The following is a 57,671-nucleotide window of genomic DNA, read 5'->3' as shown; positions in this document are numbered from 1 at the left end:
TTCTTGTCCTGCGGTCATAGGCATAAGGGCTTTCGGCATTGGCATCGTTACCCAGGGTGTTGTGCCAGGCCCTGTCTTTTACCGTAAGGTACTGGTCTGCATTTAGCAGGTCTGGCAGGTTTGTGGCATGGTGTATACCTGTAAAAGCGTTAACTTCTAAAGTAGCACGGCCTTCTTTACCCTGCTTTGTTGTAATTATTACTACACCGCCTGCAGCCCTTGAACCGTATATTGCGGCAGAGGCGGCATCTTTTAATACCGTCATCGATTTTACGTCGTTTTGGTTAAGCCAGGTAATATCACGCGTTGGCACACCATCTACCACATACAGCACATCATTGTTGCCAAGTGTACCTTCACCACGTATACGCAATTTAATGCCGTCTCCGGGTGCACCGGTATTGGCCGCTACAAATACACCGGCTACCTGCCCCTGTAAGGCCTGGGCCACATCGGCTACACGTGTTTTAGATACATTATCAATATCCACCTGTGCCACAGCCCCTGATATTGAGCTTTTTCTCTGCCCGGTATATCCGGTTATTATCAAATCATTTAGCTGTTCGGCATCTTCAGACATTACCACGTTTATGGTTCCGGTGCTGTTATTAGGTACTTCTTTTGTGGTGTACCCTATAAAGCTAAATACCAAAACATCATTTGGGCCTGCATTAATAGTATAATTTCCGTCAAAATCGGTTACTGTACCAGCGGTTGAACCTTTAACCGTTACGTTTACAGAAGGGAGCGGGCCGGATTTATCAGTAACCGTACCTGATATGGTTTGGGCAAACAGGACTCCGCCTGAAACCAATGCCCATAAAAGGAATAAATTGTGAATAATTTTCCTGCTCATATAATTAAAGTTTTTTTGTTAATGGTTTTACGTTTTTTCATGTCAATTAAGGATAGGTTAAAATTAAAATTGAAAAAAATAAATGTTGGCGAAAACGTTGTAAATGTAGAGAAGGCATAAAAAAGATTGTGTACACTATTTCTTCAAAAGTGTACACAAGTATTAATTAACTGTTATTCAGGTGTTTTAAAAAGTTGCCTTTTTGGCTTTAAATTGCAACTGATAGTTTTTGGGAGTAGTATTATACATTTTTTTAAACTCCCTGTAAAAATAGGAGCGGTTATTAAAACCCGATTTATAGCTTACTTCGCTTACCGTAAGTATGTTTTTGCGCAGAAGTTCGGCAGCATATTTTAACCTGATGGTACGTATTAAATCGCCGGGGGAGAGGTTAAAAATTTCTTTGGTTTTGCGGTATAGCTGAGAGTTGCTTATGCCTATGCTTTTTTCTATAAAAGCGCTATCCAGGTTATCATTATCAATATTGTTGCGGATGAGGTCTATTGTCGTTTTAATAAATGCTTTTTCATCATTATTTATAGGTATCTCCGGCAGGTGGTCTACCAGGGTATCCTGTGCAAAATGCTGTAATATAAGTTCTTTTTCTTCCAGCAGTTTCTGTATACGTACCAAAAGGTGGTCTGGGTAAAATGGCTTTGGTATGTATGAGTTAGCCCCGCTTTCCAGCCCTTCTATACGGTGTTCTACAGAGCTTTTTGCCGTAAGCATTATAAATGGTATGTGGCAGGTGTGCACATCTGTTTTTATAATCCGGCAAAGCTCTACACCATCCATTACGGGCATCATTACATCGCTAATAATAATATCGGGCTGTTGCTTTTCTGTAATGCGTAGCGCTTCGGCACCGTTAAAAGCAAACGTTAGGTTATAAATTTCGCCTAAAAGGCTGTTGAGGTAGGTGTGTATTTCTTTTTCGTCTTCTACCACCAGTATTTTTTTTCTTTTGTCAAGGGCTTTATCTATAGCAATTATTTTATCGGGCAGGCTTTCCTCTTTTTCAGGAGTTTCTTCAAGAATGTCTTTCAGGTGCCCGGAAATTAAAGCCGAAGTATTTCCGTTGTCAATTTCTGTACTTGTAAAGGCTTCTTTAAAGCACGGGATTATAATGGTAAACGTGGTGGCTTCATCCGGTATGCTGCTTACCAGTATTTCCCCCCTTAAAACCGTTACCAGCCTTTTTACATATGCAAGGCCTATACCGGTACGAAACATCTCCGTATCTGAAACCTGCCCGGGATCTGATAAAAAGAAACGGTCAAACAACGCATCAAGTTTTTCTTTAGGTATGCCCTTGCCACTGTTTACTACTATAATTTTCAGCTTTTGCCCGTTTGTAAAGTCAGTTTCACATTCAAGACTTATTTTGCCGTTTTTCGGGGTGTATTTAAATGCGTTAGACAGTAAGTTAAACAGTATTTTTTCTACTTTTTCTTTATCAAACCAGCCTTCAAGCGTGTTGGGTATATCCAGGGCATATTCAATACTTTTATCAATAGCCCAGTCATCAAATAATTCTGCAATCTGCTCCAGTATAGTAACGAGGTCAAAATGGCGCACCTTTACTTCAAGGTGGTCCTGCTCTGCTTTCCTGAATTCCAACAGCTGCTGGGTAAGAAACGAAAGGCGGGAAGCATTTCGCTGTATCATTTTTACAAACTTCCTGTTTTTATCGTCAAGATTATCGGCTTCAAATAATTTTTGCACAGGCCCGGTAATTAAGGTTAACGGAGTTAAAAACTCGTGCGCAATATTGGTGAAAAATGTAAGCCTGTTTTCGTGCAGTTCTTCTTCACGCTGCCTAAAGAATATATTTTGCCTGAGCGATTGCCGTTTTAAATTATAGCTCCTTACAAAAAACATAAAACAAAGCGCTAAAGACCCGTATACCACAAGCGCAGCGTTAGACTGCCACCATACTGGTTTTACTTTTATATCTGCGGTATGCACAGGCTGTGTCCAAACCCCGTCACTGTTAGACCATTTCATCCATAACGAGTAATTGCCGGGCGGCACATTTGTGAAAGAAATTATTTTACGGTTGCCTATATTGTTCCAGTTTTTATCAAAACCTTTTAACTCATAGGCATATTGGCATTTTTCGTTATTGGAGTAGGTAAGCGCTGTGAGATAAATATCAAAAAAATTCTGGTTATGGTTAAGCGTTATAGCGGGTGCATTTTCTGATTTTGGCGATACCAAAAGCCCCTGGAAATAGGGGGTAGCCTGATTATGCCCGCTTATTTTATCAATAAACAGGTCCGGTATTTCGGGCGATACCGTAATGGTTTTCGGCTCAAAATAATTAAAGCCTTTTATGCCACCCATAAAAATATATCCTGATTTACTGTCATAATAAAAAGCGCCGTCTGCAAACTCATTGTTTTGCAGGCCATCGCTTTTAATATAGTTGGTAAATTTGCCATTGCCAGGGTTAAAGTAGGCAACTCCAAAATTGGTACTGAGCCATATATTGTTTTTTCCATCGGGCACAATACCGTGAATGGTATTATTCGGTAAGCCGTTTTGCACAGTATAGTGTTTAAATATCGCTTCGCCATGAGTAGTATAGCCGGTAAGAGTATTTAGGCCAAAGCTTGTGCCTATCCATAATTTGTTGGTGCTGTCTACTGCCAGCGATAATATATCGTTATTAGAAAGGCTATTGCTGTTTCCGGGATTGTTTTTATAGGTGGTAAAAGTATTTGTGAGCCTGTTAAATAAGCTCAGCCCACCAAGGCGGGTACCTATCCATAATTCGTCTTTGCTTTTGGGAACAATAGAAAAAATAATATTGCTGTTTAAGGCATCGGTACGGTTACTTATCGCTGTAAATTTTTGATACCCCACTATTTTAATACTCCCTCCGTTGCGTTCTATTTTTAGCTTTATCATGCCGTAGCCGTTGGTGCCCAGCCAAATGTTTTTATCATCATCCTGGTAAATCGCATATACCGATTTGAAATAGCCGCAGGTGTTACTGCCCTCTATATCCTTCCAGTTTATAACCTTAGAGGTGTTGAGGTCTAATACAGTAATGCCTTCATCATCAGTACCAATAAAAAGCAAATCGTTATTGCCTTTGCACAATGCATATACTGCATTGTCTATAGTGCTGTTGCCCTCGTTAAAATTGGTATACTGCAACGTTGCGGCATTGCCCGGATAGATGCCGGATGTAATATGAAATAATCCTTTGCCTTTTGTACCCACCCACAGTGAATTTGCTGTTTTTGCAAAACACCTTACAATACCGCCATCAAGTTCTGGCATTTGCAGTTTTGATATGTTTTTAAAAGGTTGTTGTTGCGGAAAAATTTTAAGTATGCCATCGCCATCAGTACCGGCCCATAATATGCCGTCATTACCCCTGATGAATGAGGTAACTTTATATTTAGAGAGGAGAGGCATCCAGGGTTCTTCAATGCTTTTGCCGGAGGTATTGGTTATGGTATACCCTGATTTTCCCGAAAGGATAGTATTTTGTGGTGTATGGCCTATAACAGCTTCAAAGCCGTTACCAATGCGTTGCTTATTGGTGCTATCCTGGCTAAATGTATATCCTTCGCCATTGGTATTTAAAATGAGTAAACGGTTATTGGGCAGGAGGTCAAAATTTTTTATTTTACCCGAAACTTTTATTCCCTCACTTGCTATTACTTTATTGCCTTCCCTGTTTATGGTAAAGCGGTACAAATTATTTTCTTCTGTAAGCACAAACAAGTGGCTATCACCTGAAAATTGAAATTCTTTTACAGTTTTGTCTTTAAGAAGCGGAATGTTTATTAAACGGAACTCTTTTCCGTTAAAATAGCCAATGCCCCAGCCTTTTACACTACAAAAAACGTCTTTATTACTGTTGAGCCCAAGGCTGAACTGTGATTCGGAAAGTGGAGAAACAGAGCCGGGTGAAAAGAAGTAATGGTAAAATTTGTTGGATGCCTTATCATAGCGGTTAATGCCATGCATGGTTAAAATCCATATTTGTCCTTTATTATCTTCGGCTACTTTAAGTACTACCTGGTTGCTTAACGAATTATTGTTACCGGGCTCTGGCCTGAATGTTTTAAAGTTGCTGCCGTCATACCGGTTCAGCCCATCCCAGGTGCCAATCCACAACATATTTTGCGAATCCTGAAAAATACAATTAACGGAACTATTTGAAAGCCCGGCAGAGTTATCAAGCTCTTCTAATACATATTTATTGTAAGCGGGCTTATTTATAATGTGTTTTGTGGGGTTAGCTGAAAAGAAGGCTTCTTTTTTATCATCATTTTTTTTGCACGATAAACAGCAGAATAGCAAAAAGCAATAGCAGGCAAGCAGATATCCACACTTAAAAAAGCGCATTTCCTTAAGGGCGGCTTTTTTAGTGAATCCGGAATTTCGTATTTTTAAATAAAAACGCATAATTATTTAGCTTGCAATTTAAAAATACAAAATAAAAGCTTCTATAATTATTATATTGTTAAAAACAGTGGTTTTATTTATTTGTGGCCCTATGATTATTTATTATATGAGCCTGAAATTATTTATTCCGGAAATATGGGCTTTGTATTGTTAGTAAAACGCGTTGTTAAAACTTAAGGGAAGAGGTTTAAAAAACAATAAAACTTTATTTTTGTCAACATATTACAATTGAAAAATAGTTATCATGCTTGATGATGATGATAAATTTATCTTTTGCCTTGAAGCGGTTGCCGATGTTGAAGCGGAAGGGCAGGGGATAGTATTTAAAAATTTGGAAAAATTAGCTTTTGAGCAGGGGATAGGCAGTATTTACAAAATGTGCGATTCTATTGAGGGTTTGGAAGACAGCCTGAATGCACTACTGTATAATGATCATAATTTTAAAAATTATGAAATTATTTATTTGGTAATGCCGGGTGAAAAAAATAATATACGCATTAGTGGTTATTATTACAGCCTTGAAGAAATAGCAGAACTTTTTGTAGGCAGGCTAAAAGGCAAAGTGTTGCACTTTTCAAACACCAAGGTACTTGATTTAACCAGCGATGAGGCTCAGTATTTTTTAGATGTAACCGGGGCAAAGGCTATTTCGGGTTATGGGGAAACGTCTCATATAGCCAGTATAAGCCTTGACAGAATTTTCTTTAGCCTGTTTGAAGATGAAGATAACCTGGTTGAAATTGTAGAAGACTTGCACAGGAAACACTATGCACTTTGTAAAATGCTTGATTTCAGGTTATATTATTAATGTAATAGTGTTTTACTTAAGTCAAGCACGTGTGGTTTTTATAAATAGTTTCACAATAGGGATTTAGGGATGAAATTGCCGAATAATTTAAAAACGCAATCTGATGGATAATTTTGAAATTAAAGAACTTGTATACAAGTTTAAAGATTTAGGAATAGAAAAATCGTATGACAATGCTATCCTGATAGGCAAAGCACCTTTTAGGGGACCTATGGGCTGGTTGAATATTTTATATCCGCCATTGAATGTTGAGGAAGTAAATGTATTAGAGCAACATTTAGAAACTGAAATCCCAAAATCTTATAAATCTTTTTTGTGCAATTTTACTAATGGGTTAAACATTTTGTCATCAACATTTAGCCTGTATGGCCTGAGGCGGCAAATCAACAGGAATATTGATTTAAATATCAGACAACCCTATTCCATTATAACGCCTAATGTTTATGAAAGGCCGGATAATGCTAAAGATAGCTTCTTTTTTATAGGAGGATATAATTGGGACGGCTCTAATTTATATATTGATACTCAAACAGACAAGGTCCACTGTTGTGAAAGGTGGGATGCAACTTCTAAATTTGAATGGAATTCCCTTGAAGAAATGCTGTTGTCAGAATTGAAACGTTTATATGGATTGTTTGATAATACGGGAAAAGAAATTGATGAGGATGTAAAAACCATTCCTTATTAAAGTAGAAAAGTGCCTGCGTATTTGTTTTTTAAAACGGCTCCTTTACTTCAAAACTTAAGCGCTCTTTGGTTTTAGGATGAGTAAATTCTAAATAACCGGCATGTAAATGCAGCCGGTTTGCTGCGGTGCCATACAAGTCGTCGCCAATAATAGGGGTGTTTAGCCCGTCGAGGTGGGCGGCATGCATGCGTAACTGGTGGGTGCGCCCTGTTAAAGGCCAGAAATGTACTTTTGTTGCTGACTCAAAACGTGTAATTACTTTCCACTTTGTAATGGCTTTTTTACCATATTCGTAGCAAACCATTTGCCGGGGCCTGTCATCAAGATCACCCCGCAATGGTAAGTTTATCTCACCTTCATCCTCTGTTACTATCCCGCTAAGCAATGCTGTATATCTTTTATCAACTGTGCGTTTTAAAAATTGCCGTTGCAGGTGCTTATGCGCTTCTTTCGTTTTGGCAATAACCAGTAAGCCAGAGGTTGCCATATCCAGCCGGTGCACTATAATTGGATCTGTGGTAACCAGTATGTTTTTAAGGCGTGTATAAACAGAGTCCTGAATATTAATACCGGGTACGGATAGTAATTCCTCCGGTTTATTTACCACTATTAGGTACTCATCTTCAAAAACTATTTCCAGCTTTTTTGATTCTCCTAAATTAATAAGCAATGGATTTTCATCGGTTTCAATATCCTGCAGCATATGTTTTAATATGGGCTGGCACTTACCTGTGCAGGCGGGGTAGAATTGGCGGTGCTTACGTATTTCTGATTTTGGTGAAGCACCCCACCAAAACTCAGCCATAGCCAAAGGCTTGAGGTTATATATAAAAGCGTATTGCAATAATTTTGGCGTGGCACATTCGCCCGCAGCTGCAGGCGGCCTGCCAAAAGCAGTAGCACTGAATATATCTTTAAGGCTTTTGTGCTGCCCGTTTTTATTTAAAAAAGTGTATTGGCTAAAAAGCTGGTTTTGCAGGCTGGCCGATTTTTCCTTACGCTCTTTGCGCAGGCCGTTTAGTACTTCATCAAGGGTGCCTAGTGCTTCTTTATGCGTTGCCAGTATATGCTGCCATTGCTCTGTGAGTGCTTTGAGCCTTCTTTTGTCAGCAAGGCTTTCTTTTATGAGTTCTTCATCAAGTGCGGCAAATGCTGTAGTTTCTAAAACGGGCTTTTGCGCCTGCCTTATAGCATTGCGCTGTAGTTTATTTTTTCTAAGGAATTTCTTTAACAGGTCTGTTTCCTTAACTGACTTTTCTGTGAAAGATTTAATGTCAGCCATGAGTTTTTGATAGTGGCTGCTGTTTTCTATTTCCTCAATTTTAGCATTAAGGGCATTAAGGGTTTCTTCCTCTTTAAGGAAAAAACTATTCTCTGTTAGCATATCAAAAACGGGAGGGACAAATTTTTTATGAAGGTTGGTGCCTCCAAGTTTCCCTGAAAAAGCCCATAAATAACCTAGTCTTCCGTAGCTGTCTTCAACAACCAGTACGCCAAACATTTTACCTATTACCGGGCCTTCGGCAGCATCACCAAGGCCAAAGTTATGTATTATATCCGTTTGGCTTTGCAGGTAGTTTTGCAGTTTTTCAGCGGCTATTTCGCTAAGTTTATGGGGTTGGTAAAAAAAAGGAAAAGTAAACCGTTTGGGTGGGGTAACACCTTTAATCTCATTATCCGAAAAATATAGCATCTTATCCAAAACCTGCCTTCAATTTTTCTGCAAAAATACTATTTACTTTTATTATATTACCTCCAGTACCCTTTCCAACGCCATACCCCTTGATCCCTTTATGAGTATAGTGCTGCCCCTGTGCCTTGTGTTACTTACACCATCGGCCAGGTCTTCAAAGTTTTTATAAAAGTGCCTGTTACTCTCATTGTTACGGTTGCTGTAGAAAAACGTTCCGGCAAAATAAACGGTAAGTTCTTTGCCGTGCAATAAATCAATTATCTTTTTATGCTCTTTATCACTCTCATTACCAAGTTCAAACATATCGCCCAGTATAGCCACTTTGTTTTGGGCATCAAGCTGTAAAAAGTTTTCAAGTGCGGCAGCCATACTGCTTGGGTTAGCATTATAGGCATCTAATATAATGGTGTTACTGTCTTTTTCAAACAGTTGCGACCTGTTGTTTGATGGTGTATACCCCTCTATGGCACTTTTAATTTTTACATCGCTTATTTTGAAATAATGCCCTATAACAATGGCAGCACAAATGTTGGTAGCATTGTATAACCCGATTAAGTTTGACTGTATGTGGATGCCGTTATATTTAACATTTACTAACGGGTTGGCATCTATGGTATCAATTTTTACATCGCAGTTATAATCAGTAACCGAGAAGGTTATGCGGGGAATGTCTTTTGTTTTTTCTTTCTGTATGGTGTCATCAAGATTTACAAAAGCAGTTTTAGTATGCTGTTTAAGGTAATCATAAAGCTCGCTTTTACCTTTAATAATACCTTCATATCCTCCAAAGCCTTCCAGGTGTGCCTTGCCAAAATTGGTGATATAGCCAAAATTAGGTTCGGCAAGGGTGCATAAAAATTCAATTTCTTTCTGGTGGTTAGCACCCATTTCTACAATACCTATTTCGGTATCTTTTGTAAAAGATAACAAAGTAAGCGGAACCCCAATATGATTGTTAAGGTTGCCTATAGTAGCCTTGGTACTATATTTTTGAGAGAGTACTACGTTTATAAGCTCTTTGGTTGTGGTTTTGCCGTTACTGCCCGTAAGGGCAATAACAGGCAGCCCCAATTGCCTGCGGTGGTACTTTGCCAGCTGTTGCAGGGCTGCAAGGCTATTTTCTACCAGCAGGGTATCTGTACCAGCCGAATATTCCTCAGTATCAATAACCGCATATTTTGCCCCTTTTTTAAGGGCTTCAGCGGCAAAAGCATTGGCATCAAAATTTTCTCCTTTAAGGGCTATAAACATACAGCCTTCGGAAATTTTACGGGTATCAGTGCATATGCCGCTACATTCAGTAAAATAACGGTACAGCTCTTCTGTTGTCATATATTCAGGGTTTAATACTGTGCAAAAAAATAAGCCCTAATATAGGGCTTATTTTTTAATTTATTTTGAGTGCACCATATTAGTTATGGGCTGTTTTTTTACCATTTTTAGGTCCTACCTTAGACATGGCACACCTAAACCCGATATAGTCTGTAGCCATATCCTGAGGGTAATACCTTCTTTGTGCAGGGTCTAACCAATAAGCCCTGTCTCTCCATGAACCACCTTTATAAACACGTACATTGTCGTTTATAAGTGTAGTCCTGGTGTCAGATTTGTCATACTCCCTTAACATGTTACCAAGGCTGTCTTTTGCAACAAGGTGTTTAGGGCTGTCGTACATCCTTTGGTCTGCAGAAGGGTCTGCTTCATCACCAAAATTATAATAACGCGTAGACTGCCTGTCACCATCCCTCCAGTTCCTGTTGTCACTGCGGGTGTAGTTTTGCCTTAGGTAAGTATCTTCAGATGTAATTTGCTCCTGGGCTATTTGTCCCGGCAGGTTACGGTATTGTATTCTTCCGTTAGCAAGCGTATCATATTCAATGGTTTCTGCAGTTACAATTTCTGCCCTGCCATCATCACCAATCTTATTTTTCATATAAACGTTACCACGGTAGTAGTTAAAGTCGTTACCTTCGTCATCAACTATTGGGCGGTATACGTCAGCTACCCACTCTGCTACGTTTCCGGCCATATCATAAAGGCCAAAATCATTTGGTGGATATGTTTTTGCAGGTGCAGTAATATCTGCATTATCATCGCTCCATCCTGCAATTCCTCCGTAGTCACCTTTACCTTGTTTAAAGTTGGCAAGCTGGTCGCCTTTGCTTTGTCTTGAACCGTTACGGGTGTACTGGCCCTTCCATGGGTATTTTTTGTTACCCCTGTACAGGTTATACTCGCGGTTACCCACAAGGGCTATTGCAGCATATTCCCATTCTGCCTCGGTTGGCAGCCTGTATTCAGGTAAAATAATACCAGAGGTAAGCTGTGCATACACATTTGTAGCATCCTCTTTTCCGGCAAGCTTATTATTACGGCCTTTAAGCACAATTTCTTCGTTACCGCCACGGCTTTTGCTAGGGCTGTCTAAATACGCTTCTGTACTAAAAGTACTTTCTGCTGTAACATCGGTAATTTTTGAATCTCTTTTAAGGTAACCCTCTTGTTCAAGTACACCTTCGTTTACACGGTCAGTTCTCCATTTACTAAATTCAACAGCCTGTATCCAGTTTACACCTACAACAGGGTAATCTGCATACGATGGGTGCCTTAAGTAGTACTTGGTCATGGTTTCATTATAACCAAGCGAGCTTCTCCATACAAGCGTATCAGGCAAAGCGCCCACATATATGTTTTTATAATTTTCCTCAGTAGGTGGATATACCCTCTTAAGCCAGTCAAGGTATTCCATATACATAACGTTAGTAACTTCGGTTTCATCCATAAAGAATGACTGAACGTGCTGCTGTGTAGGAGTATTGTTCCAGTCATGCATCACATCGTCCTGAACCCTTCCCATGGTAAATGTTCCGCCTTCAACCGGTACAAGCCCTGGTGCAGCTTCCTGCTGCTTGTACTTAGAGTTGTGTTGGAAACCACCCTTCTTGTCATTAATTTTCCATCCTGTAGCTGTAGATGTATTACCCCCTCCGGAGCCCTTTTTACTACAGCCGGTAAATCCAACAGTTACCGCCGTTGCCAGTAACATTCTTAGAACTGTGATCTTGTTAACTTTCATCTAGGTAATAATTTTGTGGCGCAATATAATAATTAACCATTAAACTGCAACGTCATTTTATAATTTTTAATAAAAATCCAAAATTCTGTGCATTAACTTCTGTCTAAACGCAGTTTTTAAAGTAATATTGCAGTTCAGGATGATAAAAAAATATTTTTTACCCGTAATATAATGCCGGGCTTTACGTTTTGCTATTGATGAAAACTACTTTTATTATTTCATTTTTTCTTCTTTCGGCGCTTTGTTTTGCGCAACAGGCGGGCGAAGTGACACTAAGCTGGGTTGACGGGCAGGTGACTTTTATAGGTGATACCAAGGTAGAGATTCCGCAATTTGATGCAAATTACATGCAGTATGATGCCACTTTAAGGCAGCTTGGTTTTGCAATGCGTATACCTGTAAATGGCCCGGCAAACGCAAGTTCGCTGCAGGTTACCCGCGTTACCTATGAAAGTATAACCAAGGAGCAGCTTGGTGACCTTAATCCTAATGTTTTAACGGGGGTAATAAACCCTGTATTGCAAACGGTCATCGCCCGTTCTGTATATTATGCTGATTTATCTATTAATCCTATTATAAAAGAAGGTAACGCGTACAAGCGTGTAAAATCATTTCAGTATACTTTTACTATAGCAAATCAGAGAAACGCTGCACGTACATCAGATTTTAATTCAATTTCAAATTCTGTAGTGGCCTCCGGGTCATGGTACAGGTTTTATGTAGAAAAATCGGGCGTTTATAAAATTACCAAAGGGTTTTTGCAATCGCTGGGCTTTAATGTAAATACCGATCCGCGTAACATTAAAATTTATGGCAATGGCGGGCGCATGCTTCCACTTTTAAATGCTACGCCTTATCCGGCCGACCTTGAAGAGAATGCTGTGCGTTTTGTGGGAGAAGAAGATGGCGATTTTGATAGTGGCGATTATATATTACTATATGCCGAAGGAGTTGATAACTGGAATGAGGAAAGCGGTACACATAATAATTTATATGCCAGCCGTTCCTATTATTATGTTACATCGGGCAGTGGCCCCGGTAAACGTATACAGCAACAGCTGCAGCCAGCATCGGCACCAACTTTAAATGTTTCTACTTTTGATGAATATCAGTATCATGAACAGGATCTTGTAAATATTGCCCGGGTTGGCCGTAAATGGCTGGGTGAACAATTCAATATTAATAATGAACAGGAGTTTGATTTTGAAGTTCCGGATATTGATACATCTGTACCTGTAAAAATAACAGTAAGCGCAGCAGCCAATTCATTAGGCAACACATCAATGGCTGTTACAGCAAATGCTGCGGCAATTGGTACCCTGGGTTTCACACCCCCGGCTGTACATACATTTGCTACAGATGCACGGCTCACCAATACCTTTAATGCTTCTGGCGGGGCCATAACGGTAGCCCTCACCTATAACAATAATGGTTTCCCCGGCTCTAATGCCTGGCTTGATTATATAATTTTGCAGGCTAAAAGGCAGTTAAAAGGAAATAATAAGCAATTTAGGTTCCGTTATAATGATGCAGCTAATGATGTTGGTGTAATACAGTACAATTTTAGCAATGCTACGGGTATAACTGAAGTTTGGGATATTACTGATATATATAATGTGAGCAGTATAACTAACGATGCAGGAGCAGCTTTTTCATTTAAAGCGGCTATGGGCGAGTTAAGGCAGTATATAACAGTTGTGCCAAATGATTTTTATTCGCCATTGCGTGAAGGGGATACAAGGGTAGCTAACCAAAACCTTAAAGGCACTATTTTTAAAAACAGCCAGGGGCAGTTTCAGGATGTAGACTATATTATAGTTACCCCCGCTTTTTTGCACAGTAATGCCGAAACACTTGCTAACCTGCACCACAGCCATGAAGATATAAATGTAAAAGTGGTAGACCTTGAAAATATTTACCAGGAATTTTCTTCGGGGAAGCAGGATATTGGGGCTATACGTAATTTTGTTAAATACGTGTATAACAATGCGTCGTCAATACAAAACAGGATTAAATACCTGTGTATGTTCGGCGACACCTCTTTTGATTATAAAAACCGTATACCTAATAATAACAATATAGTACCTTCATTTCATTTCTATAGCGATACGTCGCCCAGTTCAAACTACAGTGAGGTGGCAGCTTTTGTGTCAGATGATTTTTTTGGGCTTATGGATGATAATGAAGGGCGGATGCTTAGTGGTAGTGAGGCGCTTGATATTGCTGTAGGCCGTATGCTGGTAAATGATGGTGTGCAGGCTGACCAAATGGTAAATAAGGTGTCAGAATATCTCAATCCTGAATCATACGGCAGATGGCGTAACGAGTATATTGTTGTGGCAGATGACCTTGACGGTGATGGTTCAAGTGGATTTGTTACCCAAATGGAAGACCTGGTTGAAGAGATAAATTTATACAGGCCATTTGTAAATGTACGCAAAATATATGAAGATGCCTGGGTGCAGGAAGCCTCGGCAGGCGGGCAGCGTTACCCCGAAGCAAAAGCAGAGCTGATGCGCTCCATAAACTATGGGGCATTGGTGGTTAGTTATCTGGGGCATGGTGGCGAAAGGGGCCTGGCGAGTGAGCGGCTTTTTGAAGCTGAAGATGCGCAAAACCTCACCAACCAATATAAGTATCCGCTGTTTGTAACGGCTACCTGCCAGCTTACAAAATTTGATAACCCTTACCTCCCTACAACGGGAGAGTACACCTACTGGAATCCAAAAGGGGGGGCTATTGCCATGATAACCACAACGCGGGAGTTGTATATTACTGAGGCAAATACATTTAGTGATACCCTTACCAATAAATTATATGCTTTTGGGCAACCAACCACACAATACCCTACAATGGCTGAAGCCTTGCGCCTAACCAAAATATCAAGCAGCGGCGGTAATAAAAACATATCATTTGTAGGCGACCCGGCCCTTATGCTGGCCATACCCAAACCTAATATTGTGCTTACAGAAATTAATGGTGTTCCGGTGGCGGGATCAACCGAAGTGCTCAGTGCACTTTCATATGTAAAACTGGGCGGTATTATTACAGATGAGGCCAATAATTTGCTGGGTAGCTATAATGGTGAGCTTGAAGCATCTGTTTTTGATAAGCCTATTGATAAAACTACACTGGCTAACGATACAAACAATGATAGTGATAAGCATGAGTTTACAATACTGGGCGAAACCATTTTTAGGGGTAATGCTACGGTAACCAACGGACATTTTGAATTTGGGTTTATTGTGCCGCGGGATATACGTATACCGATAGGTGAAGGCCGGGTGAGTCTTTACTCTAAAAAAAATAATGTGCTTGAAGACCAGACGGGTTATGATAATTCTATACAGATAGGAGGGATAAATAACAATGCAGAGGAAGATAACACAGCGCCGGTAGTGCGGCTGTATATGAATGATGAATCATTTGTATCGGGTGGTATTACCAATAATTCGCCTTATTTACTCGCTTTTCTGGAAGATGAACATGGTATTAATACAGCAAGCGGTATAGGCCACGATATTTTGGGGATATTAGACGGTGATGAAACCCATCCATTCATTATGAATGATTATTATGAAACGGAACTTGACGATTACATGCGGGGTAAGGTTAGGTATCCGTTTGTAAACCTGGAAAAAGGCTTGCATACCTTACAGTTTAAAGCATGGGATGTGTATAATAACCTTGTTACTGCCGAAATTCAGTTTGTAGTAACCGGAGAAGATGAACTAAAACTGGACAAAGTATTAAACTATCCAAACCCTTTTGTAAGCTATACCGAATTCTGGTTTAACCATAACAGGCCTTTTGAACCCCTTGATGTGCAGGTGCAGGTATTTACCGTAACCGGTAAAATTGTAAAAACCATTAACCAGTCTGTTACTACCGATGGATTTTTGTGCCGGGATATAAAATGGGATGGTCGTGATGATTTTGGAGACAGGATTGGTAAAGGTGTGTATATTTATAAACTTACGGTACGCTCTACTGTAACCCATAAAACGGCAGAAAAATACGAAAAACTTGTGTTGCTGTAAAAAATACTATATTTGTGACCCATTAATTTCAATATAAAAATGAAAAAAATACTATTGTTTGCTATTTGTTTTTTAGGAGTACAATTAGTTAAAGCCCAGAACGACACACATGTAATAACTACAGGTGTGCCATTTTTACTTATTGCTGCCGATGCCAGGGCTGCCAGTATGGGAGACCAGGGGGTAGCAACCTCTACCGATGTTTTTTCGCAGCAATGGAACCCCGCAAAATATGCTTTTGCATCAACCGGGCAGGGCGTGGCTTTTAGTTATACACCTTATTTAACAGATATAGCTAATGATATCTCTTTAGGCCAGATAAATTATTTCAATAGGTTTAATGAACGTAGTTCATTTGCAGGTAGCCTGCGTTATTTTGGGCTTGGCGATATAGAACTAAGGCAAACGGGCGACCCAAATGAAGTGCCGGTTACAAGGAGCCCTAATGAACTCTCTGTAGACCTTTCTTATTCACTTAAACTTAGTGAGCGTTTTGCCATGTCGGTAGCAGGACGGTTTATAAGCTCAAACCTTAAAATACCCGAAGCAGCAGGTGGTGGCGATGCCAGTGCGGCTACTTCTTATGCTTTTGACCTTTCGGGTTTTTACCAGTCTGAAGAAATGCCATATTCAGATTTTGACGGCCGCTGGAGGTTGGGTTTCAATTTTCAGAACCTTGGGCCTAAAATAAGCTATGACAATGACCCTGAATTGAGTTCAAACTTTTTACCGGCCAATATGAGGCTTGGTGGTGGTTTTGATTTTATTTTTGATGAATACAATAAAATTGGCGTAAATGTAGAAACTACTAAATTATTGGTGCCTACACCACAGGATGTAGAAGATTTTAATGACGATGGCGAAATAGATAATTCAGATTATACTATATTAAATCAAAGATATAATGATATTAACTGGGTGTCGGGTATATTCAAATCATTTGGCGATGCCCCGGGTGGTTTCCGTGAAGAGTTAAAAGAGTTTACCTATTCACTGGGTGCCGAATACCTTTATCAGGATGCTTTTGCGGTAAGGTTAGGTTATTTTAACGAGAGTAAAGATAAAGGAGCACGTAAATTCTTTTCATTGGGTGCAGGTTTTAAATATACTATTGTTAAAATAGATTTGTCATACCTGTTCTCTGCATCACAAATACGCAACCCGCTCGAAAATACACTTCGTTTTTCGCTTAGCTTTAACTTTGGAGACGAGTATTACGAATATTAATATATGGAGCACATCAGCATCACATCATCTTTTACGGTTTATCATTCTCTGGATGAATTGCCTGTTGATGTGTATGAGCTGATGCAAAAAGCAGTAGAAGCCCGTAAAAAGGCCTATGCGCCCTATTCAAAATTCAGGGTTGGGGCAGCCGTTTTACTTGATAATGGCATAACGGTGCAGGGCTCTAACCAGGAAAACGCTGCATTCCCTTCCGGTTTATGTGCCGAAAGAGTGGCCATTTTTCACGCCGGGGCAGCATACCCGGGGATTAAAATAAATAAGATGGCTATTACGGCAGCAGCCGATGAAAAAGAAACCACAAGCCCAATACCGCCATGTGGTGCCTGCAGGCAGTCTATTGCGGAGTATGAAATGAAACAGCAAGGGCCTATAGAAATATGGTTTATGGGCAGTACCGGGAAAATATACTGTTCAGCATCATTGCAAAACCTGTTGCCTTTGGTTTTTGACAGTAGCTATTTATAATACAGGGGAGGACGTTTTAAGTGCCTCCCTTTTTGTAGCGTATATTTATTTATAACATAACAGACAAAAAAAGTAAAATACTTAATTTTATGCTTTTACTTATTAATAGTATGTTTTACTTTTGTCCTTCGCAAATTTGTGTGAGGAAACTGTTTGCGCTTTTTTTAGGAAAACATTATACAATACATTAGCAATTAATTAAGCAATGAAAGAAGTTACAAAAGAAGTGTACCTTGATTGGTATGAAAATATGCAGTTTTGGCGTAGGTTTGAAGATAAGCTTGCCGCCTTGTATATACAACAAAAAGTCCGAGGTTTCCTTCACTTATATAATGGCCAGGAGGCTGTACTTGCAGGCGCACTGCATGTTATGGACCTGTCTAAAGATAAAATGATAACCGCTTACCGTAACCACGTTCAGCCAATTGGCATGGGTGTAGACCCAAAAAGGGTTATGGCAGAGCTTTTGGGTAAAGCCACAGGTACTTCTAAAGGTCTTGGCGGCTCAATGCACATATTCAGTAAAGAAAAAGGCTTTTATGGCGGCCACGGTATTGTGGGGGGGCAAATTCCCCTTGGTGCCGGTTTAGCATTTGGCGATAAATATTTTGAAACAGGTGGTGTGACCCTATGTTATATGGGCGACGGTGCTGTACGCCAGGGATCATTACACGAAACCTTTAACCTGGCAATGCTCTGGAAACTTCCGGTAGTATTTATTTGCGAAAATAACGGTTACGCCATGGGTACCTCGGTAGAGCGTACGGCAAACCATACCGATATATGGAAACTGGGTCTTGGTTATGAAATGCCTTGCGGCCCTGTAGACGGTATGAACCCGGTTAAAGTGGCTGAGGCCATGCAGGAAGCTGTAGACCGCGCTCGCAGGGGAGACGGCCCTACATTTCTTGAAATGAAAACGTACCGTTACCGCGGACACTCTATGAGTGATGCGCAGCACTACCGTACTAAAGATGAAGTGGAGGAATACAAAAAGATAGACCCTATTACACAGGTTCTGGATATTATAAAAGAAAATAACTACGCTACAGAAGAGGAAATTGAAGCGATTGACCAAAAAGTAAAAGACTTGGTAAGCGAGTGCGAAAAATTTGCGGAAGAATCTCCGTATCCGGACTTAAGCGTTATGTATGACGTTGTTTACGCACAGGAAGACTATCCTTTTTTACCACATAAATTACAATAACAACCATGGCAAAAATTATAACTATGCCGCGCCTGAGCGATACCATGACAGAAGGTACCGTTGCTACGTGGCTTAAAAAAGTTGGTGACAAAGTAAATGAAGGTGATATACTTGCAGAAATAGAAACCGATAAGGCCACAATGGAATTTGAGGCGTTTGATGCAGGTACTTTATTATATATAGGCATTCAGGAAGGGGATACCGCCCCGGTTGACAGTGTGCTAGCAATAATTGGCAAAGAGGGCGAAGACTACAAACCATTGCTTGAAGGCAAAGGCGGAGAGGAAACCCCTGCTAAAGAAGAGGCACCGAAACAGCAGGACAAACCTGAAGCCAAAGAAGAGAAAACAGAAGAAAAACCTGTTGAAGAAAAAAAATCGGCTTCGGCTTCGCTTCCTGAAGGGGTGAAGGTGGTAACTATGCCACGCCTGAGCGATACCATGACCGAAGGTACTGTGGCTACATGGCTTAAAAAAGTAGGTGACAAAGTAAATGAAGGCGATATACTTGCTGAAATTGAAACAGACAAAGCCACTATGGAGTTTGAAAGTTTTAACGAAGGTACATTGCTGTACATAGGTATACAGGAAGGTGAGTCTGCCCCGGTTGATAGTGTACTGGCTATTATTGGTCCTGAAGGTACAGATGTTAGTGGTATTGCCGAAAATTATAAGGGTGGCGCAGATGCCCCGGCTGCTGAAAGCAAGGAGGAAGCTGCACCCCAGGCTAAAGAAGAAAACAAAGAAGAAACTTCAAAAGGCGATGAAACTACCGAGACTGCCGATGGTGGCCGTGTATTTGTTTCTCCGCTTGCCCGTAAAATGGCTGAAGAGAAAGGTATAAAGCTAAGCCAGGTAAAAGGTACAGGCGAAAATGGTCGTATTGTTAAAAAAGATATTGAAGACTTTAAGCCAGCCGCCGCTGCACAGGCACAGGCGCCTGCTGCTAAAGAAGCAGCACCTGCTGCCAAGGCTGCCCCAGTTTATACCCCGGTTGGTGAAGTAAAAACCGAAGAGGTTAAAAATAACCAGATGCGTAAAACCATTGCGCGCCGCCTTGCCGAATCTAAATTTACTGCTCCGGAATACAGCCTTACCATAGAGCTTGATATGGATGCAGCCATAGCTTCGAGAAATGTTATTAATGGATTACCTGATACCAAAGTGTCTTTTAATGATATGGTAATTAAGGCCAGCGCTATGGCGCTTCGCAAACATCCTCAGGTAAACACTGTATGGAAAGATGATGTTACCGTTTATAACAAGCATATTAGTATTGGTGTTGCCGTAGCGGTAGAAGATGGCCTTGTGGTGCCGGTACTTAAGTTTACAGACCAGATGAGCCTTTCTCAGATAGGTACAGGAGTAAAAGACCTTGCTGGAAAAGCAAGGAGTAAAAAACTTAGTCCTGCCGAAATGGATGGCAGTACATTTACTGTTTCTAATTTGGGTATGTTTGGCATACAGGAGTTTACTTCTATCATCAACCAACCTAACTCTGCTATACTTTCTGTGGGTGCTATAGTACAAAAACCAGTAGTTAAAAACGGACAGATAGTGGTAGGAAATACTATGACTGTTACGTTAACGTGTGACCACCGTACTATAGATGGCGCTACAGGGGCACAGTTCCTGCAAACGCTTAAACAATACATTGAGAACCCTGTAACCATGCTTGCATAAGCATTACAGCGTTTATTTTATATTTAAACCCCCATTAGCCGTGCTGATGGGGGTTTAACTTTTATAGGCACAGATTTTGCAGGAAAATATTATGGAGGAGATATTATGAATTTATTTGACGATACCGATATTTTTACAAGCAGCCCACCTAAAAAAATTTTACTTCAACTGCCGGATGCCGACGTGATGCTGTATGAAGGCTTTATACCAAAACAACAGGCAGACAGGTATTATGAAAATTTACGGCAACAAACGCCATGGCAGGAAGCTGACTGGAATATTTATGATAAAACCCACATTATCCCCCGTATGATAGCCTGGTATGGGGATGAAGATACCATCATCGAAAATAAGCAGGGTAATATGTGGACTCCCGAATTGCTTGAAATAAAAAAGCAAGTGGAGGCAGAGGTACAGCTGCAATTTAACGGTGTGTTATTAAACCTGTACCGAAACGGGAAAGACGGTGTAGGCTGGCACAGCGACCGGACAGAGAAATTTGATAAAAACCAGGTTATAGCTTCGGTTTCATTTGGAGAAACGCGCCCGTTTCGTTTACGGCATAAAACCCGAAAGGATATCCCCATGCAGGAAATCCTGCTTACCCATGGTACACTACTCCTTATGGCTGGTACTACACAAACGCATTGGGAACACCACGTACCTAAAACAGCTAAAGATATACTACCCAGAATTAACCTTACTTTCAGGCAGGTAAACCGAAAAATATAAATGGATTTATTTACTCCGCAACTTCAAAATAATGATAATCTGCTTCCTTATGATGGTGAGGTGAATTATCTTGGCATTGTAGTGCATAATACAGAAGCCGAGACATACCTTGAAGCGCTTTTAAATACCATTGCCTGGCGTAATGACGAAGCCGTTATTTATGGTAAATTGATTATTACAAAACGTAAAGTAGCCTGGTATGGCGACAGCCCTTTTAAATATACCTATAGCAATACCACCAAGCAGGCATTGCCCTGGACGCCTGAATTACTGGAACTTAAAAAGCTTGCCGAACAACATACTGGCGAAACGTATAACTCCTGCCTGCTAAACCTTTACCATACGGGAGAAGAAGGTATGGCCTGGCATAGCGATGCCGAAAAAGACCTCAAAAAGAATGGAGCAATAGCGTCTATGAGTTTTGGCGCCGAACGTAAATTTGCTTTTAAGCATAAGCAGACTAAAGAAACAATATCACTTTTGTTAGGGCATGGCAGCCTGTTGGTGATGAAAGGTACTACACAAGGCCATTGGCTGCACCGCCTGCCACCCACTAAAAAAGTTATAAAACCAAGGGTGAATTTAACGTTTCGCACTATAGAAGGCTAAAAGCGTTTATAAATCCGGCAGATGTGTGGTTTTGCGTTGTTTTTCTTATTTTAGCTACGAAAACAAACACATACATGAAGAAAATATTTTTACTGGTGTTAACCGCAGGTTTTATAATTTCCTGCTCCTCCAAAAAAAATGTTGCTGAAACTACCAAAGACTATACAGTGAAGCAGGAATCGGTTAAAGCAACCATCCAGTTTTTAGCCTCAGATGAGTTAAAGGGAAGGCAGAGTGGTAGCGAAGAACTTGAGCAGGCTGCAGATTACCTTACCGATATATTGGTGAAAAATGGGGCCAAACCATATTTTGCCACGTTTAATGATACACTTTCTAATTATCCTCAAACTACTTATAACATAGTGGGCTACTTTGAAGGTAATGACCCTAAACTTAAAGATGAGTTTGTGATTTTTGGCGCGCATTATGACCATATTGGCGTATCTAAAAACCCGCCAACGCTGGATAGTATTTATAATGGTGCTAATGATGATGCTTCCGGCTGTACCGTTTTGACAGAGTTGGCCAATTATTTTGGTAAAACAAAATCCAACAAGCGCAGTGTGATGATTTGCTTTTTTTCAGGAGAAGAAGAGGGTCTTTTAGGCTCAAGGCATTTGGCAGATAAACTGGCAAAACAGGGCCTAAACATTTACACCATGGTAGAGTTTGAAATGGTAGGCGTACCCATGCAGCGTGATATACTGGCTTATCTTACAGGTTGGGGTACCAGCAACATGGGTGAGAAATTTAATGAGTATGCCGGCAAAAACCTTATTGGCAACCTGCCGGAAGCTATTAAATACCAGTTGTTCCGCAGGTCTGACAATTATTCGTTTTACCTGGAGTCCCACGTGCCTTCACAAACGCTGAGTACATTTGATTTTACTAATTTTGATTACTATCATGATGTAAAGGATGAATTTGAAAATATGGATTTGATGCACATGACATCATTCATACAACAGATAATTCCGGTTATGGATAAAATGGTTAATGCGCCTACTAAAGAAATAGTACTGAAAGAAGAATGAAAAATATAATAATAACAGGTACCAGCAGGGGTATTGGGTATGAACTGGCATTGCTTTTTGCAGATGCCGGGCATAATGTCTTGGCGTTGTCTCGCAACATGCCGAAAACCTTACTCGATAATGAAAAAATAACCTGTTTGGCATTAGATCTGGCAGAACCGGAATCGTTAGCGCAGGTTAATGATTTTTTAAAAACATCATGGAAACATGTAGATGCCCTGCTGCACAATGCCGGGGCATTGTTGCACAAACCTTTCTCGGCTATAACAGCAAAAGAGTTTGAATACATATACAAAGTAAATGTGTTTGGGGTAGCAGCATTAAACCGTGTAGTATTGCCTTTTATGAAAAGTGGCAGCCATGTAATAACCATTAGCAGCATAGGTGGTGTAAAAGGTACAGTAAAATTTCCCGGACTTTCGGCATACAGTTCCAGCAAGGGGGCAGTTATCACCTTATCAGAATTGCTGGCAGAAGAATATAAAGAACAGGGTATAGCTTTTAATGTGCTGGCTCTTGGGGCTGTAAATACCGAAATGCTGCAGGAAGCTTTTCCCGGGTATGTGGCCCCGCTTTCGGCTAGAGAAATGGCAGAGTATATATATGAATTTACCCTTACCGGAAATAAATACTATAATGGAAAAGTACTGGAGGTATCCAGCACTACACCATAATTTTTTGGAATGGAAGAAGTATTAGCGCCTTATTTGCCTGAACATGCACTTGCCCCTGTTTTTGAAATGATAAAAAATTATGGGGTGCATCTTAAAATTGTGAATGAGCGTGTAACCCGCCACGGAGATTATCACCGTGATGCCTCAGGCTACCACCGTATAACGGTAAATGCCAATCTTAATAAATACCGTTTTCTTATTACTTTGGTGCATGAAATAGCACATTTAGCCGCTTTTGAAAAATATGGGCGCCATATAAAACCGCATGGTAATGAATGGAAAAGCACTTTCCAGAGGCTTATGGTACCCTTTATCCGGCCCGAGATATTCCCTGCACGTTTATTGCCTCTTATAGCAAGGCATTTCCGCAACCCTAAAGCCAGCAGTGATACAGATGCTACACTATCCATAGCCTTGAAAGAATATGACGAAGAAAATGGAAAAACCTATATTTTTCAGGTACCCTATGGCCAAAATTTCAGGATCTACAACGGCAAAATTTTTAAAAAGGGCGCCCAGCGGATAAAGCGTTTTGAGTGCCTGGAAGTAAGCACAGGTAAAATTTATCTCTTTAGCCCCAATGCTGAGGTAGAAGTATTGCCCTGAGCATTATTATGTTAAATTTGGTTTTCTTTAACAGTAATAAACTTAAAGTTTTTATTTTTAAAGAAAAAATCGCTCATGTACCCAACCAAACCAATCAGGGCATTGTATATTTTACTATGCCTTACTTTCACATCTTTATGTTTTTCCCAATTACCAAATTTTACCCTTACTGTAACCCCCACAGCGCAAACCTGTCTTGGTAATGGCTCTTTAGCTTTTACAGTTACGGGTATAAACCCTTCGGCTACTATGGCTTATCAGGTATATTTGTTGCCTGATACCACTACTGCTGTTACTACCGTAAATGCTTCTTATGTAGGTGGGCTCACCGCCGGCAATTACCTGGTAGTTGCCACACAAACATTAGGAGGGCTTTCCAATACGGCTACCGCTTCGGCTACTATTGCTAACAATGTGGTGCCCTTAACTTACACATTACAGGGGCAAAATGTGCGCTGCGGCAATGATGGAAAAATAACTGTAAATGTAACTTCTGGCAATGCGGTTAGTTACGAAATTATGGAAGGTCCGGTTACGCTGCCGCCGCAACCCTCAAATGTGTTAAATAATTTACCTGTAGGTACATATCAGGTGCGCGTATATGATGATTGCGGCGAAGCCGTTGTGGTAACCCTTCAATTGGTACAGCTTGCCACCAATATAACTATATTAACCGGGACAGCTTTAACAGGAGAACTGCCGGAATGTAATCATATTATTGTGAGGAATGACTTTTATTGCCCTAGCGCACTGGAAATTTTCTTTCCGGTTACCTTGCAATATACCGTTTACCCACCCGGGGGCGGCACCCCGGTGGGGCTGTCACAAACCATAGCCAACGGAGCTGATTATAATACGGCTACCCAGGCTATACCGTTTTATCCCGGTGAGGCATACACCTACAGCCTGCAGATAACAGATGTATGTGGCAATACGTTTACAAAACCTACCAATAATGTAGATGCAGAATTTAATGTAATTAATACTATCTCTGTTGAGAATTGTGACGATTTTATTTTCACATTAGAGCTCTATACTTTTAAAGGTCCGGTAACGGTTGATTTTACTGCCGCCCCGGAAGGTTTTAACCCGGTTGATTATAATGAAGAACATCCTGATTTTGATACCGCTTTAATTACTTATGGGCAGAGTGGAAATTATGTGCCGGAAGGCAATTACAGCGTTACCATAACTGATGCCTGTGGTAGTGTGGCTGTGTATGATTTTGAGGTAACGCCCCCTGAAGTTAACCCGCAGGTTGTAACACAATTGCAAAACTGTGCGCCTACAGGAACAATAAATATAATGATACCGGGGAGAGAAATTGTAGCTATAAGTATTACAGAAGCCCCTAATGATTATACAGGAACCTTGCCACAGGATGTCAGTGCTTTTTTAGATGACGAAGGTGTTTTTATAATGCCGGGCCTGCCTATTGGCGATTATCTGTTTACCCTGACAGACTCGTGCGGAGAAGAGCATGATGTACCGGCTGCATTATATGCTGCGGGGCAGCAATTAACAGTACAACAGCGCCCGGGGTGCCAGGAAGGTTATGGCTCTATAGCACTTAGCAGTTCTGGCACAGGCATTGTCTCTATTAGTATTACAGAAGCCCCGGAGGGTTTTACTGCAGATTTGCCTTTAGATGTAAGCAGTAATATTTCTGGTAATAATTTTTATATGAACACACTGCCAGAGGGTTTGTATACTTTTAATGTGGTAGACTTATGTGGCGGTATGGTGCAGCAGGATATAATAGTGCAGGGCTACCATATTACGGCTAATGATGTAGACCTCACCCCACATTGCGGTTCTTTTGATTTATACCTGCACAATACAAGCAACGGTTTTTTAAATACTTACTGGCTACAGGTGTATGATGAAGAAGCAGGTGTATGGGTGCACCCGGCCACCGGGCTACCATATACCGAGGGTGTGCAGCCTAATAATAATACTGCTTTACAGTTACTTAATAATACCAATAATATCAATCTTGCCTTTACGGGTGATTTCAGGATTATTAAAGTGAATTTTACTTATGCTAACGGCATGCCGGGCAGTGAGCTTTGTGTAAATGTTGTTGAAGAATTTTCTTTTGACGGTGGTCCGGTAATTACAGATGCTTATAGCTTTCCATGCAGCTCAGGTTTAACAGAGGTTGCCGTAATTGCAGAAGGGGTTCCGCCTTTAATGTATATGATTACGCAAAAAAATGGCGACCCTTTTGTTATTGATAATGGTGAGTCCAATTTATTTTCCGGGCTTGAGCCAGCTACGTATAATTTTAGGGTTACCGATGATTGCGGTAATATAAGAAACATTCAATTTGATATTAATGAGCTTGACCCTCTGGAAATTGAAGCAACGGGTTTTTGCGAGGGGGAAGAAAGTGTACTTTCAATACTTAATTTTGATTTTTTAACGTATGAATGGTTTAAAGAAGGAGCAGCAGGTACTGTTATCAGCAATACATCATCGCTTACTTTTCCGGCTTTTGATTCGGATACCGATGCCGGTACATATTATGTAAACATACTATCAGATGACCCTACTTCGTGCCTTAACCAGACACTTGAATATACTGTGGCACCTAATGAGCTGCCTTTTGCAGGAAACGATGCTACTGTGGCACTTTGTAATGCCGGGGAGGATATAAACCTGGAGGCTTACCTTACTACAGGTTATGATACAGGGGGCGCATGGACGGATATTGATAATACAGGAGCATTAAATAATAATTTGTTTGCAACACAGGGCATAGCACAGGGCAGTTACTCGTTTAAATATTCATTAAATGATGCCTGTGGTTTAACAGATGAAGCTGTTGTTACCATACAGCTTAAAGATATTCCTGATGCGCCTGTTGTGGCCACACCCGCACCCGTTTGTGAGGGCGAGGCTGTGCAGCTTTCGGTAGCTAATGTTCCCGGTGCAACTTATTTATGGACAGGCCCTGCTGGTTTTAGTACTACCGAACAAAACCCTGTGCTTTCTGCAGTATCGCCAAACATGTCTGGCGCATATACTGTAACAACTACCGTAAACGGCTGTGCCTCTGATGCAGTTGTTGCCAATGTGGTAATAAATGCACTGCCGGATTTTTCCATTGCAGGCAATACGCTACTGTGCCAGGGACAAAGTGTTGTACTTTCAGTAGAAGGAATTAATTTTAATAATAATGTGAATTATACATGGTACCAGAACGGAGACTTATTAAATATTACTACCGGAGCCATAGAGGTGTTTGAAACCGGCACCTATCAGGTAACAGTTGATAACAACGGCTGTACGGCAAGCAGGGAGGTAACAGTTAGCCAAAATACTAATGCATTTACAGTGGTGCCTGATGGTGGTTGTGTTGATGAAGAATATATGCTATGGATAGATAACCTTACTGAAATTTCGGGAGTGCTTTTTGAATGGACAGGACCGGGCGGTTATAGTTATTTAGGCGAACAGGCTAATATAAGCGGGCAAATGCCGGGCGAATATACTGTTGCGGTAACTAATGCTGATGGCTGTACAGAGACAGGGTCTATAAACGTAGAAAGTACCTGGTGTAAAATACCAAGGGGGATATCGCCAAACGGAGATAGTATGAATGATAATTTTGACCTTTCTAACCTTGATATACGGGAAATAAAAATATTTAACCGTTATGGCCTTGAGGTATACCACGAAAAGAATTATAAGAACCAATGGTATGGACAGTCTGACAAGGGGGATTTGCCAACAGCAACTTATTTTTATATTCTCACAATGGGTAGTGGTAAAAAAGTAACCGGGTGGGTATACCTGCTAAAGCAATTATAAACAGAAGAAAAGTTTTATGAACAAAAAAGCTTAGGGTAAAACCTAAGCTTTTTTGTTGTTTTCTTCCTCTTCTTCTGCAAGCAGGTTCTCGCGTACTTTTTTAAACAGGTCTGATGAATATACAAATTCTACAATAGACTTGTTTCTTGTTTCAAGAATTTCTTCTTTGTCGCCTTCCCACTCTTTTATACCATTTTTCAGGAATAAAATATTTTCCCCAATTTGCAGTACAGAGTTCATGTCATGGGTATTTATAACGGTTGTCATATTATATTCCACCGTTATTTCATGAATAAGTTTATCTATTACAATACTCGTTTCAGGATCCAGCCCGGAGTTAGGCTCATCACAAAAAAGGTATTTCGGGTTGTTTACTATAGCGCGGGCTATAGCTACCCTTTTTTGCATACCGCCCGATATTTCTGCGGGGTATCTTTTATTGGCATCCTGCAGGTTTACCCTGTCCAGTACACGGTTTACATGTTCTCTTATTTCACTCCGGCGTTTGCTGGTAAACATCCTTAGGGGGAATGCCACATTTTCTTCAACCGTCATAGAGTCAAAAAGTGCACTTCCCTGAAAAACCATGCCTATTTCTGTGCGTAGCATCCTTTTATCATCAGGTGTAAGCTCACTATATATACGTCCGTCATAGGATATGTTTCCTTTATCCGGCTGGTGTATTCCTAAAAGCGTTTTTAGCATTACTGTTTTACCAGATCCGCTTCGCCCTATAATCAGGTTTGTTTTACCGGTTTCAAAAGTGGCCGATATACCTTTTAATACTGTGGTATCGCCAAATGATTTTTCTATGTTTTTAATTTCTATCATTAGCTAAGCAGTAACTGGGTTATAATATAATCTAAAAGTATAATTACCACGCAGCACCAAACAAATGATACCGTACTTGCCTTACCCACCTCCAGTGCGCCACCTTTCATGTAAAAGCCATGAAAAGAAGGTATGGTAGCCAATATAAAGCCGAAGATAAAAGTTTTAATAAAGGCGTATCCTATATGAAAAGGTATAAAATCTCTCTGTATACCATCTAAAAACTCTTCGCTGCTTATAAAACCGCCAAATACTCCGGCAAGCCAACCGCCTACTATACCCAGGAAGATTGAAACTGATATAACAAACGGGTATAATAAAAAAGCTATTATTTTTGGAAACACCAGGTAATTTATGGAGTTAACACCCATAACCTCAAGCGCATCTATTTGCTCTGTAACACGCATGGTACCAATGCTGGATGTTATATAAGACCCTGCCCGGCCTGCCATAATAATTGAGATAAACGTGGGTGAAAATTCTAATATTACCGATTGCCTTGTGGCAAAAGCAATAAGCGAGTTAGGTATTAACGGGCTCGTTAAGTTAAGCGCTGTTTGTATAGCCACAACACCCCCTATAAAGAAAGAAATAAAGCTTACAATGCCCATAGAGCCTATTATAAGGTCGTCAATCTCTTTAAAAATCAAAGGCCTCATTACTTTCCATTTGGTAGGTTTGTAAAAAACCTCAATGAGCATGAGAAAATAGCGGCCAATCTGGGTTAATATTTTAATCATTTATGTGAAAATATCGGCTAATGTACCGAATTGTAATGGCTTTTCCTTGTTAGTTAATAGTTTTTTAATACTTCTCAAGGCAAGAATTTTTCTTTCATTTTTTTCCAGCGGTATTTCCGGATGAATTTAGCCTGTTCCTGTGTTACTAATAAGGGAGTATTAGTGCGCCGTGCTTTATAAAAGCCTTTTATGTAATCTATAAACAATAATGGCTTTTTTTTACGCATAGCAAGTTTTGCTCCAGCTATTGTGGTAATTACGGCCCCGTAACCCAGTGTGTAAAAAGCTTCGCCCTGTTTGTAGCGGGAGGCTTTATTATAATTAGCCCCGGTAGGTTTTAAATGTTTAACCTTTAGCTGGGGCAAGGTAATCACTTTCCAGCCATAATATTTTGCCAGCAATTCATCTGCCGTATCCCAGCCCATAGCGGTGCGAAGTCCCCCCATTTTTAAAAAAAGTTCTTTTCTGTAGGCTTTAAATGCCCCGCGTATGTGGTCTTTATCGGTAAGGTTTTCAATAACCCATTCCCCGTTCTTTTCTATATAGGCAAACCCACCTGCCATACCTACTTTATTATCCTGTTTAAAGGCATTAAGCACTGTTTCAAAATAATCGGGCGGAAGTATTAAATCAGCATCCAGCTTTACAATAATATCATACGCTTCATCAACAACCCCATAACCTGCATTAAAAGCCTGTATTACTTTGCTGCCGGGTAAGTGTACTGCCGAAGAGTCTCGGTTTACTAATTTTATCCAAGGGTAGGTGGCTGCAAATTTTTTTACAATATCTGCAGTGCTATCGGTGGAATTATCATTTACCACTATGGCCTTATCGGGTAAGACTGTTTGCGCCGCAAGCGATTGTAAGGTGACACCCATAAAGGCTTCTTCATTATGTGCGGGTATTATAACGTAGTATTTCATAGTGGTAATTAAAAGGATAGTAAATCCTCTTTTATTAACTTAAATTAAGTTTTAACAAACTTTATGGTTAACGTCTTTCGGCATATACAATGTAATACCTTGGAGTTACAGACCTTAAAATTGGACGGATACCTATTTTCTTAACAGGGTTCGTCCATTTTTTTTTGTCTTTAATTACCCAGCCTGTTTTTTCCAGAAGCCAGTCAAGCTGCCAGTCTTCAAATTCATGGTAATGCCTGTCCCACATATCGGTTTTGCTGCGATAGGCCGGGCTAAACCATAAACGTAATGGTACTGATAGTATAAGTTTATCGCTCTGCACTTTCTGTAAAACGGTATATGGGTTTAGTAAATGCTCAAAAATTTCAAAAGCGGCAAATACATCATAACCGCCATTTTCTATAATGCTTTGGTTGTTATCTAAATCTTCTCCTGAAGTGTTTAAAACCGTATAGCCTTCCTTTTTCATAATTTGAGAAAAAGGATTTTCTACACCCAGGTCCAGCACGGTATTATTTACCGGAATGTGCTTTTTTAAAAACTCAAGTGTGTGGCTGTAACGTTTGTGCGGAAAACTGTTTTGATACATCAGGCATTAATTTATGTTGCCAAAAATATAAAAAATACCGGGGCAGTTATCATAAATAGAAAGTATATTTACCTTTGCAATAAACACATGAGCGGTATTGAAAAGTAAACACCTACAGAAACAGATTTTCTTTTTTGCAGTTATAAATTACATGGGGACCGCTATAGGTATTGTATCTGCATTATTTATTTACCCTCTCGATTTTGCATTTTCGGGCATTATTAAGTTTGTAGACAATATATCGCAGCTTTTATACCCGGTAATGGTGTTTGGTGCCTCTCACGCATTAATAAAATTTTATCCTTCGCTTACAGAGCAAAAGCAAAAACAATTGTTTAATTACAGCCTTGTTTCTGTAACGGTTGTAAGCCTGGTTACCCTGGCAGGTGTAGTTTTGTTTAACGTTATAACACAGTATAAAGATTCTGCACTGGTTTATTTTGCTTTTGCAGTAGCATTTTCACTTGCTTTTATAGATCTTTTCCGTAAACAGGCGCAGGATATGCAACGGCTCTCAGTGCCTACTCTTTTTGAAAAGATAATACCAAAAATTACACTGCCAGTATTATTCCTGTTGCTTATTAACGGCTATTTTGGTGTGATAACCTCGCTATGGTTTTATGCCGGGGCATACTTGCTTATCCTGTTGTTGATAGGCGGCTATCTATTTTCAAACTTTAAGCCTGGTTTTAATTACCGTTTTAATAATTTGTTTACCGATATAAGCAGGCGTGATTATTACCGCTACAGCTTATATGCTTTTGCAGGGAGTGTAGGCTCACTACTGGCTTTCAGGATAGACGGTATTGTTATTTTTAACTGGATAGGTGAAGAGGCAAACGGTATTTTTGGTAATGGGGCTACCCTTGCCGCTACCATGCAAATACCTGCTGTAGGTATGTTCGCCCTGTATGCACCGCTCATATCTAAGCATCTTCAGGAAAATACCCTGGAGCCTCTTAATATGAAATATAAAGAAATTGCACGTTTGCTTTTTTTTATAGGAGCTCTTTTGTACAGTTGTATTTTTATAGGAATAGATGATTTGTTCAGCCTTTTACCATCATCAGAAAAACTGATGCTTACCGTGCCCATTATTTATATTCTTGGATTTAGTGTACTAATTAATATGGCTACAGGTTTTAATACCGAAATAATTACGTATTCAAAATATTACCGATTTAATATGATAGCTATACTGTTGCTTATTGTAGTAAATATAGCTTTAAATGCCTGGTTTGTTTTTATAGCAGATATGGGTATAGCCGGGGTGGCATGGGCATCATTTATAAGTATGACACTCTTTAACTTTTCTAAATTGGTTTTTATTTATAGAAAATTTGGCTTGTTGCCATTTGATGCTGCTTTTGGTAAACTGGTGCTGTTGTTTGCCTTTACGGGTGTGGTGATTTATTTGTTGCCCGAAACGGGTTCTCATTTTGTAAATCTTATTTATAAATGCGGTTTGCTGGTAACGTTAAACGTTGTAGCTATATATAAATTAAGGCTTGTCTACCAATTGAATGTATGGATAGATCAAGCCCTAAAAAAGTTTAAGCTATAATAAGCTAAATTATATTTTGTATACAAAAGCATTTATATTCATACCGGCACCTACACTGGCAAAAATAACAATATCACCTTTATTTAATTGTTGGTTTTCAAGCTTACCTTTAATCATCAGGTCATAAAGTGTAGGTATGGTGGCTACACTACTGTTGCCCAGTTTGCCAATACTCATAGGCATTACATGATTGTCGGCTTCGTGGTCATACAGCTTAAAAAAACGTTCCACTATAGCCTCGTCCATTTTTTCGTTGGCTTGGTGTATAAGTATCTTTTTTACGTCCTCAATATCAAAGCCACTTTTATCAAGGCATTCTTTCATAGCCATGGGTACGTTGGTAAGGGCAAATTCATATATCTTCCTTCCGTACATTTTTATATAACGCACATCGGGGTCGTGCCCTGTATTGTAGGAGTTGCCAAAAAATAAATAATAGGCTTCATCATAGGTAAAAGAGGCAGATTCATGCGCCAATATACCGCCATCTTCTTCGGTGCCTTCTACTATTGTAGCACCTGCACCGTCAGAATATATCATACTGTCGCGGTCGTGCGGGTCTACCACGCGGCTAAGGGTTTCAGCTCCAATTACCAGGCATCTTTTTGCCATGCCTGATTTTATATAGGCCTGTGCCTGTATAACTCCTTCAACCCAGCCCGGGCAGCCAAACAGAATATCATAGGCTACACATTTTGGGTTTTTTATTTTGAGGTTATGCTTTACCCTGGAGGCAAGGCTTGGTAAAATATCACTTTGTATGGCGCCTTTTTTTACATCACCAAAATTATGCGCAAAAATAATGTAATCAATAGTTTCCTTGTCTATCCCAGCATCTTCAATTGCTCTTTCGGCAGCAAGAAAAGCAATGTCTGACGATTGTTGGTTGTCTTCTACATACCTACGTTCTTCAATACCGGTTATCTGCCTGAATTTATAGGCTATAACCTCATTAGAATAAGGTAGCTGTTTGCCATCATCATTTAAAAAAACATGCTTGGCAAAATCCTTATTAGAAACAGTAAGTGTGGGAATATAGCTACCCGACCCGGTGATTTTTACATTCATTTCTGATTTGTTTATTTTAGCAAGCTAATTTAATAAAAACCTAATTCAAAAATAAAAAATATTATGCCTGCATAATATTTTTTATTTATAAAATTTATATTACAGCACTATTACATAAGTGCAAAATGTAAATATACTTTACTTTATAAGATTATTCATATAAAAATATAAAATGCTGCCTTGGTATAGGCAGCATTTTTAATGTGTGCAGGGTTATTTTTCCATATATGCCTCAATAGGCGCGCAAGAGCAAACCAGGTTACGGTCGCCATAGGCATCATCTACACGGCGTACAGCGGGCCAAAACTTATTTTCCTGTAAATATTCAAGAGGATAAGCAGCCTTCTCACGGGTGTAAGGCAAATCCCAAGTGTCTGCGGTAAGCATGGCAAGGGTATGCGGTGCGTTTTTAAGCACATTGTTTTTATCTTCGGCAGTAGCTTCGTCAATCTCTTTACGTATGGCAATCATGGTATCGCAAAAACGGTCAAGCTCTTCAAGATTTTCACTCTCGGTAGGTTCTACCATAAGCGTACCTGCAACCGGGAACGATACTGTTGGCGCATGGAACCCATAGTCCATTAAGCGTTTTGCAATATCAGTTACCTCAATACCATTGGCTTTAAACGGGCGGCATTCTAATATCATTTCGTGGGCAGCACGGTTCATTTCGCCAGTGTAAAGCGTATCAAAATGGCCTGCAAGGCGCTCTTTAATATAATTGGCGTTAAGTATAGCGTGTTTTGTAGCGCTGGTAAGACCTTCTTCGCCCAACATGGTAATATAACCGTAAGAAATAAGGCATACCAATGCCGACCCCCATGGGGCAGCACTAATAGCTGTAATAGCGTTATCGCCACCTGTTTTTATTACCGGGTTGCCCGGAAGGAAGGGCACCAAATGTTTAGCCACACAAATAGGGCCAACACCCGGGCCACCACCACCGTGAGGTATAGCGAAGGTTTTGTGCAGGTTAAGGTGGCAAACATCAGCACCAATAGTGGCAGGGTTAGTAAGTCCTACCTGTGCGTTCATGTTAGCGCCATCCATATAAACCTGGCCACCATTTTCGTGTATTATTTTGGTTATTTCTATAATAGAAGCCTCATAAACCCCGTGTGTAGACGGGTATGTTACCATAAGGCAGGCAAGGTTGTCTTTATGAAGCTCTGCCTTGGCTTTAAGGTCTTCTACATCTATATTGCCATTTTCAGAAGTTTTGGTTACCACAACCTCCATACCCGCCATGTGTGCGGTAGCAGGGTTGGTGCCATGCGCCGATGCCGGTATAAGGGCTATATTTCTGTGGCTTTGCCCAATAGACTCCTGATAAGCACGTATTACCATAAGGCCTGCATACTCACCCTGTGCGCCACTGTTTGGCTGTAGGGTAGTGCCTGCAAAACCGGTAATGACATTTAGTTGTTCTTCCAGCTTTTTAAGCATTACCTGGTAGCCTTCGGCCTGGTCAAGCGGGGCAAAAGGGTGCATGCTGTTCCAGTTTGGTAAGCTTAATGGCAGCATTTCTGCGGCGGCATTCAGTTTCATGGTGCAAGACCCAAGCGATATCATGCTGTGGTTAAGCGAAAGGTCTTTACGCTCCAGTTTTTTAATGTAGCGCATAAGGGCGGTTTCGCTGTGGTATTTGTTAAACACCTCGTGTGCAAGAAACTCAGTACTCCTGATAAGGTTTTCCGGAATGTGTACCGTATTTGTAAGTGTCGTAACAGTATCGGCTGTTTTACCGGTAACTTCGGCAAATACCGCTACAATATCATTAATATCGTTAAGTGAGGTAGTTTCGTTAAACGAAATACCAACGGTGTCTGCATCTATGTAAAGGAAGTTTAGTTCCTTAGCTTCAGCAACGGCTTTAACTTTAGCAGCATCTGCTTTTACTACAATGGTATCAAAGAATGATGTATTTGTCTGGTATACGCCCAGTTTGTTAAGTGCATCAGCAGCAGTAACTGCACTGGCGTGTACTTTTCCGGCAATATACTTAAGGCCTTTTGGCCCATGGTATACGGCATACATACCTGCCATAACGGCAAGCAATACCTGTGCTGTACAAATATTAGAAGTAGCTTTTTCGCGTTTAATGTGCTGCTCGCGTGTTTGTAATGCCATGCGGAGTGCGCGGTTACCATTCATGTCTATAGTAACGCCTATAATACGCCCGGGCATAGAGCGTTTGTATTCTTCTTTAGTGGCAAAGTAAGCCGCATGCGGGCCACCGTAACCCATAGGGATACCAAAACGTTGTGTTGTACCCACTACTACATCGGCGCCAAGTTCCCCAGGAGGGGTAACTTTTACAAGGCTTAATATATCGGCAGCAACAGCGGTTTTAATATCGTTTTGTTTTGCTTTGGCTATAAAACCTGCATAGTTAAACACCTGCCCGTATTTACCCGGATATTGCAATATGGCTCCAAAGAAATCTGATGAAAAATCAAACTCTTCGTGGTTGCCTACTACAAGCTCTACACCAATAGGGGTAGAACGGGTTTGTAATACACTAAGGGTTTGCGGCAGTATTTCTTCGCTTACAAAAAGCTTGTTTACATTATTCTTTTTCTGCTCGCGCGTTCTAACATCAAATAACAAAGCCATAGCTTCGGCAGCGGCAGTAGCCTCGTCAAGTAACGATGCATTGGCAATTTCCATTCCGGTAAGTTCAATTACCGTAGTCTGGAAGTTAAGTAACGCCTCAAGGCGCCCCTGGGCTATTTCAGCCTGGTACGGTGTATATGCCGTATACCAGCCCGGGTTTTCAAATATATTTCGCTGTATAGGTGCGGGTACAATGGTTGTATGGTAGCCTAACCCAATGTATGACCTGAACCTTTTATTTTTATTGCCTAAGTCGGTAATATGTTTCAGGTATTCATATTCAGTAAGTGCAGGGTCTAGCTTAAGCGGTGCTTTCAGGCGGATATCGTCTGGCAGTGTTTCATATATCAACTGATCTATATTTTCTACACCAATGGTCTTAAACATGTGCTGTAGGTCAGCCTCTCCGGGTCCAATGTGCCTTAAAGCAAAAGCATCTGTCTTCATAGTAAAAAGTTGCGTGTTTTTTGAAGGCACAAAATTAGTTATTTATCTGCAAATTAAAGTGTATTTTTAAGCCCTATTTTGTGAATTTTTCAATTGGTTGGCTGTCGTGCCTCCACATAATTTATTTTTGGGATGAACCTGGTACAAAGGCTCTTTTATATTTATATACACGGCAGCATACATGTGGCCCTGGCAGTGCTTTCTCTGGTGTTTCTTACCAACCATACTTTTGGGCTGGAGTTTGACCCCGCTGTAAGCGGTTTTGCTTTTTTTGGCACTGTTTTCGGGTATAATTTTATAAAATATGAAGAGTACCTGCGGTTGCGACAGCCTTTTGGCAACCAGCCCCAAACCATTACTGTACTTAGTGTATTTTCGCTTATTGCAGGAGCCGCTTGTTTTTTTTTGCTGGGTTTTAAAACACAGCTTACGGCAGCCCTATTTGGGGTGCTTGCTGTATTTTATGCCGTACCTATATCAAAGCGCGGCAATTTACGCAGCCTTGCCGGCATTAAAATTTATATTGTAGCCCTGTGCTGGGGCGGTGTTACCGTATTGATGCCACTTGTAAATGCCGGGCTTTATCTGGGCCATGACGCCTGGCTGAAGTTTGCCCAGCGTTTTCTTTTAGTAATTATACTGATATTGATTTTTGAGATTATAGATATTAGTGAAGACGACCCGTTGCTGGAGACTGTACCCCAGCAGATTGGCGTTAAAAAAACTAAATTATTAAACCTGTTCCTGCTCTTGCTGTTTTATGGGGTGGAGTTTTTAAAGGCACGGGTATATCCGCATTATATACTGGTAAATACTGTAATTGTACTGTTGGTAGCTTTGTTTACCATATTTGCTACCCCTAACCGTAGCAAGTACTACACCCTGTTTTGGGTAGAAAGTATTCCGGTATTTTGGTATGCGTTAGTAGTTGTAAGTAGCTGGTAGGTTATTGCAATAGATTACCTAATGCTTTCTCCGCAGTATCAAATTTAAACCTGAAACCTTGTCCTGAAAGCCTTGCGGGTACTACATTTCTGCTTTTTAATATAAGTTCAGTTTCAGTGCCTATAATTTTTGCACCAATTTTTAACATCCATTTTGGTTGGCTAAGGCCAAAGGGTACACCAAGTTTTTTTCTTAGAATTTTCATGAACTTATAATTATGCACAGGGTTGGGCGCGGTTACGTTTACAGCGTTTGCTATTTTGTTGTTTATTATAAATTCTACTGCTCTTGCAAAATCTTCTTGATGAACCCAGCTTACAAACTGCTGCCCATTTCCCTGCCTGCCTCCAAGTCCGCACTTAGCTATCTTCAACATTATAGGTAATGCCCCGCCATCTTTTCCTAAAACTATAGAGGTGCGTATGGCTGTTTTTATTACTGAAGGTGCAGGTGTACCAAAAAAGGCACTTTCCCATTTATTAGCTACAGTCATAGAAAAATCATTACCGGTTTCTCCTGTGGCTTCATCCATCTGCCTGTCTTCAGAGTGGCGGTATATTGTAGCGGTAGAGGCATTAATCCAGTGTTTAGGAGGATGTTTACATTGCTGTATGGCTTTTGCTAAAATTTTAGTGCTGTCAATTCTTGAATACAGTATTTCGGCTTTATTCTTATCATTATACCTACAATTAACCGATTTACCGGTAAGGTTAATCAGTACATCAGCACCTTCGAGGTAATGTTCCCAGCCAGTGATGGATTTGGCATCCCAATGCACATAGCGGATGTTATCTTTAGCTTGGTTTTTACCACGCGTTAATACTATAATTTGTTTTGTTTCATTCTTAAAATGTTTAATAAGAGTGTTACCTAAAAAACCTGTTCCTGCCGCAATAATGAGTTTTTTCATGATTTCTATTGTTTAAAATCGCTATACATACGATGGGTTACATACACAAAATATATTGCGATGAGCATGGGGAGCACAATTAGTTCAACTATAATTGCCACCCTAATAATAATCCAATCGAATTCTACATCTTTAAATTCGTTAACTATCCAGTATATACCTGCACACGTTAACCAGGCAAGTATGAGTAACCAATAAATTTTCAACAGTTTACATACAGTGGGTGTTTTCCATTTCCAATAAGCGAATGATGCTAAGACGGCTACTACTAATTGATAACATCCTAAAAAGAATTGTATGATGATACCTATGCCAGATAATTGTGCTATGGCATAAGCAATGAGCGTAGCTGCTACACTAAAAAAGTTTACAAAGTGGGCTACGGTTACCGTGCGGTGTAGTAAGGTGGATACAAAGGGATTAGCAGTCATGACATTACGCTTTAAATACAATTTTTTCTTCGGTAGTAGCTTGTTTCGTTTTCTTTTTACCGCGGAAAAACAGATACAGGTTTAAAAACAGCATGATACCGAGATAAATGCTAAACCCGCCAATTTTATAGGTTAAAGCCTCAACAAGTGCCTGGCTGCTGTCTTCATACAAATTCATTTTAAGTATGCGGAATGCTACGCCGAGGTTAAGGAGGTAAAATCCAGTTTCAAAAAGCTTATTGGTTGCAGTGGCAATTTCTTCGCGGCCTTTATAAATGTCCAGCATAAAAACACGGGCATTTTTAAAAAGGGTACGGCTTACAATAAGTGTGAGTGCTATGGCTACAGGAAGGTAGATAAAATAGCCGATAAGTGTTTTGGTAGTTTCCATAATATAATGATTTTGAATTATTAATGAATGAGTTTCTTTATATAACGGGTAATTAAAACAAGGTTTAGGTAATGCATAATAGCCAAAATGAGTACAATCATGGCAATTTTTACTGCCAGGGTTTCCGCAAGCTGCGTAGCTGTAAAAATTTTTTTCCAATGTACCAGGGTAGTGGCAGCATACCCTATATTAATTAAGTAATACCCCGCCAATAAAATTTTATTAATTCTTGTGCAAAGTTCTTTATGCCCCGGCATGAGCGAGAGTACATAGATATTGCCATTGCGGTAGCAAATGCTGCCTACTACAACTATGATATATATAATCACTATCAAAAACAGGCAATATGCTATCAGGTTGAGGTTCATTTTTATTTTATTGTAATTTTTAAACTTTCAGTAATATTTGAAATATATAAATAAATTTTTTTACTTCATAATCTTCATTACCAAACGTCCAAGCCAGTTGGTTTTTAACTCTGTAACTTTCTCAATCATATTATCTACTTTATTCACAAAGTCATAAAGTTTTGCGGTTTGCTCCTTAAATTGTTTTGCCTCAGCAGAAGTTTCTGTTATATTGGCAGATGATACTTCTTTTAACACTTTAAGGGTAGGTTTTATTTCCCTGCGGCTGCGCTCCTGTGCTACTTTCACCGCAACTTCGTCCAAATCTTTTTCAGCCGAAAAAAACTCCTTACGCTCGCCCGGCTTCAGTTCTTTATTAACAAGGCCCCAATCCATTAATGCCCGCAGGTTCATGCTTGCGTTACCGCGGGAAATATAAAGCTCTTCCATAATATCTTCCATAGAAAGTGGTTCGGGTGCTACCATTAACAGGGCATGTATTTGCGCCATGGTTTTATTTATTCCCCATTGTGAGCCCAGTGCCCCCCAGGTCTGGATGAATTTGTTTTTTGCTTCTTTAAATTCCATATACCAAAATTAGTAAATACTTTTTAAACTTTCAAAAAATTTTGAAAGTTTATTGATTTCGGAATTAAATAAGTATAATAATTATAATTATGAGTAGCAGTATTACGGCAATAAGGGCAAAGGTTATAAACTTATGCTCGCTAAAATATAGCTCGGCACTTGTTGAGGTAGCTTTGTCACCAAAAGGGCCATGACCGCCATGATCTCCAGGTATTGGGGCATAAAGGTTATCTTTGCGGTTAGGGTCTTCTGGCTCATCGGTTTGCTGTCCGCTAATACCTGTATTAGCCAATACCCTGTCAGCGTACCACGGGGCAATCTGGTTACCAATTACGGCTTTCAGGGTAGGGTAACCCACCAGCATTTCCCTCCGGTCATGTTCAGCAGCGTATAATATCGCGCTTGCTGCCACTTCAGGCTGAAATATAGTGCCCATAGGACGCGGTTTATTGGGGAGCCTGCTACGTACAAAACCAAATTGTGTGGTATTCATGGCAGGCAGCTGTACCATAGTAATTTGCACATTGCTTTTATCATGCAATAATTCGGTGCGTAGTGAATCAAAAAATCCCTGGATGGCGTGTTTAGACCCACAATATGCTGATTGTAAAGGGATACCCCTGTACGCCAGTGCCGAACCTACAAATACTATAGAACCTTTATCACGGGGCAGCATCCTTTTTAAAGCAGAAAGCGCCCCGTTTACTTGCCCCAGATATGTTACTTCGGTTACACGTTTATATTCTTCTGCTTTCATTTCTTTTACCGGACTAAAAACGCTATTCATGGCATTATTTACCCAAACATCAATGAGGCCTAGAGCTTTTTCGGTATGTTCGGCAGCCTGTTCTACGGCATCAGCATCGGCTACATCTACGCTATAATAAACCGCTTTCATACCCATGTCTTCAATCTCTTTTTTTGCGCCCTCTAACCCTTCAATACCACGCGCAATTAACGATACATTGTACCCCGCTTTTGCAAAGCTGCGGGCACAAACACGGCCTAAACCCGCAGAGGCACCTGTTATTACTGCTACACCTTTTGGGTTGTCTCCTGTATATTTCATGTTTTTAATGTTTTTATTAAACTTTAGTGTTTTCTACTGTTTCCTGTTTTTGTACTTCCAGCATATCAATAATCAATCCTGCCCAGGTAAATTCTTTTGCTCCATGGCCTTCGCCTGTAAATGGATTGTAATATTCGCGAAAGCCGCTTTTATCAATAAGCTGCCTGATGCTGTCTATAAGTTTTTGGGCTTCTTCCGGATAACCTTTTTTTAAGAGCAGCCGGTGCATAAACCAGTTGTTTATAATCCATACCGGCCCCCGCCACAGGTATAAGGATTCGTCAGGGTTAAAAGAAGCATTGTTTTTGGCTACCGATGGTATTGGGTACGTGGCATTAAACTCATTATAATCGAAAAAGTGCGTTTTTAATACCTTTTGTTCTATGGTTTCGTCTATTTCATTTAAAATAAGCGGATAAAAAATAGTGGGGGTAAGTACCTTAATTTTTTTATTATCATGTCCGTATACATCATAAAAGGCAGCATCAGTATCATCATACATTACCTTGCAGATGCTGTTGGCTACTTTATGTGATAGGTCCATATAGTGTTTACTGCTTTCATCATCATTAAGCTCATTACATAATAATGATAAGGCTTTAAGATTTTGGGCATAAATAGTATTAAAACCTGCATCTTTAACCAGGAATTTACCTTTTTCCCTGATTTTTTTATAATTATAATTGTGGATGAAATTCCAGAAATCTACTCCGGTAACTTTTAAAAAAAGCTTTTTGCCTGCCTTTGCAGGTTCCATACCCAGTGCCACATCGTAGGTAGGCTTCCAGTCCATACCCGACTCATAGGGAGTTATAATGGTAATAAGCCCATCGCCATCAAAGTCGCGGTTTTTGGCAATCCAGTCATAATACTTTTTTAATTTCGGCACCATCTCCTGTAAAAAACCTTTATCGCCCGATGCTTCATAGATACGCATGGTAGCCTGTGCTGCCAATGGGGGCTGTATAAGCGCTGTCATGTGGCTTTTGTAAAGGTTTTTAAGTGTGGGCTTAGATTGAAATATATCGGTAATCCTGCCGGGCCGCAATGTGTCCCAGTAAATCATATGCCCTACAAAACCATCATCCTGCTGCCTGCTAAACAGGCTTTGCAGGTGTTGCTTGGCCATTTCATGGTCGCCCAGGGCAGTAAAAATGTATACATGAAAGCAGGTGTCCCAAAAAAACTGAAAAGGGTAAGTGCCTGGCGACGGCTTGGTAAAGTGGTAGGGCATTCCGTTATCCAGCGTTCCGTCGCACATGTTTTTATATATTATTTCATGTACCTTTTTATATAACTCTTCGTCTGTCATTGGTTTATTATTATGTAACATATTTGTCCCACAGGCCATATTGCTCTTTTTTTGGCCCACGTGGAAATGATAAGGCCATGATTATTATCCCAGAAAATGTTGCGCAAAGCGTGAGCGCCAAACTGATATCGCTTACCAGCCACAACCCTAATGTAAGGGAGAGACCAGTGAACAGGTTTAAAAAGCGTGCCCGGCGCACAATTTCTCCCATTGATATTACCGATATAACTATAGTAAGCGCTCCGGCAAGATGTACTATGTGGGCTGCCATTGTGGTGATTTTTACCCCGAATGCATTTGGGGCAAACATAAGCGCAATACCTATTATTGTTGAGATTATTAATGTTATGGGGTAGCTCATCCCCCAAAGTGATGCTGCTATTACCTGTCCGGGTTTTTGCGGAAGTTCCTGTAATTTGGGAGAGCGCTCATCTTTATTTTCTTCAAATGCTTTACCGCCTTTCCAAAATACCTCCCACATGTTATCGCCCCGGCGTTTTGCCTGTACCATGTGCTGCCCCATGGCAATGACCTCATCAAACTCAAGCGGAATCATGGGCAGCATAATGCCGGCTGCCATAAGGCAGAAAAAGCACCAGTGGCCTACCACTACCGGTTGTGAAATAACTAAGAATATATGAACCAAACCCAGCGGAATAACTAAAATACCAAATACAAAAACCATCCACGGCATAGTGCGCCAGCGCGAGGGGCTGCCCATCCATCCCATTAAAAATTCTAACGTATAAGCAAAGGCACCCAGGGCGCCATCTGAAACAGGTAGGGAGTGTGACATAGAGGAATCAAGTACCTGCATAGAGCTGTCACCAAAAAAGGGATCCCAGGCGGTATCTATAAAACCCAACTGATATGCGCCGAGGTAACGCGAAACTACCCATCCCAAAAAACCAAGCACTATCATAGACCAGCGTTGCGGCCAGCTTGAAGGGTTATAGCTCCAGCCCGGCGGTACCTCACTGCCCATTTTCATGTATTTGATCATGTTGGGCATGCCGGGAATTAAAATGGTAAGTGCTATAATAAATACCCCCACAAGTGTTGTGTTGAGGTAGATATGTGCCGATGGTGCCCAAAACAGTAATGGCGCAAAGTTGAGCCATATACCTATAAAGCAGGCTATCCAACCACTAACGGGGCGGTTGGGAGTGAGCATGCGCCAGCCGAAAATTATTAGCAGTATGCCGCAGATAATATCATTCCACATCATATAATTTACCCGCATGGCATCGGTAAGCCACAGGCTGCGCCCGCCGGAAGGTTGCACTATTTCTTTTCCGTAACTGAAAGTAAGCGGGGAAAGGGCAAGCCAGGCGCCCAGCAATATAATGAGCCAGTATACCCAAAGGGTTTTGGCATGGTGTGCTTTAAGCATTTGCATACGGTCCATATCCATGTCATTGCCTTTTTCTTTATCCTGCATCATTTGTGGCCGGGCCACACCTCTTGATTCCATACCGCCATCGTGGTTTTGGTGCTCCATAAGGCAACTGTATTTAAAGTAAGGTTTTGTACTTTAAAGTTACTCTAAAAACTAACTGTCTAAAGATGAGAAAGGTGTGTTTATAATAGTTTTAACACTATAAAGCCTACAATGGTAAGGGTGTGTTAAAAAAAAATAGCCCCGCAAGTGCGGAGCTAATGTATAGTACAACTTTCTATTATATTTATTCTGTTAACAATCCGGCTCTTTTAAGCAATGCATCGGGTTTTGGCTCTTGCCCGCGGAATCGTTTGTACAGTTCCATAGGATGTTCTGTACCGCCTTTGCTTAGTACAAATTCTTTGAATTTTTGTGCAGTTTCTTTATCAAATATTCCTTTTTCCTGAAACAATTCAAAAGCATCGGCATCAAGTACCTCAGCCCATTTATAGCTGTAATAGCCTGAAGAATACCCACCCTGGAATATATGGCTAAACGCTGTACTTATGGCGTTTTCGGCCACTTCCGGATATAATTTTGTAGCGGCAAACTGCTTTGTTTCAAAATCTTTCAGATTAGTGATGTGGCCTGGATCTTCGCTGTGCCAACCCATATCAAGCAAGCCGAAACTTAATTGGCGCATGGTGGCTATACCTTCCTGAAAGCTTGCACTTTCTTTTATCTTTTGTATATACTCCATCGGAATCATTTCGTCTGTTTGGTAGTGGTGAGCAAAAAGCTCTAACGCTTCCGGCTCATAACACCAGTTTTCCATTACCTGGCTCGGAAGCTCTACAAAATCCCAATATACGCTGGTGCCGCTAAGGCTTGGGTAAACCGTATCGGCCAGCATGCCATGTAGTGCATGGCCAAATTCATGAAACAGGGTAGTAACCTCATTAAAGGTTAGCAGGCTTGGTTTGCTTGCGGTAGGTTTGGTAAAGTTGCATACTATGCTTACATGCGGACGCTCATTTACACCATCTAACACATATTGTGGTTTATAAGACGTCATCCAGGCACCGTTACGCTTGCCTTTACGTGGAAAAAAGTCAGCATAGAATATAGCTACTAACTCCCCATTTTCATCTTTTACCTCATACGTAGTAACATCTTTATGATACACATCAATGTCTTTAACCTCTTCAAAAGTGAGTCCATATAATCTGCCTGCAATAGTAAAGGCGCCGTTAAGCACATTTTCGAGCTTAAAGTATGGCTTAAGCTTTTCATCATCAAGGTTAAAAAGTTTTTGTTTAAGCTTTTCGCTGTAATACGCGCCATCCCATTTTTCAAGCTGCTCTATACTATCTAACTCTTTTGCGAATGCAGTTAGCTCTGCAAATTCTTTTTCGGCTGCAGGTTTTGCTTTTGCAAGTAAATCATTAAGAAATGATTTTACTTTTTCAGGATGTTCTGCCATGCGTTCCTCCAATACAAAGTGTGCATGGGTTTCATAACCCAGCAATTTGGCGCGGTCGTGGCGTAGTTTAGCAATGCGTAATACTATTTCCTCATTATTATATTCGTTTTTCTGGAAACCTTTTGCGCCAAAAGCCAACGCCATTTTTTTGCGTAGCTCGCGGTTATCAGCATAGGTCATAAAAGGCACATAACTTGGGTAGTCTAACGTAAATACCCATCCTTCTTTTTCAAAAGCGGCAGCCGTTTCTTTTGCCGATTCTATAGCACCTTCTGGTAATCCGGCAAGGTCTTTTTCATTAGTAATATGTAGTTGAAAGCCATTGGTTTCTGCTAATACGTTTTCACCAAACTGCAGGCTAAGCTTGCTAAGCTCCATATCAATTTCACGAAGCTTTGCTTTTTTGTTTTCCGGTAGGTTGGCGCCGTTGCGGCTAAAACTTTTATATTGTTTATCCAGTAAGGTTGCTTGTTCCGGTGTTAGCTGCAGGCTGTCTTTCTGCTCATACACTGTTTTTACCCTTTCAAATAAATCAGGATTCAGGCGGATGTCATTACCAAATTCACTTAATAAAGGCGAAACCTCCTGCGCTATTTTCTGTATTTCATCATTCGTTTCTGCCGAATGCAAATTGAAGAAAATGCTGGTAACCCTGTCGAGGTTTTCACCACTATAACTCATAGCGGCAACAGTATTTTCAAAAGTAGCCGGTTTGGGATTATTGGCAATAGCATCAACTTCTTCTCTGGCCTGCGCTATAGCTGCTTTAATAGCCGGCAGAAAATCTTGGTTAGTAATATTATTAAATGGTGCTGTATTATATTTTGTAGTGAATTTAGTGTTGAGTATGCTCATAATACTTATTTAAATTTTAAAAATACGGTCAACTATTATACCAAGTGTGTAATTAGTATATATGCTGACAATATAGCAGGTATAAAAAAAGCTGTCTTAGCAGCTTCAGTTTTATTGTTTTTTCATGCCTTCAGCAGCCTTATTAACACCCTCTTTAAGGTTTTGCTTATAGGCAACAATTTTATCCTGAACGGTTTTATCCTGGCTGCCCAGTATTTGCGTAGCAAGTATACCCGCATTTTTTGCACCGTTTAGTGCTACTGTGGCTACGGGTACACCACCCGGCATTTGCAGGATAGAAAGAACACTGTCCCAACCGTCTATACTATTGCTTGATTTTACCGGCACGCCTATTACAGGTAGCGGACTCATACTGGCTACCATACCGGGTAAGTGTGCTGCGCCACCGGCTCCTGCAATAATAACATTTATACCACGGGTATGTGCTGTTGTACTAAATTCGAACAACTTTTCGGGTGTGCGGTGGGCAGATACAATATCAACCTCAGTTTCTACTCCAAATTCTTTTAATATATCTATGGCATCCTGCATTACAGGCATGTCTGATATGCTGCCCATTATTATTGCTACTTTCATTCTTTCTTTTGTTTCAGGTTTAAAATTTCAGGTTCCAGGTTAAACTCTAAGCTGATTACTGGCCGCTTATAACCCTTATTGTATTTTTTACTTCTTGGGCTATACGGCGTGCTTCAGCTATATCTTCATTTACTATAGTTACGTGTCCCATTTTGCGGAATGGCCTTGTTTCTTTTTTGCCGTAAATATGTGGGGTAACGCCATCTTTAGCTAAAATGGTTTCAATATTTTCATACACCACATTGCCGGTATAGCCTTCGGCGCCTACAAGGTTTACCATTATGCCTGCTGCCTTACTATCGGTATTGCCTAAGGGCAGGTTTAAAATGGCACGAAGGTGCTGCTCAAACTGGCTGGTATAGCTGGCTTCTATAGAATAATGCCCACTGTTATGCGGCCTTGGGGCTACTTCATTCACCAATATTTCATCGTCCTGAGTCTGGAACATTTCTACCGCAAGCAGGCCAACATGGTTAAAAGCTTCGCTAACATTAAGCGCTATGGTACGGGCTTTATGTGCAACGGTATTATCAATGCGTGCAGGGCAGATTACATATTCAACCTGATTGGCTTCCGGGTGAAACTCCATTTCTACCACCGGATAGGTTTTTATTTCACCTTTAGGGTTGCGGGCCACAATAACGGCAAGCTCATTTTTAAACGCAATCATTGCTTCGCCTATACACTGTACATCAGGCAGGCCGTTAAAGCTTTCGGCGTTGCGGATAACTTTTACACCATTGCCATCATAACCGCCTTCGGTGCTTTTCCAGATAAAAGGATAGGTAAATACCCCATTTTTTACAGCCTCTTTTAATTCGGTTAAGTTTTCAAACCTCTTATAGGGAGCCGTAGGTATATTGTTTTTTATGTAAAAATCTTTCTGGTTGCCTTTATTTTGTATCTGCCGTAGCGTTTTTGGCGATGGATATACTTTTATACCTTCGGCTTCAAGCTTTTCTAAAGCAGCTACATTTACATGCTCAATTTCAAAAGTAAGTACATCAACCTGTTTGCCAAAATTATACACAGTGTCAAAATCCATAAGGCTGCCCTGTACAAAAACATTGCTGCCTATTTTGCAGGGTGCATCAGCGCTGGGGTCCAATACATAGGTTTGTATATCAAACTTACGGGTATCGGTAAGCATCATCTTACCTAACTGTCCGCCGCCTAAAATTCCTAATTTAAAACCGGAAGAAAAATAGTTCATTTATATGTGTTGTTTACAAGCGCAAAGATACTTAATACCCCAAAGATGTGCAATTGACATTTTCTGTAGTACTTTTCACGTAAATTTAGCATTTAGTAGTGATAGTAATCAAAAATTATATTTGTAATTTAGGCATTGCTTAATTTTAAAATTATTAATATTAATTAACAGCCTTCATACATGAGATTATCTGTTGAGCGTAAACCTGTAAAAGTACTCCCTGATACCAAACGTGTTATTGCACGTTTCTTTTTTAATGGGGAAGAACGATCCATAGAACTTATAAAGAAAATTTTAGCGCTTGATAAAGAAGAAGTCACTGCACTTATATTGCCGCTGCTACAGGATTTTTCTAAAAGGCACCGGAGCATAACCAAAAAACTATTGAGAAATTGCGAGCGGGTAAGGCGTTATATTGTTGCCGCAGGTTATGACTTTGAAAAACTTGACGAAGATACCAAATTGTTAATAGGCTCTTATTTTACCCACGAATATTCTATAGAATCAGCTGCGTTTTTTAACCCGAGTATAGTGCCTGACCCCGACCAGGGTAACCTTGAAGAAGGGCAGTTGCGTGTGATAATAAGCTTTAGGGCAGTAGGCGAGGGGCACGTGTCATCAGTAGTATTCCGCAGGGCGATATTAGACCGCAATAATGACATTACTATTATACCATCGGGCGATTATATTGATGAAGCCGATAAAATTCATAATGTAATGTACCAGAAAAGGCTTTTTATCAAAAAGGCACAAGAGGCTGATATTAATGATGAGTTTTTAAAGATGGTAGATGAGCAGCTGCCGGAACGTTTTGATTATGAGCAATTAAAGAAAATAGTATTACAGGCAAGGGCAGAAGCTACTGATGTGGAAACTATACGCGAGTATAACATGATACTTTCATTATCTGATAGTTACAGGCGTATTACTTTTTCTAAAGATACTGACATAAGCGACAGGGTGATTTTCCCGATATCTGATTTTGAAAGCAAAGGTATTGAAGATGCCCGTTTTGTGAAATTTGTAGATGATGATGGCAAAGAGAAGTATTATGCTACCTATACGGCCTATGACGGCCTGCATATAATGCCAAAATTACTGCGTACTACCGATTTTTACGAATTTAAAACCAGCCCGCTTAACGGCACAGGGGCTAAAAATAAAAACCTGGCATTATTTCCACGTAAAATAAATGGTAAATATGCCATGCTTTCCCGTATTGATGGCTGGAATAACTACCTGATGTACAGTGAAAATATTAACGAGTGGGAAAATCCTATCAAGATACAGTCGCCCGAATACCCGTGGGAGTATGTGCAGATTGGTAACTGTGGTTCGCCTATTGAAACGGAGTATGGCTGGCTGGTAGTAACCCACGCGGTGGGTTCTATGAGGCGTTACAGTATTAGTGCTTCGCTGCTTGACCTGGATGATCCTTCCATAGAGATAGGCCGCCTTAAAGACCCGCTTATTATTCCAAATCCTGATGAGCGGGAAGGCTACGTGCCTAATGTGGTATATAGTTGCGGCTCTATTATTCATAATGATGAGCTGATTATACCTTATGGGCTTAGCGACCACAGCTCGGGCTTTGCTACGGTAAAGTTACAGACATTATTAGACAGGCTGAGGAACGGCGGTTAATTGTACATGAGTTAAAACTTTAATGGCAGTATTTTGTTTTTGCGTTCTATAATTGTTGGCTAAAATAAAATACTGCCAATTGAGTTTTTTATCTTTGCAGTAAATACCCACTGATGGAAAATGAAAAGGCAAATGAACCCCAGAAAGGTTTTTATGCCAAAAACCCTGTTTTAAAATTTAAGGAATTCCTAAATTTTCTTGTAGTACGTTTTGGGCTTCTCTTTGCCCTTAATATGCAGGTTACCACAATATTTTATTGGGTGTATAATATAACAGGCGATAAACTTAGCTTAGGGTTTGTAGGGTTGGCCGAAGTAATACCTGCTATAGGCTGCTCTTTTTTTGCAGGACATTTTGTAGACCTTGCCGAAAAAAGGAAAATGGTGCTTGCCTGTGTAGTTTCCTATATTTTTTTAGGGAGCGCGCTGTTTGCGCTCACTACGCCTGTGGTATTTAACCACCTTGGATTAGACTTTACCTTATATCTTATTTATTTTTTTGTATTTATAGGAGGGGTGATACGCTCATTTATGGGGCCCTCTTTATTCTCTTTATTCGGGCTGGTGCTTCCGCGTAAGCATTATGCTAACGGAACCAGCTGGAGTAGTATGATGATGGAAATGGGCAAAATGCTGGGGCCGCTTGCTGCCGGTGTAATGATTGCTATAGATGGTGTTATAACCGGCATGCTGGCTGTAGTGGTTATTATGGTAGTATTGCTTATACCGGCACTTAATATTAAGCCAAAACCAATTATAAGAAAAGAGAATAAAGAGCCGATATTGCAAAGCCTTTTTCAGGGGGTGCATTTTGTGCTGAAAACCCCTGCCTTGCTGGGTGCGCAATTGTTAGATATGTTCTCTGTTCTTTTTGGTGGTGCAGTGGCATTATTGCCGGTATACCAAAAAGAGATATTGCATGTTGATGAGGTGGGCTTTGGCCTGTTGCGTTCGGCACCAGGTGTTGGTGCATTGCTCACTATGGTATTGCTGGCCTTTATACCGTTAAAAACATATCCCGGGCGCAAATTATTTTTAGCGGTTGCGGGTTTTGCAATTTCTATTATTGTATTTGGTATTTCTAAAAACTTTATGCTGTCCTTTTTTATGCTGCTGCTTAGCGGTATGTTTGATGCCATAAGCGTAGTAGTGCGGGGCACTATTTTACAACTTGTTACGCCCGACCATATGCGGGGCAGGGTAGCATCGGTAAATACAATATTTGTAAGCTCATCGAACGAGCTGGGCGATTTTGAAAGCGGTGTTATGGCGCACTGGCTGGGTACTGTAAGGGCTGTGGTTACCGGCGGCTGTTTAACCCTTGGAGTAGTTATAATAACTTTTTTTAGCGCAAAACAGTTAAGAAATTTTGGTTTTGAAACTGATGAGGAGCATTTGGAATAAAAATAAAGCCCGCACATAAAGTACGGGCCTCCCACAGATGAAAATTGTTTGTTGTGATTTGCTCAAAACTATTACAACTTTTTAAAAAAGCCTGCATTTGTCCAAAATTTTATACCCCTTAAATTATGGTTGCAGCAAATCATTTCTCCTATTTCAAATATATATAAAATATTGCATTCATAATAATGTAGGGTTATATTTATGTAATTCTTTTTTTTAACTGTATTCTGATAAATAAAAAACATTTAAAGGATGATTACGCCTTTAAATGTTTAGTAAATTTTAGGGAGTGTTATAAAATCACTAAAACGTTTTAGTTTGTGCGTGTGTTATTTTTATTACATTTTATGGTTTATGTAGCCTTTTATAGCAGATAAACGCCTGTTTACTACTCCTTTTCACTATTTTATCATCGCCCGGTTTAAAATACATAGGTGAGGCCGATATTACTATAATAGTTTACCGGCATGCCCGGATAATAATAACGTGGAGATGCACCGTTAAAACCTGTAGCATTAACCAGCACCATGCTGGCATAATGTGTATTGGCCATGTTATTTATACCTGCCGAAACCATCATGCTAAGGCCAAAATTTGTCTTGTAGGCCCACCCGGCTTTAGTATTTAGTATACTATAGCTATCGGTATAAAGTGAATTGGCATCATTAAGCGGTATTTTGCCTGTAAAGTAATAATCGCCACTTATGTAAAACCCTAACGGCAGGCCAAGGGTTATGCCCCCGTTAATTTTATTTTTAGGTACCCCGGTAAGTTCATTCCCGGAAAAATCTGTGCCGTTATTTATAAATTCCTTAAACTCATAATGACCTATAGAAGCAGCTATATAGGGTTGTATGGTAAAATCTTCGACAATATTTTTTATGTATTTAACCGATGCCTCGATACCCTGATGCAATGTTTTTCCGGCATTTACCCCAACATATTGGTCGTTACCCACACGTTGTGCCACCAGCAGGTCTTTTATTTCCATACGGTACAAGGAAATTTCGGCATACAGGCTGCGGTTAAACAGGTAAAATTTTCCACCTGCTTCAAAATTATAGCCGTTTTCGGGCTTAATATCCGGATTTATGGTGCCTGCCGGTGTAAGTGTTTCTTCTATGGCGGGCAAAGAAAACCCGCGGCTTACAGAGGCATAAATTGTTTTGAGTTGACTGGGTTTATATAATAATGATACCTGAGGAGACCAGATGCCGTTATAACTATAATCTTCGTCTGAAGTATTTTCAGCAGGGAAGGTGTTTTGTAAGTTAAAGGCCGTTTTATTATAGTTTACTCCTGCCTGTAATTCTGTTTTTGGTAATAAGGGCAGGCGTAGTTGTGCAAAAGCATTTATAAAATGGCGGCGTTGTTCGCTACCTGTAAGTCTTTCTCCTTCCAGGGTGCCGTTGCCGTTGTTTTCTTCATACAGGTTGGCAAAGTTACCGCCGTCAAAACCATCAGCAAAATATTCCATTCCTGCTATAAAACCGGCTTTGCGGTTGCCCAGCTTCACGTTGCCTGTAAATTGTGTGCGTGCGCCATAAGCGGTAGTGTTTTGCGTGAGTATATCAAAGGGGCGCGGCTCATAACTGTCTTTTGCATTTACAAATACAGAAGTAGCATTTGTAAGCCATTCGGCTACTTTCCAGTTGTATGCCAGCCCGCCCATCCAGGAATGGTACTGTTCATAGCCTTTAGAGGCTCCCCATGTAAAGGCTGCCGATTTTGGGCTGTTATCAAAAGTTTGCTTATCAACAGAGCTGGGAATGTATGCCTTCATATACGTGTAGTTACCAAAATAAGTAAGGCTACTGTTTTCTTTGCGAAAGAGATTGCCCGCCAGGGTTATGCCTTCACGGTTGTATTTGCTGTTATCGCGCCAACCGTCGCTTTGCAGATTGTGGTAACTGAGGTTAAGGCTGCCCGAATTAGTTGTTAGCCCGTATTGTATGGTGTTTTTTAGCAGGCCAAAGGAACCAAATGTACTGTTTATCATGGCTGAACTACCGGGAATTGAGGCGTGTTTGGGCTCTAGGAGTATAGCGCCGCCAAGCCCCGCGCCATACAGGCTGGAAAGAGGCCCTTTTATTACCTCAATTTTATTGATGATTTGCAGGTCAATATCTTCTATAGTAGTTTCGCTATCTCCGGAAGTTAGCGGTATATTCCCATAAAAGGCTCTTATTTTGTTTGTGCCGTAAGGTGTGCGTGCCCCTATGCCCCTAATTGAAATGCGGTTAGTGTTTATAGCCCCGCTTTGCATTAGTACCCCGGGCAGGGTATTAAGTATGGGTGAAATATCTACAGTATTGTTGCGTTGAATATCTTTCGCGGTTAACACACTTACTGAAGCGGGGGCGTTTAAAAGGCTATCATTAATATGATAGGTACTAATGGTGAGTTCCTGTAACTGATTGGCATTTGTTTGCGGATATTTGTTAATGCTGTCGGTTATTGTTTTTTGTTGTGCGTAGCTAATAATAAAGGTAAAGAAAAAGCAAATAAGGGTAATTTTGTTATTCATGGTGTGTTATAATAGGTGCTAAATGTAAAAAAAATCCTGCGTAGTAATTTTAGCAGGATTTTAAATAATTATAGTAAGAAATGTTATTGCTTGTTAGCAGATACTTTCCATAGCATTCCCCCGGCATCGTCATTAACAAGTAATGAACCATCATTCATAACGGTTACATCAACCGGGCGGCCATATACTTCAGGCTTTTCCGGATCTTCTATAAAACCGGTAAGAAAGTCCTGTGGCTCTCCGGTGGGCTTTCCGTTTTCAAAGGGGACAAATACTACTTTATATCCCGAAATTTTACTGCGGTTCCATGAACCGTGCTGGCCAACAAAAGCGCCATTTTTATATTGGGACGGAAAGGCATCTTTATCATAAAAGCATAGCCCTAACGAGGCAGTATGCGAGCCGGCAGGTACATCGGGCACTATAGCTTTTTTTACCATATCGGGTGCTTTGCCCTTCATGCGGGGATCTTCTATCTGCCCGTAGTAGGAGTAAGGCCATCCGTAAAAAGCACCTTGTTTAACGCTGGTAATATAATCGGGTACTAAATTATCGCCCAGTTCGTCACGTTCGTTTACAGCAGTCCAAAGTTCTTTTGTAACCGGATTCCAGGCCATGCCTACCGGGTTACGCAGGCCGTTGGCATAAATACGCTCTTCGCTGCCGTCAGGGTTAATTTCAAGTATGTTGGCACGGCGTTTTTCTTCATCCATACCATATTCGCCAACATTACTGGCAGAACCTACCGAGATATATATTTTTGTGCCGTCAGCATTAGCAATAAGGTTACGTGTCCAGTGGTGGTTATAACCGCCCGCAGGCAGGTCAACAATTTTTTCGCCATCGCCCTGTAATTTTGTATCGCCTGCTTTATAAGGATAACGGTAAAGTCCATCAGTATTGGCTACATAAAAATAATTATTGAGTACCAGCATACCGTAAGGCTGTTTAAGGTCTTCTTTAAATACACTATGCGTTTCAAAAGTGCCGTCGCCATCTTTATCCCTAAACATAGTAATACGGTCTGCACTTTTGCCGCCGTCATTACTTTCGGCTACAAAAATATCGCCGTTAGGGGCAATATAGGTGTTGCGTGGGTTATCCAGCCCTGACGCAAATTTGGTAACTGTAAAACTGGCGGGGGCTTTTGGTGTGGTGCCTTCCGGCCAGTCGGCCATACTGTTATTGTTGGTAACCGATTTGGTTTCGTAAGGCGGTGGCAGGGTAAGGCTGCCTATTGCGGTTTGCACCGTAGTGCTGCCCTGTGCGTTGGCTTCCTGTTTTTCCTCTTCAGATACCTTATCCTTACAAGAGGTTAATAGTAATAAAGCGCATAGGGTTGTTGTATAAAATGCTGTTTTCATGTATGTCAGTAATTTTAAATTATTGGGATAACTTAAAATTACATATTTAAACATGCAATGCCGGGCAACGTGTTTAATTTTATAAGCACTTTAACACGGTGCCGGAAAGTATAGGGTTTTTATAAAGTATACAGTTGTACAGAGGTAAAGGTAAGGTATTCTCAAAAAAAGTATAAAATAAACTACTGTTTATAAACGGCTATGGCTGAATTACTATATTTGCACAAATAAATACACAGTAAAGGGTGATACAGCTTCATGATAAGCATTTTGTTCCGTTTATAAACGCTCAGGATATAGCTGTTGTTTTACAGCGCATAGCCGGTACTATTATGGATGACCTTAATGGGGAAATTCCGGTTTTTGTAGGGGTGCTTAACGGGGCATTTATGTTTTTTTCTGACCTGTTAAAATATTATACTGCCCCTTGTGAAGTAAACTTTTTACGGCTGTCTTCTTACGAGGGTACCGCAAGTACCGGTACGGTAAATCAGGTTATGGGACTAAACCAAAGCCTTAAGGGCCGTACTGTGGTGATAGTAGAAGATATTGTAGATACCGGCAACACCATAGAAAAACTAAAGGATATTTTTGAAGCCCAAAAAGTAAAGCAGCTAAAAATAGCCACGCTTTTTTTTAAGCCACAGGCGTATACTAAAACCATATCTATAGATTATACGGGTTTTGAAATCCCTAATAAATTTATTGTAGGCTACGGCCTGGATTATGACGGGCTTGGGCGCAACCTGCCCGAAGTTTATCAATTACACTCATAAAAATTAAATAACAATAGTTCATAAAATGTTAAACATTGTACTTTTTGGAAAGCCCGGAGCCGGCAAAGGCACTCAGGCTGAGTTTTTAAAAGGAAAATATAACCTTACGCATATTTCTACCGGCGATGTATTTCGCTATAACCTGAAAAATGATACCGAACTTGGAAAACAGGCAAAATTTTATATGGATAAAGGCGATTTGGTACCCGACAGCCTTACCATAAAAATGCTTCAGGAAGAAGTAGAAAAGCACGAAGGCACCACAAAAGGCTTTTTGTTTGACGGTTTTCCGCGTACGGTGCCACAAGCCGAAGCGCTGGACAGGTTTTTGATAAGCAAAGGGTGGGAAGTAACCGCTACCATTGCCCTTGAAGCAGATGATGAGGTTTTGGTACAACGCCTTTTAGAACGTGGAAAAACCAGCGGCCGTGCCGATGACCAGGACGAAAACCTGATACGCAACCGCTACCAGGAATATAATGAAAAAACCGCACCCCTTATAGATTTTTATAAACATCAGGAAAAGTTTTATGAGGTGGACGGTATAGGGTCTGTTGCCGAAATAACCGAAAGGTTGAGCCTGGTAATAGACAGGTTTAACTAAAACAGCACCACTTGGAAATAGCCATAATTTTATTTCTTATTATACTTAACGGTGTTTTTTCCATGTCGGAAATTGCATTGATCTCTGCACGGAAAAGCCGTTTGGAAACGGCAGCAAAAAAGGGGAACACCAGCGCGCAGGCCGCATTGAACCTGGCAAACTCTCCCAACAAATTTTTAAGTACGGTACAAATAGGCATAACACTTATTGGTATACTTACCGGTATTTATTCTGGAGATAAGGTAACGGATGATGTTCGTGTTTTTTTAGAAAATATAGCATTTTTAAAACCTTATGCCGCCAACCTTTCGGTAGGAGTGGTAGTAGTAATACTTACTTTCTTTTCGCTGGTTTTGGGCGAATTGCTGCCCAAAAGGGTTGGACTTACCTATCCTGAAACTATTGCAAAACTTGTGGCATTGCCCATGAAGTTTGTTTCCATAATCACCGCGCCGTTTATCTGGCTGTTAACAGTGAGTACTGATTTTTTAATGAAACTGTTTAACATTCGCCCCACAGCCGATGGCAAAGTGACGGAAGAAGAAATAAAGGCCATTATTAAAGAAGGTACCGAGGGTGGCGAAGTACAGGAGATTGAGCATGATATTATGGAACGTGTATTTAATATTGGCGACAGGAAAGTAAACTCGCTAATGACACACCGTAAATCGGTTTCCTACCTTTCTGCCGAAAGCAATAAAGAAAAGGTACGTGATATTATGCTGGAAGAACTGCACTCGGTATACCCCGTATGTGAGGAAAACAGCCTTGATGAGGTGGTTGGCGTAGTAAACCTGAAAGATATTTTTGCCAATTACGAGCGTGAAAATTTCCGCCTTAAGGAGATAATGAGCGAGCCGGTATATCTTATAGAGCACACCTCAGCTTATAAAGCACTGGAAATTTTTAAGCAAACCAAAGTGCATTATGCTTTTGTTACCGATGAGTATGGCGTGTTTCAGGGTATTATTACCTTAAATGATATTCTGGAGGCACTTGTGGGCGGCGCATCTGATTTTTATGATGATGAGTACCAGCTTACACAACAGGCAGACGGTAGCTGGATTGTAGATGGGCAATATCCGCTACATGACTTTCTGGCCTATTTTGACCTTGATGAGCTTATGTCTGAGTATGATGTAACCACACTAAGCGGGCTTATCATGACAGAACTGAGCTATATACCTAAGCAAGGTGAAAAACTGGCCTGGAACCTGTATGAACTAACTGTACTTAAAATGGACGGTGTAAAAATTGATAAGGTAAAAGTAAAATCGCTGAAAGAGTAAGCTTATTCTTAATGGATTGATTAGGGGCTGTCTCAAAAGTGAGTCAGCCCTATTTTTTTTAAACAAATAAGGGAGCCCGCGGGTTCCCTTTATTCTGCA

44 protein-coding genes (1 of these 44 running past the window's edge) are annotated in these 57,671 nt (G+C 40.4%); 20 read left to right on the top strand and 24 right to left on the bottom strand.

The genetic code is table 11. The features are described 5' to 3' along the window. On the bottom strand, positions 1 to 856 hold the 5' end (the start) of the coding sequence (locus ABS766_RS12740; RefSeq protein WP_408085566.1) for a SusC/RagA family TonB-linked outer membrane protein. The gene continues 2,219 nt to the left of window position 1, outside the view; 856 of the gene's 3,075 nt are visible here — the first part of the coding sequence; its start codon is at positions 854 to 856; its stop codon lies off the left edge, out of view. 186 nt (positions 857 to 1,042) lie between these two features. Beyond that, on the bottom strand, positions 1,043 to 5,284 hold the full coding sequence (locus tag ABS766_RS12735; RefSeq protein ID WP_408085565.1) for a hybrid sensor histidine kinase/response regulator transcription factor: 4,242 nt from the start codon (positions 5,282 to 5,284) through the stop codon (positions 1,043 to 1,045). A gap of 244 nt (positions 5,285 to 5,528) precedes the next feature. On the opposite strand from ABS766_RS12735, the gene ABS766_RS12730 reads away from it, so the two are divergent. Both ABS766_RS12730 and ABS766_RS12725 read left to right on the top strand, forming a co-directional pair. Then, positions 5,529 to 6,092: a DUF6642 family protein gene (locus tag ABS766_RS12730; protein ID WP_408085564.1), complete on the top strand. Its 564-nt coding sequence runs from the start codon at positions 5,529 to 5,531 to the stop codon at positions 6,090 to 6,092. Positions 6,093 to 6,195: 103 nt separating this feature from the next. Beyond that, a complete protein-coding gene (locus ABS766_RS12725; RefSeq protein WP_408085563.1) occupies positions 6,196 to 6,780 on the top strand; it encodes an SMI1/KNR4 family protein in 585 nt (194 codons plus the stop codon). Between the two features lie 28 nt (positions 6,781 to 6,808). Here the strand turns inward: ABS766_RS12725 and ABS766_RS12720 are convergent, their stop codons facing one another. From ABS766_RS12720 to gldJ, 3 genes are all read right to left on the bottom strand, one after another. Then, positions 6,809 to 8,473, bottom strand: a complete 1,665-nt coding sequence (locus ABS766_RS12720) for an RluA family pseudouridine synthase (protein ID WP_408085594.1) — start codon at positions 8,471 to 8,473, stop codon at positions 6,809 to 6,811. Positions 8,474 to 8,524: 51 nt separating this feature from the next. Further along, positions 8,525 to 9,805: a UDP-N-acetylmuramoyl-tripeptide--D-alanyl-D-alanine ligase gene (locus ABS766_RS12715; RefSeq protein ID WP_408085562.1), complete on the bottom strand. Its 1,281-nt coding sequence runs from the start codon at positions 9,803 to 9,805 to the stop codon at positions 8,525 to 8,527. A 79-nt stretch (positions 9,806 to 9,884) separates the two neighbouring features. Beyond that, a complete protein-coding gene (gldJ, locus tag ABS766_RS12710) occupies positions 9,885 to 11,549 on the bottom strand; it encodes a gliding motility lipoprotein GldJ (protein ID WP_408085560.1) in 1,665 nt (554 codons plus the stop codon). A gap of 197 nt (positions 11,550 to 11,746) precedes the next feature. Between gldJ and porU the strand changes: the two genes are divergently transcribed. From porU to ABS766_RS12655, 11 genes are all read left to right on the top strand, one after another. Continuing rightward, positions 11,747 to 15,589, top strand: a complete 3,843-nt coding sequence (gene porU, locus ABS766_RS12705) for a type IX secretion system sortase PorU (protein WP_408085559.1) — start codon at positions 11,747 to 11,749, stop codon at positions 15,587 to 15,589. Between the two features lie 39 nt (positions 15,590 to 15,628). Continuing rightward, positions 15,629 to 16,816 (top strand): type IX secretion system outer membrane channel protein PorV, encoded by a 1,188-nt coding sequence (gene porV / locus ABS766_RS12700; protein ID WP_408085558.1) that lies wholly within the window; start codon positions 15,629 to 15,631, stop codon positions 16,814 to 16,816. A gap of 3 nt (positions 16,817 to 16,819) precedes the next feature. Beyond that, on the top strand, positions 16,820 to 17,302 hold the full coding sequence (gene cdd / locus ABS766_RS12695) for a cytidine deaminase (RefSeq protein ID WP_408085557.1): 483 nt from the start codon (positions 16,820 to 16,822) through the stop codon (positions 17,300 to 17,302). Positions 17,303 to 17,507: 205 nt separating this feature from the next. Further along, the gene (gene pdhA, locus ABS766_RS12690) at positions 17,508 to 18,509 is read left to right on the top strand and encodes a pyruvate dehydrogenase (acetyl-transferring) E1 component subunit alpha (RefSeq protein ID WP_408085556.1); all 1,002 of its coding nucleotides are present in this window, start codon (positions 17,508 to 17,510) and stop codon (positions 18,507 to 18,509) included. Between the two features lie 5 nt (positions 18,510 to 18,514). Further along, positions 18,515 to 20,191 (top strand): pyruvate dehydrogenase complex dihydrolipoamide acetyltransferase, encoded by a 1,677-nt coding sequence (locus ABS766_RS12685; protein ID WP_408085555.1) that lies wholly within the window; start codon positions 18,515 to 18,517, stop codon positions 20,189 to 20,191. Positions 20,192 to 20,296: 105 nt separating this feature from the next. Beyond that, a complete protein-coding gene (locus ABS766_RS12680; protein WP_408085554.1) occupies positions 20,297 to 20,923 on the top strand; it encodes an alpha-ketoglutarate-dependent dioxygenase AlkB family protein in 627 nt (208 codons plus the stop codon). After that, positions 20,924 to 21,532 (top strand): alpha-ketoglutarate-dependent dioxygenase AlkB family protein, encoded by a 609-nt coding sequence (locus ABS766_RS12675; protein WP_408085553.1) that lies wholly within the window; start codon positions 20,924 to 20,926, stop codon positions 21,530 to 21,532. A 74-nt stretch (positions 21,533 to 21,606) separates the two neighbouring features. Further along, a complete protein-coding gene (locus ABS766_RS12670; protein ID WP_408085552.1) occupies positions 21,607 to 22,566 on the top strand; it encodes a M28 family peptidase in 960 nt (319 codons plus the stop codon). Next, a complete protein-coding gene (locus tag ABS766_RS12665) occupies positions 22,563 to 23,240 on the top strand; it encodes an SDR family NAD(P)-dependent oxidoreductase (RefSeq protein WP_408085551.1) in 678 nt (225 codons plus the stop codon). Before ABS766_RS12670 ends, ABS766_RS12665 begins: the two co-directional genes overlap by 4 nt. A gap of 9 nt (positions 23,241 to 23,249) precedes the next feature. Next, on the top strand, positions 23,250 to 23,846 hold the full coding sequence (locus tag ABS766_RS12660; protein ID WP_408085550.1) for a SprT-like domain-containing protein: 597 nt from the start codon (positions 23,250 to 23,252) through the stop codon (positions 23,844 to 23,846). A 75-nt stretch (positions 23,847 to 23,921) separates the two neighbouring features. Further along, positions 23,922 to 27,662: a gliding motility-associated C-terminal domain-containing protein gene (locus ABS766_RS12655; RefSeq protein ID WP_408085549.1), complete on the top strand. Its 3,741-nt coding sequence runs from the start codon at positions 23,922 to 23,924 to the stop codon at positions 27,660 to 27,662. 42 nt (positions 27,663 to 27,704) lie between these two features. Here the strand turns inward: ABS766_RS12655 and ABS766_RS12650 are convergent, their stop codons facing one another. The 4 genes from ABS766_RS12650 to ABS766_RS12635 form a co-directional block, all read right to left on the bottom strand. Then, entirely contained in the window at positions 27,705 to 28,493 is a 789-nt protein-coding gene (locus ABS766_RS12650; protein ID WP_408085548.1) for an ABC transporter ATP-binding protein, read from the bottom strand. Further along, complete coding sequence (locus tag ABS766_RS12645) at positions 28,493 to 29,233, bottom strand: MlaE family ABC transporter permease (RefSeq protein ID WP_408085547.1); 741 nt, start codon at positions 29,231 to 29,233, stop codon at positions 28,493 to 28,495. Before ABS766_RS12645 ends, ABS766_RS12650 begins: the two co-directional genes overlap by 1 nt. Positions 29,234 to 29,307: 74 nt before the next feature. Continuing rightward, positions 29,308 to 30,159 carry a glycosyltransferase gene (locus tag ABS766_RS12640; protein WP_408085546.1) on the bottom strand — a complete coding sequence of 284 codons (852 nt, stop codon included), beginning with the start codon at positions 30,157 to 30,159 and terminating at the stop codon, positions 29,308 to 29,310. Between the two features lie 67 nt (positions 30,160 to 30,226). Further along, positions 30,227 to 30,748: a methyltransferase domain-containing protein gene (locus ABS766_RS12635; RefSeq protein WP_408085545.1), complete on the bottom strand. Its 522-nt coding sequence runs from the start codon at positions 30,746 to 30,748 to the stop codon at positions 30,227 to 30,229. 151 nt (positions 30,749 to 30,899) lie between these two features. On the opposite strand from ABS766_RS12635, the gene ABS766_RS12630 reads away from it, so the two are divergent. Further along, positions 30,900 to 32,312 carry a lipopolysaccharide biosynthesis protein gene (locus ABS766_RS12630; protein ID WP_408085544.1) on the top strand — a complete coding sequence of 471 codons (1,413 nt, stop codon included), beginning with the start codon at positions 30,900 to 30,902 and terminating at the stop codon, positions 32,310 to 32,312. A gap of 9 nt (positions 32,313 to 32,321) precedes the next feature. On the opposite strand, the gene ABS766_RS12625 is transcribed toward ABS766_RS12630, so the two are convergent. Both ABS766_RS12625 and gcvP read right to left on the bottom strand, forming a co-directional pair. After that, positions 32,322 to 33,380 (bottom strand): 3-oxoacyl-ACP synthase III family protein, encoded by a 1,059-nt coding sequence (locus ABS766_RS12625; protein ID WP_408085543.1) that lies wholly within the window; start codon positions 33,378 to 33,380, stop codon positions 32,322 to 32,324. Positions 33,381 to 33,593: 213 nt separating this feature from the next. Continuing rightward, positions 33,594 to 36,443, bottom strand: a complete 2,850-nt coding sequence (gcvP, locus tag ABS766_RS12620) for an aminomethyl-transferring glycine dehydrogenase (RefSeq protein WP_408085542.1) — start codon at positions 36,441 to 36,443, stop codon at positions 33,594 to 33,596. Between the two features lie 132 nt (positions 36,444 to 36,575). Between gcvP and ABS766_RS12615 the strand changes: the two genes are divergently transcribed. Continuing rightward, positions 36,576 to 37,388, top strand: coding sequence for a UbiA prenyltransferase family protein (locus tag ABS766_RS12615; RefSeq protein WP_408085541.1), 813 nt, complete (start codon positions 36,576 to 36,578; stop codon positions 37,386 to 37,388). Position 37,389: 1 nt separating this feature from the next. On the opposite strand, the gene ABS766_RS12610 is transcribed toward ABS766_RS12615, so the two are convergent. The 11 genes from ABS766_RS12610 to ABS766_RS12560 all read right to left on the bottom strand — a co-directional run bounded on the left by ABS766_RS12610 (position 37,390) and on the right by ABS766_RS12560 (position 47,965). After that, positions 37,390 to 38,298 carry a TIGR01777 family oxidoreductase gene (locus tag ABS766_RS12610; protein ID WP_408085540.1) on the bottom strand — a complete coding sequence of 303 codons (909 nt, stop codon included), beginning with the start codon at positions 38,296 to 38,298 and terminating at the stop codon, positions 37,390 to 37,392. A gap of 5 nt (positions 38,299 to 38,303) precedes the next feature. Continuing rightward, the gene (locus ABS766_RS12605) at positions 38,304 to 38,729 is read right to left on the bottom strand and encodes a hypothetical protein (RefSeq protein WP_408085539.1); all 426 of its coding nucleotides are present in this window, start codon (positions 38,727 to 38,729) and stop codon (positions 38,304 to 38,306) included. A 4-nt stretch (positions 38,730 to 38,733) separates the two neighbouring features. Further along, complete coding sequence (locus ABS766_RS12600) at positions 38,734 to 39,120, bottom strand: hypothetical protein (RefSeq protein WP_408085538.1); 387 nt, start codon at positions 39,118 to 39,120, stop codon at positions 38,734 to 38,736. A gap of 20 nt (positions 39,121 to 39,140) precedes the next feature. Then, positions 39,141 to 39,488 carry a hypothetical protein gene (locus tag ABS766_RS12595; protein ID WP_408085537.1) on the bottom strand — a complete coding sequence of 116 codons (348 nt, stop codon included), beginning with the start codon at positions 39,486 to 39,488 and terminating at the stop codon, positions 39,141 to 39,143. Between the two features lie 60 nt (positions 39,489 to 39,548). Next, positions 39,549 to 40,055: a GbsR/MarR family transcriptional regulator gene (locus tag ABS766_RS12590; RefSeq protein WP_408085536.1), complete on the bottom strand. Its 507-nt coding sequence runs from the start codon at positions 40,053 to 40,055 to the stop codon at positions 39,549 to 39,551. A gap of 64 nt (positions 40,056 to 40,119) precedes the next feature. Beyond that, complete coding sequence (locus tag ABS766_RS12585) at positions 40,120 to 41,124, bottom strand: SDR family oxidoreductase (protein WP_408085535.1); 1,005 nt, start codon at positions 41,122 to 41,124, stop codon at positions 40,120 to 40,122. Between the two features lie 16 nt (positions 41,125 to 41,140). After that, positions 41,141 to 42,436: an amylo-alpha-1,6-glucosidase gene (locus ABS766_RS12580; protein ID WP_408085534.1), complete on the bottom strand. Its 1,296-nt coding sequence runs from the start codon at positions 42,434 to 42,436 to the stop codon at positions 41,141 to 41,143. A 10-nt stretch (positions 42,437 to 42,446) separates the two neighbouring features. Then, a complete protein-coding gene (locus ABS766_RS12575) occupies positions 42,447 to 43,937 on the bottom strand; it encodes a vitamin K epoxide reductase family protein (protein WP_408085533.1) in 1,491 nt (496 codons plus the stop codon). A gap of 184 nt (positions 43,938 to 44,121) precedes the next feature. Further along, positions 44,122 to 46,155: a M3 family metallopeptidase gene (locus ABS766_RS12570; RefSeq protein WP_408085532.1), complete on the bottom strand. Its 2,034-nt coding sequence runs from the start codon at positions 46,153 to 46,155 to the stop codon at positions 44,122 to 44,124. 111 nt (positions 46,156 to 46,266) lie between these two features. Continuing rightward, positions 46,267 to 46,752 (bottom strand): 5-(carboxyamino)imidazole ribonucleotide mutase, encoded by a 486-nt coding sequence (purE, locus tag ABS766_RS12565; protein WP_408085530.1) that lies wholly within the window; start codon positions 46,750 to 46,752, stop codon positions 46,267 to 46,269. A gap of 55 nt (positions 46,753 to 46,807) precedes the next feature. Then, positions 46,808 to 47,965 (bottom strand): 5-(carboxyamino)imidazole ribonucleotide synthase, encoded by a 1,158-nt coding sequence (locus tag ABS766_RS12560; RefSeq protein WP_408085529.1) that lies wholly within the window; start codon positions 47,963 to 47,965, stop codon positions 46,808 to 46,810. Between the two features lie 180 nt (positions 47,966 to 48,145). Between ABS766_RS12560 and ABS766_RS12555 the strand changes: the two genes are divergently transcribed. Continuing rightward, a complete protein-coding gene (locus ABS766_RS12555) occupies positions 48,146 to 49,609 on the top strand; it encodes a glycoside hydrolase family 130 protein (protein ID WP_408085528.1) in 1,464 nt (487 codons plus the stop codon). Between the two features lie 113 nt (positions 49,610 to 49,722). Then, positions 49,723 to 51,012 carry an MFS transporter gene (locus tag ABS766_RS12550; RefSeq protein WP_408085527.1) on the top strand — a complete coding sequence of 430 codons (1,290 nt, stop codon included), beginning with the start codon at positions 49,723 to 49,725 and terminating at the stop codon, positions 51,010 to 51,012. A 421-nt stretch (positions 51,013 to 51,433) separates the two neighbouring features. On the opposite strand, the gene ABS766_RS12545 is transcribed toward ABS766_RS12550, so the two are convergent. Both ABS766_RS12545 and ABS766_RS12540 read right to left on the bottom strand, forming a co-directional pair. Beyond that, a complete protein-coding gene (locus ABS766_RS12545; RefSeq protein WP_408085526.1) occupies positions 51,434 to 53,539 on the bottom strand; it encodes a TonB-dependent receptor in 2,106 nt (701 codons plus the stop codon). Between the two features lie 83 nt (positions 53,540 to 53,622). Then, positions 53,623 to 54,903 carry a PQQ-dependent sugar dehydrogenase gene (locus ABS766_RS12540; RefSeq protein ID WP_408085525.1) on the bottom strand — a complete coding sequence of 427 codons (1,281 nt, stop codon included), beginning with the start codon at positions 54,901 to 54,903 and terminating at the stop codon, positions 53,623 to 53,625. A 245-nt stretch (positions 54,904 to 55,148) separates the two neighbouring features. Here ABS766_RS12540 and hpt point away from each other — a divergent pair, with 245 nt between their 5' ends. From hpt to ABS766_RS12525, 3 genes are read left to right on the top strand one after another with little or no spacing between them, the layout of a single operon-like run. Further along, a complete protein-coding gene (hpt, locus tag ABS766_RS12535; protein WP_408085524.1) occupies positions 55,149 to 55,679 on the top strand; it encodes a hypoxanthine phosphoribosyltransferase in 531 nt (176 codons plus the stop codon). A 25-nt stretch (positions 55,680 to 55,704) separates the two neighbouring features. After that, entirely contained in the window at positions 55,705 to 56,283 is a 579-nt protein-coding gene (locus ABS766_RS12530; RefSeq protein ID WP_408085523.1) for an adenylate kinase, read from the top strand. A gap of 11 nt (positions 56,284 to 56,294) precedes the next feature. Beyond that, on the top strand, positions 56,295 to 57,572 hold the full coding sequence (locus tag ABS766_RS12525) for a hemolysin family protein (RefSeq protein ID WP_408085522.1): 1,278 nt from the start codon (positions 56,295 to 56,297) through the stop codon (positions 57,570 to 57,572). The last annotated feature ends 99 nt before the right edge of the window (positions 57,573 to 57,671 follow it).

The organism is Flavobacterium rhizosphaerae (assembly GCF_046000445.1).
Taxonomy (GTDB): Bacteria; Bacteroidota; Bacteroidia; order Flavobacteriales; family Flavobacteriaceae; genus Flavobacterium; species Flavobacterium rhizosphaerae.
This window is presented reverse-complemented; position numbering and strand designations above follow the sequence as displayed.

What these genes read in the sequence shown, in the direction of transcription:
- gldJ (WP_408085560.1), bottom strand. Translation starts at nt 11,549, where the DNA reads ATGAAAGTTAACAAGATCACAGTTCTAAGAATGTTACTGGCAACGGCG.
- ABS766_RS12645 (WP_408085547.1), bottom strand. Translation starts at nt 29,233, where the DNA reads ATGATTAAAATATTAACCCAGATTGGCCGCTATTTTCTCATGCTCATT.
- ABS766_RS12600 (WP_408085538.1), bottom strand. Translation starts at nt 39,120, where the DNA reads ATGGAAACTACCAAAACACTTATCGGCTATTTTATCTACCTTCCTGTA.
- ABS766_RS12665 (WP_408085551.1), top strand. Translation starts at nt 22,563, where the DNA reads ATGAAAAATATAATAATAACAGGTACCAGCAGGGGTATTGGGTATGAA.
- ABS766_RS12635 (WP_408085545.1), bottom strand. Translation starts at nt 30,748, where the DNA reads ATGTATCAAAACAGTTTTCCGCACAAACGTTACAGCCACACACTTGAG.
- ABS766_RS12680 (WP_408085554.1), top strand. Translation starts at nt 20,297, where the DNA reads ATGAATTTATTTGACGATACCGATATTTTTACAAGCAGCCCACCTAAA.
- ABS766_RS12530 (WP_408085523.1), top strand. Translation starts at nt 55,705, where the DNA reads ATGTTAAACATTGTACTTTTTGGAAAGCCCGGAGCCGGCAAAGGCACT.
- ABS766_RS12590 (WP_408085536.1), bottom strand. Translation starts at nt 40,055, where the DNA reads ATGGAATTTAAAGAAGCAAAAAACAAATTCATCCAGACCTGGGGGGCA.
- ABS766_RS12685 (WP_408085555.1), top strand. Translation starts at nt 18,515, where the DNA reads ATGGCAAAAATTATAACTATGCCGCGCCTGAGCGATACCATGACAGAA.
- ABS766_RS12580 (WP_408085534.1), bottom strand. Translation starts at nt 42,436, where the DNA reads ATGACAGACGAAGAGTTATATAAAAAGGTACATGAAATAATATATAAA.
- ABS766_RS12615 (WP_408085541.1), top strand. Translation starts at nt 36,576, where the DNA reads ATGAACCTGGTACAAAGGCTCTTTTATATTTATATACACGGCAGCATA.
- pdhA (WP_408085556.1), top strand. Translation starts at nt 17,508, where the DNA reads ATGAAAGAAGTTACAAAAGAAGTGTACCTTGATTGGTATGAAAATATG.
- porV (WP_408085558.1), top strand. Translation starts at nt 15,629, where the DNA reads ATGAAAAAAATACTATTGTTTGCTATTTGTTTTTTAGGAGTACAATTA.
- ABS766_RS12625 (WP_408085543.1), bottom strand. Translation starts at nt 33,380, where the DNA reads ATGAATGTAAAAATCACCGGGTCGGGTAGCTATATTCCCACACTTACT.
- ABS766_RS12585 (WP_408085535.1), bottom strand. Translation starts at nt 41,124, where the DNA reads ATGAAATATACAGGAGACAACCCAAAAGGTGTAGCAGTAATAACAGGT.
- ABS766_RS12545 (WP_408085526.1), bottom strand. Translation starts at nt 53,539, where the DNA reads ATGAATAACAAAATTACCCTTATTTGCTTTTTCTTTACCTTTATTATT.
- ABS766_RS12655 (WP_408085549.1), top strand. Translation starts at nt 23,922, where the DNA reads ATGTACCCAACCAAACCAATCAGGGCATTGTATATTTTACTATGCCTT.
- purE (WP_408085530.1), bottom strand. Translation starts at nt 46,752, where the DNA reads ATGAAAGTAGCAATAATAATGGGCAGCATATCAGACATGCCTGTAATG.
- ABS766_RS12595 (WP_408085537.1), bottom strand. Translation starts at nt 39,488, where the DNA reads ATGAACCTCAACCTGATAGCATATTGCCTGTTTTTGATAGTGATTATA.
- ABS766_RS12735 (WP_408085565.1), bottom strand. Translation starts at nt 5,284, where the DNA reads ATGCGTTTTTATTTAAAAATACGAAATTCCGGATTCACTAAAAAAGCC.
- ABS766_RS12670 (WP_408085552.1), top strand. Translation starts at nt 21,607, where the DNA reads ATGAAGAAAATATTTTTACTGGTGTTAACCGCAGGTTTTATAATTTCC.
- ABS766_RS12650 (WP_408085548.1), bottom strand. Translation starts at nt 28,493, where the DNA reads ATGATAGAAATTAAAAACATAGAAAAATCATTTGGCGATACCACAGTA.
- cdd (WP_408085557.1), top strand. Translation starts at nt 16,820, where the DNA reads ATGGAGCACATCAGCATCACATCATCTTTTACGGTTTATCATTCTCTG.
- ABS766_RS12550 (WP_408085527.1), top strand. Translation starts at nt 49,723, where the DNA reads ATGGAAAATGAAAAGGCAAATGAACCCCAGAAAGGTTTTTATGCCAAA.
- ABS766_RS12730 (WP_408085564.1), top strand. Translation starts at nt 5,529, where the DNA reads ATGCTTGATGATGATGATAAATTTATCTTTTGCCTTGAAGCGGTTGCC.
- ABS766_RS12555 (WP_408085528.1), top strand. Translation starts at nt 48,146, where the DNA reads ATGAGATTATCTGTTGAGCGTAAACCTGTAAAAGTACTCCCTGATACC.
- gcvP (WP_408085542.1), bottom strand. Translation starts at nt 36,443, where the DNA reads ATGAAGACAGATGCTTTTGCTTTAAGGCACATTGGACCCGGAGAGGCT.
- ABS766_RS12605 (WP_408085539.1), bottom strand. Translation starts at nt 38,729, where the DNA reads ATGACTGCTAATCCCTTTGTATCCACCTTACTACACCGCACGGTAACC.
- porU (WP_408085559.1), top strand. Translation starts at nt 11,747, where the DNA reads ATGAAAACTACTTTTATTATTTCATTTTTTCTTCTTTCGGCGCTTTGT.
- ABS766_RS12540 (WP_408085525.1), bottom strand. Translation starts at nt 54,903, where the DNA reads ATGAAAACAGCATTTTATACAACAACCCTATGCGCTTTATTACTATTA.
- ABS766_RS12715 (WP_408085562.1), bottom strand. Translation starts at nt 9,805, where the DNA reads ATGACAACAGAAGAGCTGTACCGTTATTTTACTGAATGTAGCGGCATA.
- ABS766_RS12725 (WP_408085563.1), top strand. Translation starts at nt 6,196, where the DNA reads ATGGATAATTTTGAAATTAAAGAACTTGTATACAAGTTTAAAGATTTA.
- ABS766_RS12575 (WP_408085533.1), bottom strand. Translation starts at nt 43,937, where the DNA reads ATGGAGCACCAAAACCACGATGGCGGTATGGAATCAAGAGGTGTGGCC.
- ABS766_RS12675 (WP_408085553.1), top strand. Translation starts at nt 20,924, where the DNA reads ATGGATTTATTTACTCCGCAACTTCAAAATAATGATAATCTGCTTCCT.
- ABS766_RS12570 (WP_408085532.1), bottom strand. Translation starts at nt 46,155, where the DNA reads ATGAGCATACTCAACACTAAATTCACTACAAAATATAATACAGCACCA.
- ABS766_RS12610 (WP_408085540.1), bottom strand. Translation starts at nt 38,298, where the DNA reads ATGAAAAAACTCATTATTGCGGCAGGAACAGGTTTTTTAGGTAACACT.
- ABS766_RS12630 (WP_408085544.1), top strand. Translation starts at nt 30,900, where the DNA reads ATGGGGACCGCTATAGGTATTGTATCTGCATTATTTATTTACCCTCTC.
- ABS766_RS12660 (WP_408085550.1), top strand. Translation starts at nt 23,250, where the DNA reads ATGGAAGAAGTATTAGCGCCTTATTTGCCTGAACATGCACTTGCCCCT.
- ABS766_RS12720 (WP_408085594.1), bottom strand. Translation starts at nt 8,473, where the DNA reads ATGCTATATTTTTCGGATAATGAGATTAAAGGTGTTACCCCACCCAAA.
- ABS766_RS12560 (WP_408085529.1), bottom strand. Translation starts at nt 47,965, where the DNA reads ATGAACTATTTTTCTTCCGGTTTTAAATTAGGAATTTTAGGCGGCGGA.
- ABS766_RS12640 (WP_408085546.1), bottom strand. Translation starts at nt 30,159, where the DNA reads ATGAAATACTACGTTATAATACCCGCACATAATGAAGAAGCCTTTATG.